Raw genomic sequence first — 57,671 nt, forward strand, 5'->3', positions numbered from 1 at the left:
TTCGGGGGCTTACCGAGAATTTAAATAATCTTATCAATAAAGCAGCAGATCAGATCCGGAGCAGCGATTACATCAGCCGCGACCTGAGCTGGCTTCGTTTTAATTACCGCGTACTCGATCAGGTAAAAGATCCGCAAAAGACGCTTTTCGACCGGCTGAAATTTATGGCGATTACGGCTTCCAACCTGGATGAATTCTTTATGATCCGGGTGGGTAGTTTGTACAATTACATCGATTACGGAAAAGAGCGGGTTGATTATTCGGGCTTGCGCGAACTGCCGTTCCGGAAAAAATTGCTGGAGTTTGCGCACCGTTTCGTAACCGACCAGTACCAGGTTTATAACGAAGAATTGCGGCCCCTTTTTGAGGCAAACGGGTTTAATATTCTGAAGCCCACCGAACTCACGGATCCGGAGAAAAAGAAGGTCGATATTTATTTCAAGAAGACGATCTACCCGCTGCTTACGCCCATGGTGTATGACACTTACCATGGCTTCCCGCTGCTCATGAACCAGCTCCTGACTTTTGGGGTGGTAACCAAAACGGCCGAAGAAACGAAGCAGAACCAACGTTTAACTTTTGTACAGATCCCCCAGAATCTGGCTCGTTTCTACGAAATCCAGCGCAAGGACGAAGTGATCTTTGTACCAATCGAGGAGATTGTGCGCTGGAAAATCAAGAAGCTTTTCCGGAACGTGGAGATTGTTTCTACGAACCTTTTCCGGATTACGCGTAACGGCGACTTCACCCTGGAAGAAAGCGACGACATTGAGGCGGACTTCATTCAGGAGATCAAGATAAAACTGAAAACCCGGAAAAAAGGGCGGGTAGTGCGCCTGGAAGTGGAAAAGCAACATTCTGCTTTCATGATGAAACTGCTCCGCGAACGCTGGACCATCGATAGCGCCAATATTTTCACGCTGAACGGTCCGATGGACATGAAGGGTTTCTGGCAGATCCTGAAGCACGAGCAATTCCGGAACCGGATGTTCAAACAGCCGCCTTCAGTGCCGCCGCTGAACCTGCCGGACGGCAACACCGACAATCTCTTCGATTACCTGAAGAAAAAGGACGTATTGCTTCACCATCCGTACAACAACATGGAGCCCGTTATCCGTTTGCTCGAAAAGGCGGCGGAAGACCCATACGTGCTGGGAATTAAGCAAACCATTTACCGTCTGGCCGATCAGTCGCGGGTTTCGGCGGCTTTGCTGAAAGCGGCGGAAAACGGGAAGCACGTTTCGGTGTTGTTCGAGGTGAAAGCCCGATTCGATGAAGAACGCAACATTAAGGAAGGGGAGAAACTGGAGAAAGCCGGCTGCTTTGTGATCTATGGCATCAGCAAGTACAAGACCCACACCAAAATGCTGATGATCATCCGGAAGGAAGGGGAGAAGGTTACCCAGTACGTGCACATTGGCTCCGGAAACTACAACGAGCAAACTGCCCGGCAATACACCGACGTAAGTTTGCTTACTTCCGATGAAGTGTACGCGCACGACGTTTCGGAATTCTTTAACGTAATTACCGGCCATTCCCTGCCCGACGAATATCAGCACCTGATCACCGCGCCGAAAGACATGCGGCAGCAGCTCATCGAGCTCATCCGGGCCGAAGCGCGCAACGCCGAGCAAGGCTTACCAAGCGGGATCGTAATCAAGATCAATTCCCTGGAAGACAAAGCCGTGATCGATGAGTTTTACAAAGCTTCGCAAGCAGGGGTTCCAATCCGATTAATTGTGCGGGGCATTTGCTGCTTGCGGCCGGGAAGGGAAAAACTGAGCGAGAATATTGCGGTGATTTCCATAGTAGGAGAGTACCTGGAACATGCCCGCCTGATGTATTTTCACAATAACGGAAACCCGAAAGTGTTGGGCGGCAGCGCCGATATTATGGTACGGAGTTTTGAACGCCGCATCGAAGCCATGTTCTACATTGCCAACGAGGACTTGCGCAAAGAAGCCATTAATATTCTGTATTACAACCTGAAAGACAACCAGAACAGTTACGTAATGCACGAAGATGGCTCTTACCAGAAAAAGCACCCGGTTGGCGATGAACCGGTGTTTAACGTGCACAAAGAATTCTACAAAGTAACCCGCGAAGACGTTGAACACGCCATGCTTTTCGAGGAACTTTACCCGGAAATTAAAACGGTACTGGAACCAACCGAAAAACCTTCGGAGGATTTGTTGTAAGAAGGCTGGTTGGCAGGAATACAAAAAAAGACTGTCATCCTGAGCGTCAGCGAAGGACCTCGTCGGCGAACAGCAGAAGAGCCAGAACAAAGAATTCTGCAATTAGCCAACGAGGTCCTTCGCTGGCGCTCAGGATGACAAAAAAATATGCTTTAGCCTAATTCAAAGCAACGAAAAAGCCCGGTTCAGGAACCGGGCTTTTTCGTTTTCGTTCGGGACTTTTTCAGACCAGATTGCTATCGTTTTGAATAGTTGGTTTATTAGTATTATGGTTTCGTTGCTTTTCGTAAAGCGATTGCATCATGCCGTCTTTTAAACCTACGGCCGGCACCAGCATGCTTTCGATTTTGCTCCAGCGCATGGCGGCAAGGTAAATTTCGGAGGCCGGTACGATCACGTCGGCGCGGTCGGGGTTCAGCATCATGATGTTGATCCGGTCTTCCACTTTCATGGCGGCTACCTGCTGCACCACTTCCTCGATCTGTTTCCGGAAGATGGGGCGGCCCTGGGTTTTGCCTACCATGTCGTAAATTTTATTGATGTTTCCGCCGGTGCCAATGGCGCGGGTAACGTGGTACTTTTTAGAATTTTCTTCCACCCACTTCTGCATACTGGCCCAAATCGTTTCGGAATCGTTGCCCTGCATGTGGCGGATGGAACCGGCCTCGAAAGACTGGGCCGCCACTTTTTCGCGGTTTACATAAATGTTGAACTCGGTGCTGCCGCCGCCTACGTCTATGTGCAGGTAGTTCTTGTCGTCGAGCATGTTCACGATTACTTTGTTGATGAGCTCGGCTTCGGCCGGACCGTCGATCACGTCGATGCGCATGGCCAGCTGGTCTTTTACCTTCCGGATAATCTCCGGGGCATTTTTAGCCGAACGCATGGCTGAAGTGGCACAGATCTGGTAATCTTTCACCTCGTGCACCTCTATGAGCAGCTTGAGGGCGTGCAGGAATTTGATGAATTTCTCTTCTTTTTCTTTGCTGATATTGCCGGTATCGAATACATCTTCGCCGAGGCGCATCGGGTAACGGATGTATTCAACCTTCTTGAACGTTACGTGCTCATTGTATTCAAGAACGCTGGAAATCTGGCAACGAACGGCATTGGAGCCTATATCGATAGCGGCTAATTTAAACAAACCGTAATGATTAATATGTGAAACGGGAGGCAAAGATACTAATAAAAATTTCTTTAGCCGGGTGCCCGGTTTACGAAAACCGCGTAAAAGGAGTTGACTAATCGGCCAATAAATGAAAATTACCGAACGCCTGAAAACGCTTACCAAGCCGGCTTTTTCATTCGAAGTTTTGCCCGGTGCCGGTGTATCGGCCGCCGAAAGCCTGACGCCTTACCAAAACCTACTGGATCAGCAGCCTTTATTTGTCGATATTCCCTTTCACCCGCACAAGACAGCAACTGGTTTTAACTCTCAAAAGCATACCCTTTCCAAAGCAGCCCCAAGCAAGGAAGCCCTTAGCCGCGAATTGCTGATTACGCATGGATTGGAGCCTTTACCGCACCTTCTTTGCAAGGGATTTTCACCGGAAGAAACCGCAAAAACGCTGAAAGATTTACAGCAACTTCACGTGCAAAACCTACTGCTTTTACGAGGCGACCATCAGCAAGATAATGGAAGACCGGATCAGCATCAGTACGCTTTTCAGTTGGTTAAACAGGTGCGTGAGTTCAATGAACAAGTAAAAGCAGCAGATCCAACCCAAACCGGTTTTTGCATCGGCGTAGCCGGATACCCGGAACCAACGCGGGAGAACCCTGATATGGATTTGAATATTCAATACCTGAAGCAGAAAGTAGACGCTGGGGCGGACTTTATTTTAACCCAGCTTTTTTTCGACAATGCCTGTTTTTTTACCTTCGAGAAACGCTGCCGGGAAGCCGGGATCATGGTGCCGATCATTCCGGGAATTTGCCCGCTTACCAGTTTCAGAGTGCTCAAATTACTGCCTGGTTTTTTCCAGGTGAAATTGCCGGAACGTTTACAGGAGCTGGTTGATGAAGCCACGGATGAAAGCCAGTTAGCGGAGATCGGGATTGAATGGGCTATCCGGCAGGCTCAGGAACTTTACCACGGCGATACGGAGTGCGTCCATTTTTTCGGCCTGAGCAACCCGGAAGCGGTGGAAGAGGTAGTAAGGGTGGTGCTGTGATTGTAGTTTTTAACTTAAGAAATTAGCGTATTAGCTTCCATTAGCACCCATTAGCTCTTCAGGACATCTGTGTCCTGAAGCACTCTGCCGGGGACATCCTTGTCCCCGTAAAAACGCGGACGCGGACGTCCGCAGCAGGAATAATTTCGGACAGAGATGTCCGAAACAGCAGTCTGGGAACAGGAAAAGGCCTAAATTGTGCCGAAAGTATTTAGTAGCATTTCCGCATAAAAAAGTCCCGGTTTTGGGCCGGGACTTTTTCAGGTAGTTAAGGAGAAATATGGTAATTAAGCAGTACAAAAGAACTTTAATTGCGGACTTTTACTTTTTTCCAGTACGTGGTATTGGCCGATCTTACTTCTATCAGGTAGATGCCGTTGCTGAGTTTGCCGAGGTCTACAGGTTTGGCCATGGGCATTTCTTCGGGTAATAAGGCTTGGGTATAAATTACTTTTCCGCTCGCATTTTTCAGCTCTACATTTGCCGTGTCTTTTAAAGGCTGGGTGAAGCGGAAGTTAAAGCTCTGGGTTTTCCGGTTCGGGAAAAGGTTAATGCCGGATAAGCTTTCTACGCGGTCTTCTTTTTCGGGCGTATTTGCTACCGTTTCGGATTTAACTTTGGTGGAATCGGTTTTTACCTTGGTTTTGGTGGTGGTTTGCTGGGCATAAACTTTCGATACGAAAAGCAGCGCCATTAAAAGAAAAGCAAGCAGGGTCAGGTTTTTCGGTTTCATAATTTCCTTCTTTTTAGTTAACCAATCTTGCAGCAGTAATTGCGAATTATGTACCAGCTTTTTCAGGTTTTCAGATGAGCACGGTAAAACGCTATTATTTTCCTTCTAAAAGGTAATTATTAGGGCCAATCTGATTTTTCCTTAACTTACCGCCCTTATTTTAAAACCCAAATCTTCCGTATGGAAAAGAACAATCCGAAAGTTGCGCGCGCCTGGTGCATGTACGACTGGGCCAATTCGGTTTACTCGCTGGTTATTACTACCGCTATTTTTCCGATCTATTACGTTGCCCTTACCACCCAGAAAGACGGTACCGATCTGGTGAATTTTTTCGGATGGGAAGTCTCGGCTTCGGTGCTTTATAAATATGCTTTAACCGGTGCTTTCCTGGCCATTGCCCTGTTCAGCCCCATTTTAACGGCCATTGCCGACTACGGCGGGAATAAAAAAGCTTTTATGCGCTTCTTCTGCTACCTGGGTTCCTTTGCCTGCATGGGTTTGTATTTCTTCGATCTGCAGACTTTCTCGGTTTCGGTGTTGCTGTTTATGGTGGCGGCCATCGGCTACAGCGGCAGTATTGTTTTCTACAATGCTTACCTGCCCGAAATTGCCACCGAAGACCAGTTCGACCGTTTGAGTGCGCGCGGGTTTTCGCTGGGCTACATCGGCAGCATGATCCTGCTGGTTTTTTCCCTGGCCTTGGTACTGTTTCCGGATGCCTTCGGGATCTCTGAAAAAAGCATGGCCCCGCGGCTTTCGTTTCTGTTTACCGGTTTGTGGTGGTTCGGCTTTGCGCATTACACGTTTGCTTACCTGCCTAAGAACCCTTACCATAAAAAAGGCACCGGAAATTACCTGCTGAACGGCTTTAAAGAACTGGGGCAGGTCTGGAAACAACTTGGAACCTTGCCAGCTTTAAAGAGATTTCTGGCAGCTTTTTTCTTTTACAACATGGGCGTGCAAACCGTAATGTACGTGGCCTCTTTATTCGGCTCGAAGGAACTGCATTTACCCGACGATGCCCTGATCATTGTGCTGCTCATCATTCAGGCGGTAGCTATTGCGGGAGCTTATGGTTTTGCCTGGGTTTCTGCGCGGTTAGGTAACGTAAAAGCCCTGATGATTGCCGTGGTAGTTTGGGTTGGTATCAGCATTGCGGCTTATTTTATTACCACCGGCAACCAATATTACATCCTTGCTTTTGTAGTAGGCGCGGTAATGGGTGGCATTCAGTCGCTTTCCCGTTCCACCTACAGCAAGCTATTACCCCCAACTACCGACCACGCATCCTTCTTCAGCTTTTATGACATTTGCGATAAAGTAGGTTTGGCGCTTGGGTCACTGGCTTTTGGCCTTACCGAGCAATGGTTTGGTTCCATGCGCAACAGCGTACTGGTGCTTTCGGTATTCTTCGTTTTCGGTTTAATTCTACTGGCTTCCATTAAAAGCCGGAAAGTGGAACCGGAGCCACAGTATGCCTAGTGAATTTTTTTCTGGCTGAATTCATTGCCGTCTGCTTTAGCTGACGGTTTTAAAAGCTGCAAAGGCGGCTTTAGCCAAATTTTTAATTCAGTAGGGAATAGCCTGCAGTCCGTCAGCTAAAGCAGACGGCAATGAAATACTAACGTTACGTAAGTTTTTTGAGGTCCCCCTCCAAAGCAGGGTTGATTCATTCTACCGGATTCTCCCCTTCAGGACAAGCCAAAACGGGAGTTTTGAGCTTGCGAGCGTAGCTCACAGAGGGGTGTTTACTCCTGCTGATATTTATCAAATAACGTGTTAACACCCCTATGATCCCCTCAAGGGGATAGTCGTTAGCCAGAATGAAACGCCCCCCCTCCAAAGGGGGACTTTTCTCCTGCTTGAATACCTTAAGTAAATAATAAAAGGAAATAGTAAAACATAAAACAAAAAAAGGTCCGGCATTAACCGGACCTTTTTACTTGAAAAGCATACTGTTTTTACTCGAAACGAAGGTGTTTTACCGATTCGCCGGAGTTCATGATTTCCAGCAAGGCGTCGATACCGATCTGCAGGTGTTTGTTTACGAAGTTGGCGGTTACTTTCAGGTCGCTTTCGGCGGTTTTCACCCCGTCCGGGGTCATCGGGTTATCGGAAACCATCAGTAAGGCGCCGTGCGGAATGTCGTTCATAAAGCCAACCACAAAAATTGTGGCGGTTTCCATGTCTACGGCCATGGCGCGGATGCTCCGGAGGTATTCCTTAAATTCTTCGTCGTGTTCCCAAACGCGGCGGTTGGTGGTGTAAACGGTGCCGGTCCAGTAATCGAGTTCATGTTTTTTGATCATGGAAGAAACGGCGCGCTGCAAACGGAACGATGGCAGGGCCGGAATTTCCGGCGGTAAATAATCGTCGGAAGTACCTTCGCCGCGGATAGCCGCAATGGGAAGAATGAGGTCACCCAGCTTGGTTTTCTTTTTCAGGCCGCCGCATTTGCCCAAGAACAGGGCTGCTTTGGGTTTGATGGCTGAGAGGCAATCCATTACGGTGGCGGCCATAGGGCTGCCCATACCAAAATTAATGATGGTAATGTTGTTGGCCGTTGCAGTTTGCATGGGTTTGTCCATACCCTTAATCTCTACGCCGTGTTGTTCGGAGAACATGACCACGTAATTAATAAAGTTCGTCAGCAGGATATACTCCCCGAACTCATTTAGCGGCGTGCCGGTATACCGCGGCAGCCAGTTGTTTACAATCTCTTGTTTCGTCTTCATAAATAAGCTTGAATAACTCGGGCTGAAAAAGCCGGAGCCCGGTAATATACGGGAAATTTTGTATATTTGATGAATGCAAGCCTTAAATTTACCGGCCTACGATTGCAAACTTAAACATTCCGACGGGAATTCCTTCATTTTCGACCCGGTCCGGAAGAAATACGTGCTGCTTACGCCCGAAGAATGGGTGCGCCAGCATTTCCTGCATTACCTTACCGAACATCTGGCTTACCCCAAAACCCTTTTCTCCATCGAAAAAGGCATGACCTATAACCGGCTGCAAAAACGGACCGATTTGCGTGTGTATTCTTCAGCCGGTTTGCCTTTGGTATTAGTGGAATGTAAGGCTGCCGGGGTGGCCATATCGGCGGAAACCGTAAAGCAGGCCTCCGTTTATAACCAAACCCTGAAAGCGCCCTACGTAATGCTTACCAACGGCCTGGACCATTATTGCTGGAAAGTAGATTTTGCCGCTTCGCGGTACGTGCCGCTGGCAGAGATCCCGGTTTTTAGCCAGTTGGGTTAACGGCTAAAGTATTGCCGCAAAAGGGAAATCCGGAAAACGACAATTTAACTATAGCGCAAGCGTCCGCTTGTGCTTGCATAGATTGCTGATCTGCTATTCCGAAATCACAAGCGGACGCTTGCGCTATAGGGCGCAAATTTTGTTCTTGGAATACTGAATTGGAACTCAGTATTATTTCCTAAGTTGCTTCCTACTTGTTGCGCTTACCTGCTTCTATGGCAATGAATTCCGGAAGATAGCTCGGGGTACAGCCTTTATGCACGAATTCATCTTTGTAAAGTCCGGTGTCTTCTCCGATCCTGATGCACTGGTTCCGGTAAGTCTGGTCGAAAACCCCGATCCAGCCGGCCGTGAAATTCATGGCCCATTGTACTTCCGGAGCCTCCGTTAAAATTCTTTCTTCGATTGCAGCGAGCAGGTAGGGGGTATTATCAGGCGGGGTTTGGCCTACCCACCGCAACCGGCCCTGGTAATACCAGAAAAGGCGTCTGTGCAGGGCGGAAGGACTATTTTCCCATGACTGGATCAGGGCAATGGTTTTTTTGTCTTTGGTAAGCTGGTTGGCCATTAACCAGTCCGCCAGTTGGGTTCGTTCGTCGAAATCGTGCGTCTGAATATCTTTGTCCAGCTGGTCGATGAAATCCGGATGGAGTTCTTTTTTATCCATGATCAGAATGGCCAGCAATCTTGGCAGGAACTTACCGGTACCCCAAAGCTCTTTGGCTAATTCATGGTCTTTTTTAATTTCTTTGGCAATGGTCCGCAAGTCCCCAAGCTTTGTTCCTTCTTTGGTGATCTGAGCATAGATTTCGTGGGCCTTGGTAGCAAGAGTCATATTGATTGAGGTGTTGTTCTTTGGGTAATTTTATATATTAATCGGCAACGTTTTAGATATTGGCGAATGAAGGGAGTTTTATTATGAAGTTCAATCGAAGCAGTTCAGCCCACTGTATGAAAGTCCTTACTATAGCCAGTTTTTTATGTTTTCTTGAAGATGTGTTATTAACTTTCTAACTGATTTACTTAATAATCTATAATCATTAGTAATTTGTTCTTGGCTTTTGTTTGCTAGGAAGAATAATTTAGATGAAATTAAATATAACGTTTTCATTAATTCAGATTCCTCAGAAATTGAATTATCTATTTTCCAACGCTCTAAAGATTTTGCTGATAAACCAGCTAATGGAAAAATATTTTCATTTTGTTTATTAATTATTTTTATCACTTCTCTTTGTGCTGTAATTCTATTTAAAAATTCATTCATTTTATTTCGAAAGGTTTAAAAGTTTCCAAAACCACTGTTCAATTTTTGGTAACTCATTGATAATTATTTTGAGTTCGTCTTTCGGTATTTGTTTTCCTATTCCCCTTGTAGCCAACAACCTTGAATGTTTTAGTTGATTGTACACTTGGTCCTTGATTTCTATTGAGTATGATCCAATATTCAATGCTGAATCACGAGAAAACACAAATTTATTTAAATGACCTAAAGCGAAACAAGAGGCAAAGTTTCTAATAGATAGAAAAATCATTGACAAGTCAAAGTCAATAGAATAATTCTCTTCCAGCATTGAGGTTCTAGATGTTTTAAAAAGGTTGTAGAATTTATCCAAATCATGTTTAACATTATTATATTTATTTGGCTTCCCAATAGATTGAAGAAATGGGGTTTCATTAGTTGAAAATATACATTTGGATTCAACAAATAAGTGCCAAGAAAATGGATTTCCCTCGTTCCATAATTCGGTAATTCTATTGTATGAATATATGGAAAATTGTTCCTTATCAATGTTTTTTACTATCTCCCCTTTTTCTTTTAGAATTAATAAATCTACATCAGAGAATTCGTCAATTTCACCTCTAACAACTGAACCGAATGCATAAATTTCCATTATCTTCTATTAAAGCGCTTAATTATAATAGATGTAAATAAAGCAAAGCCAATAAACCTTATGATTGTAATCAATGTTAAATGTAAATTTGGATAATCAGCAGGTTTATTTATACCCATAAATATCGAAGGAACTTCACAAAAAGAGGAAACGTAATTTGGTAGGATTTTAGGATCTTTATAAAAAAGAGTATCTAAGATTGAAATTAAAATCCACAAGAATAACCCTGTTGAAAATAATTTTATAGGACTTTCTCCATTACCCCATATAATATCTTGGATTTTAAAGTTTAACCATTTGAAAAACATCTTTAAACGATCAAAACCTTTGTATTTATTCCTGTAGTATGCGGATTTTGATTTCCAAGATTCATATAAATGTTCTTTGGTAGCTTGGAGTTCAATTTTAATAGCTTTGTTTACAGACTCTGCCTCTCCAATTCCTTGATAATTAGTTCGTAAAGTTCTAGCGAATTTTAATGTTAGGTTATTCCAACTCGGACAATTATTATCTAAAATTTCAGAATCAATAAAAGTTTTTTCAAACGTTGCATACTCAAATCTAGATCCAGGAAACGTACTTCCCTGAAAGTTACAATTAATAAATTTACAACCATTAAAATTACAACTATCAAATACGATGTTTCTGAAATAGCAATTCTCAAAATAAGTATGGCTAAAATTTATTTTTTTAAAATTTTGGTCTTTACTACCTATTCTAACAAAGTGTTTATTGTGAAAATCCGTTGAATCTAAATTTGAGTTAATAATTTTGTCTTCTATTTTAATTCGTCCACTGTCATTCATTTTGGGAAGTTTTGATTAAAATTGGCTATACCTACTTGATAAAAAACACTACGGTTATCCCCACTATATCCGGAGGTTTTCAGCTGAATTTTCTGCCTTTTTTATAAAAGGCAAACACATCTTAAACATAACAAATTGCCGTCACAAAACAAATGATACGCTGTTAAATTCCTCCAAATTCAGGTAATCACTTTCAGCCTACTTTCCCTAACGTTTCAGCCAGAAGTAAAGGTTGTTGTGGAGCAGGCCATTCCGGTAGTATTGGGCCAGGGCTTTCAGTTCCTGCAAATTGGCTTGCTTGTTTTCCGGGGCGGAAGGGGGAGAAGCGGTTGCCGAAAAAGGATTGGCGCCAAATGTTGCCTGTTCCGATTCTCCGAATTTGGTAACCAGATTTGGGCGCACCAGTACGTAATTTTCTTCGGTAAAAAATAAGGCGCGGCCGCTTTGGGTTGTGTCTAAAACGGACTGGCTGAAAGGTAGAAGCTGGTTTGTCGGAAGGTTGAGGTAGTCGGCAATGGTGGCCGGAATATCGGTGTGCTGGGTAATTTTGCCGGGGTGTGGCTCTGGTAATTTTCTGGTGGGGTGGAAGAGCAACAAAGGTACTTTAAACTTGCCTAAGTCGTTCTGGTAGGCCGGGTTTAGGCTTTCCTGCGTGTGGTCGGCGGTTAAGATAAAGAGCGTGTTTGGGTACCAGGGTTGTTTGGCGGCAGCTTTGAAAAATTGCTTCAGGGCGTAATCGGTGTAGCCGATAGATTCGTGGATCGGCAGGTTGCCTTTCGGGAAGCGGCCTTTGTATTTTGGCGGAATGGGGTAAGGCTGGTGTGAGCTTAAGGTGAAAACCGTCGTTAAAAAGGGTTGCTGCTGTTTGTTCAGTTCTTTGGCAAAATACTGCAGGTAAGGCTCGTCGGAAATTCCCCAGTGGCCGTCGAAATCCGTTTTCAGCAATTCTTTCGGGTATTCGCGTAAACCGAAATACCGGTCGAAGCCGGCAATCCGGGAAAAGGTATTGAAGCCCATGGTACCGTTTTCGGCGCCGTGGAAAAAGGACGTCTGGTAGCCCGCACTTTTGGCAATGGTTCCGATACCGATCAGCTTATTGCTCTGGAACTGCGACGTAATATAAGGCTCGTTTAAAAGCGAAGGCAGTCCGCCTAAAATGGAAGGCAGCGCTTCGATGGATTTCCGGCCGTTGGCAAAATTATTCCGGTACAAGGTTCCCTGGGCAGCCAACGAATCGAAGAACGGAGTATAACCTTTTCCGCCGTTTTCGATACCGGTATATTCCGAGGCAAAGCTTTCCAGAATAATTATTACCACGTTGTCGCGCACCGGTTGGCCGGTTTGCTGCTGGTATTTCTCCGGATCAAAATTCAAGGCCTGCAGCAATTCCGGTTCTGAATGGAAGTAGTGCTTTTCTTCCAGTACTGGCCGGTTAATGCTTTTTATAAAAGTAAAAGTGCTGTTCAGACTAACATGTCCCAAAACCGGCGGTTGCTGCACGAACGCGTTAGCCATGCGCAGCGGTTTCAGGCCAATACTTCCCCGGATCATTAAAATGCTGAAAGCCGCAAACACCAGCAAGCCCAGAATTTCCCCGACCAGATTCCGGCGAACATTTGGGTTTTTACTGCCTTCCGGATACCATTTTAAAAGAAAATACAGCAAAGCCGTGCCGATCAAAGGAAAATACCAGTAGTTCAGGATCAGCTGTGCGGTTTGGGCCTGAATGTCCTGGGTAATGGTAAAAAGCTCGTTGGAAGTTCTCCGGCCGATGAATTTGAAGTATTCCAGGTCTATCAGGTTCAGGCACAGGAAAGGGAAGTTGGTAAGCACGAACCAAACCTTCAGAAACAAACCGTAGCTTTTTTGCCGGGTAACCTGCAAAGGCAGCAGCGAGAACAGGATGAAAGGAGCGTTAATGATAAAGATCGCCGAAAGATCGAACTTCAGCCCGATGAGAAAAGCGCCGGAAAGCTGGGCAAAGGTGGCTTCGCGGAAGGCGTTGTAGTTCAGCAGTACAAAAGCGATCCGGAGCAAATAATAAATAGCCAGCAGCCAGCCAAGGCGTTTAAGCAAGTCCCGGAAGTTGTTCCAAAACATCGGTGCGAAAGGGTAGGGGTTTGGGTAAAAAAACGAAAGCCTCTCCGAAAAATTTCAGAAAGGCTTCCGGCATTAAATAAGTTTAGAATTAAGCGTAAGCTTCCAGCACGTTGTTCACGCTGGTGTAAGGCAGGTTGAACGCTTCGGCCACGCCTTTGTACACTACTTCGCCGTTCACCACGTTCAAGCCCAGACGGAGCTCGTCGTTTTGCGAACAAGCTGCTTGCCAGCCTTTATTTGCCAGCAATACCGCGTAAGGTAAAGTAGCGTTGGTTAAAGCTAAAGTAGAAGTAAACGGAACCGCACCCGGCATGTTGGCTACGCAATAGTGTACCACATCGTCGATGATGAAGGTAGGGTTTTCGTGCGTAGTTGGCTTGCAGGTCTCGATGCAACCGCCCTGGTCAACGGCAACGTCAACTAAAACGGTGCCCGGACGCATGTCTTTCAGCATGTCGCGGGTAATCAGGTGAGGCGCTTTGGCACCCGGGATCAATACCGCCCCAATGATCAGGTCAGCCGTTTTGATAGCTTCTTTGATGTTGTAGTGGTTGCTCATCTGGGTTTTTACGTTGGCCGGCATAATGTTGTCCAACTCACGCAAACGGCTCAGGTTGATATCCATGATGGTAACGCTGGCACCGAAACCAGCCGCAATTTTAGCAGCCTGGGTACCTACAATACCGCCGCCTAATACCAGTACTTCGGCTGGTTTTACGCCTGGTACGCCGCCTAATAAAATGCCGCGGCCTTTCATTGGTTTTTCCAGGTATTTCGCGCCTTCCTGAGGAGCCATCCGGCCGGCAACTTCGCTCATCGGAATCAGCAACGGCAGGGAACGGTCTTTTTTCTCCACAGTCTCATAAGCAAGGCAGATCGCTTTGCGCTCGATCATGGCGTGGGTCAGTTCTTCGGAAGAAGCAAAGTGGAAGTAGGTAAAGATAAGCTGGCCTTCTTTAACGAGGTTATATTCAGATGCAATTGGCTCTTTTACCTTGATGATCATTTCGGCAATGCCGTAAACGTCTTCAATAGTAGGCAGGATCTGAGCACCGGCAGCAACGTAATCCTCATCGGAGAAACCGCTTCCTAAACCGGCAGTCGCCTGCACATAAACCGTATGGTTATGCTTTTTAAATTCAGCCACGCCGCCCGGGGTTAAGGCTACGCGGTTTTCGTTGTTCTTAATTTCCTTTGGAACACCAATTATCATTTCAGTAGAATTTTAAGGTAGAAATTTGCGCAAAGATAGGGAGTTTCGGTAAATAAAACAGGAAAAACGAGGAAGGGTGTTCTTTAATTTAAGCAGGGGTTAAAAGTTTGTTTTTCAGGGAAATGAAGGTAGTTAAGAATAACGATTTGGCTTAGCGTTTTGTGTGGCGAAAAAGGAGGCCTTTGATTTTTTCGGAATAAAGCCTACCATTTTTGATAGGTTGATAATGGCATGCTGGTTAGTATCCTTTTTTGTCATCCTGTCTGTACCGGAGCATTTCGGGGAGCGCTAGTGAAGGACCTCGTCGGCTAACAGCAGTTTTTTAGCCTGTAGAGACGTAATATATTACGTCTCCATTCGGGGTACAAACAATTGTGATTGATACCAGAGCCGGCTACGAGGCGGGTACCAGGCGTTGGATATTTGTCGCAATGCTGTGAAAGACGTAATATATTACGTCTCTACAGGTGACTCCGGCAATTGGCCTGACACCTATGGTGAAAATACGCAACAACGGCGAACGGAAGAACCCGCTATGGTTTCCGTTGACTAAAGTCAACGGCAATAGATACAACAAAAACAGAAATTTGAATTCTCCCTTTAAGAATCTTGCTATCCATTGCCGTTGACTTTAGTCAACGGGATTCCGGCATTGCCCCAAACCCCTTCTTGAAAAAAGGAGGGGAGCTTAAAAAATCAAGGTGAAAATTCTAAAGTCCTGAAAATCCTAAAATCCGGTAAATCCTGATTCAGGAAGGGGGATAAATAAAAAAAGGCAGTGAAAATATCACTGCCATTAGTCAAAATAAAACTATGAAAAAACTATTTGAAAGGGACGCTATTGCCTCCTTCTTTTACAATACTTGGTGCTAACAGGCTTTTCACCACGCGGGCTTTTAAAGTAACCTGGGCTTTTTCGGTAACGATGTCGTTCGAATGAATCTCAACAACCTCGTTTCGATCATCTAACAGCGTCGGATTATAAGAAAGTTCCAGAATTGCTTCCTGATTTGGTTTAATTGGTTCCGGAACGGTGGCTAAAGAAACACAGTTGCAGGCAGCGTGCACATCAGAGATCTGCAGCGGGCTTTTGCCGGTGTTTTTCACTTTAACTTTAGCCGAAGTCATCCGGTATAATTCGATCTTCCCGAAATCGTGAACCGGTTGAATAACCGTTAATTTCGGAGAAGCGGCTTTTTGTTCCGGGGTATACGTTTTAGCGGCTTCGGCCTTGCTGATCACATCGCCTTTAATGGTCAGAACCTTTGTTGGCTCGGCGGCATTGGAAGTTACGGTAATGCTTTTGTTAAAAGCGCCCGGACGACCGTTGCTGTTGTAAGCGGCTTTCACGAAACCGGATTTGCCCGGTAGGATCGGCTCTTTCGTCCAGTCCGGCGTGGTGCAGCCGCACGAGGCTTGTACCTGGGAAATAACCACCGGTTGGTTACCCGTGTTCTTGAACCTGAATTCGTGCGTAGCCAGCGTGCCTTCCGTTACTTTCTGGAAGTCGTGGCTCTCGCCTTCAAATTTCAGAACGCCTTGCGCAAAGGCATTGGATGCCAGCAGGAGCATAAGGGCCGGCAAAAAGGTAAAGATTTTTTTCATGGTTAACCGTATTAAAAATTACGTAATTAAATGGTTATTGAAAGCAAATATACAAAATATTGCGGTTTGAAACAGTACAAAAATACCTTCGGGTTGGTTTCCGGCAGGGGCAAATCTTTGAAATCGCTTTAATTTTCGTAATTTTGACTGCTGAATTTAATTAAACAAAAGCCAAATTATGCAGCCAGCAGAACTGACGAAAATTCAAACGCTTACCAAAGAAGAAGTTTTAAATGATTACCGCATTGCCTTCGAAAGCCGGCAGGCCAGTTTAACCGGCCGCAAAGAGGTTTTCATGGGCAAGGCCAAGTTCGGGATTTTCGGCGACGGCAAAGAGGTTGCTCAGCTGGCAATGGCCAAATATTTCCAGCCCGGCGATTTCCGCTCCGGTTATTACCGCGACCAGACCTTTATGTTTGCCACCGGCGAACTTACCGTACAGCAATACTTTGCTCAGTTATACGCACACACCGATGTAGAGGCTGAGCCTGCCACGGCTGGTCGCGCCATGAACGGCCACTTCGGCACCCGCTCCCTGGATGCTGATGGCAACTGGAAAGACCTTACCAAGCTTAAAAACTCGAGTTCCGATATTTCCCCGACCGGCGGACAAATGCCGCGTCTGGTTGGTTTAGCGTATGCTTCAAAATTATACCGCCAGAATCCGGACCTGAAAGGCTTCGATAAATTCTCGGTGAACGGCAACGAAGTGGCATTCGGAACCATCGGCAACGCTTCCACTTCCGAAGGCATGTTCTTCGAAGCCATTAATGCCGGCGGCGTATTGCAGATCCCGATGCTGGTTTCCGTTTGGGACGATGGCTACGGCATTTCCGTACCGGCGCATTACCAGACCACCAAAGGCAGCATTTCTGAGATACTGGCCGGTTTCCAGCGCGAAGCCAAAGGCGAGCAGGGTTACGAAATATTTAAAGTGAAAGGCTGGGATTACCAGGCCCTTTGCGAAACCTACGAAAAAGCAGTAGCCGTTTGCCGCGAAGAACACGTGCCGGTTCTGGTGCACGTAGAAGAAATGACCCAGCCACAAGGGCACTCTACTTCCGGTTCGCACGAGCGTTATAAATCGAAAGAGCGCCTGGCCTGGGAAGAAGAGTTCGACTGCCTGAAAAAAATGCGCGAATGGATCCTGGAAAGCGGCTATGCGAACGCCGAAGCATTGGACACCATCGAAAGTGAAGCCAAAGAAGCGGTAAAACAGGCCCGTGCAGCTGCCTGGAATGCTTTTACTGCCGGTATTAAAGCTGACCACGATAAATGCCAGGAATTGCTGAACAAACTGGTTAGTGAAAGCCAGAGCGAACATGCTTCCAAACTGGCCGAAATTGCCGAAGAACTGCATAAAGCCGTTAACCCGATCCGCGCCGATGCCGTGAAAGCCGCCCGCAAGGCGCTCCGGTATGTGCGTAACGAGAAAACTGCCGCCAAACGCGACCTGAAAGCCTGGCTCGAAGAAGCCATTGGTGAAAATGCCGAACGCTTTAACTCTTATTTATACAGCCAGTCCGAAGAATCGGCTTTGCTGGTGCCGGAAGTGAAACCTGAATTTACGGAGGAAAGCCCGCAGGTGGACGGCCGCGAAGTATTGCAGGCTTGTTTCGATGCCGCTTTGGCGCGTAACCCGGCCGTGTTTGCCTTCGGCGAAGACGTTGGCAAGATTGGCGACGTAAACCAAGCCTTTGCCGGCCTGCAGGAAAAATACGGCGAACTCCGGGTTACCGATACCGGTATCCGGGAATGTACCATTGTGGGCCAGGGAATCGGCGCTGCCTTGCGCGGCCTTCGTCCGATTGCCGAAATTCAGTATTTAGATTACCTTCTGTATGCCATTCAAATTCTTTCCGACGACCTGGCAAGCTTACAGTACCGCACTAAGGGCGGCCAGAAAGCCCCGTTGATCGTGCGTACCCGTGGTCACCGCCTGGAAGGTATCTGGCATTCCGGTTCGCCGATCGGTATGATCCTGAACAGCATCCGGGGCATGCACGTACTGGTGCCGCGCAACATGACCCAGGCAGCCGGTTTCTACAACACCATGCTTCAATCCGACGATCCGGCTTTGATTATTGAGCCGCTGAACGGCTACCGCCTGAAAGAAACCATTCCGGCCAATATCGGAGAGTTTACCGTGCCGTTGGGCGTGCCGCAGGTACTGAAAGCCGGAACGGATATTACCATCGTAACCTACGGTTCTATGTGCCGGATCGTGATGGATGCTGCCACGCAGCTTGAAGAATTCGGCATTTCCTGTGAAGTGATCGATGTGCAGAGCTTATTGCCGTTCGACATTCACCACAGCATTGTAGAATCGGTTAAGAAAACGAACCGCGTCATTTTTGCCGACGAAGACGTTCCGGGAGGCGCTTCCGCGTTTATGATGCAGAAAGTGGTGGAAGAGCAGGAAGCTTACCGTTGGTTAGATTCCCAGCCGCGCACCATTGCCGCGCACGAGCACCGTCCGCCATACGGCTCCGACGGCGATTATTTCTCGAAACCAAACGCCGAAGATATTTTCGATACGGTTTATGAAATGATGCACGAAGCCGAGCCGGCCCGTTTCCCGAAAGTCTATTAAGCGGAAAGCATAAGACAAAAGAAAAGCCTTCTCTTATTTAAAGGGAAGGCTTTTCTTTTTGTCTTAATGGCTTTTTAATTTCTTAGAAGGTGATCTTGATTGGTTCTGTTTCAACGGTATTGCTCAGATTCAGGGCTCTATCGGCAATCTGAACCCGGAACTTCATACGGTCACCGTTTTTAAATTCAGAAGGCAGCAAAGCCGGGATGACCTCAAAACTGTACCGGAGCTCCCCTTCTAGGGCCTTGGTTTTTCCATCCGTATTCAAATGCGTAAAACGGCCGTTATAAGTAATGACGGAAGGCCTGTACGGTTCAAAGTTTCCATTAATCTCGATGAAAGAATCAGCAAAGTAATTATAATAGAATTTATTTCGACCTTCCTGGAAGTCATAGGGTGGTTGGGCGTCTTCCTTTTTTGCGACAGCCTGCAATCCCAAATCGCCGTCTCCGTCTTTAAAATTTACGGCAATTGTAACGAGCGCTTTTCTGCCGCCATCCTCAATATATTTGGTATCTATGGAATTAAATTCTATTTGAGGCTCTTTGGGAAAGTTAGGTTCCTTCCAGCAGGCAGCGAGTACCACTAAAATAGGAAGTAAGCCATATTTACGTAATAAGTGTTTCATTGGAAACGAATAAGAAGCTACTTTTATACCTGAATTAACGCAGCAACGCTGCATTTGTTATCTTACCAATTGAGCAATAATATACAAACTTTTAAAGAACTGCTAACCGGCGCTCAAAGTTTCGATTTTGAAGCACTTGCGCTGGACCTTTTCCGCTACCAGTCGGCCGAAAACAGCGTTTATAAAACCTACCTGCAATGCCTGAAGGTAGATCCGGCTTCGGTTTTTTCGCTGGAAAAGATACCGTTCCTGCCCATCGAGTTCTTTAAAACCCAACAGGTAAAAACCGGAGCATACGAAGCTGAAACCATTTTTAAAAGCAGCGGCACCACCCAAACCGAAAGAAGCTGCCACTACATTGCCGATCTGGATTTCTATCTGAAAAACACCGAAGCTATTTTCGAACAGTTTTATGGAAAGCTTACCGATTACGTATTCCTGGCCTTGCTGCCTTCTTACCTGGAGCAGGGAAATTCCTCGCTGGTAGCCATGTTAGAGCATTTTATAAAAAGGTCGGGACAGCAGGAAAAAGGTTTTTACCTTAACCAACTCGGTGAGTTGAAAAATGCTATTGAAATGGCGCGAAAAACCGGCAAAAAGGCAATGCTTTTCGGAGTAACCTATGCCTTGCTCGATCTGGCTGAAGTTGCCGGCGATACTGATTTTTCGGATGTGATTATTATGGAAACCGGGGGAATGAAGGGCCGGAGGCGTGAAATGATCAGGGAAGAGTTGCATGCCATATTAAAAGCAGCTTTTAAGGTACCCGCCATTCATTCCGAATATGGCATGACCGAGTTGCTTTCGCAAGCGTACTCGGTCGGAAACGGTATCTTTCATGCCCCGAAAACCATGAAAGTCATGCTACGCGACTTGAACGACCCCTTCGATATAAATCCAAACCTTCGCTCCGGCGGCATAAACGTAATCGACCTGGCCAACATTGATTCCTGTGCTTTCATCGAAACCAAAGACATCGGAAAACTTCACCCGGACGGTACTTTTGAAGTGTTAGGCCGCTTTGATAACTCCGATATCAGGGGCTGTAATTTGCTGGTTTCCTGAATTGTTTGATAATTAATTGTTAATTGCAATTTAAGAAAGGTGTTAAAGACGGAAAGATTGCAGCTAGTGCCCTTAGACCAAGCACAGCTACAGGATTATCTGCAAAATAACGGGGCGTTGGAAAAATCCCTGCAGGTTGGTTTTAGGGAAAGATCGGTATCGGAAAGAGTGAAAGCTGCTCTTCTCCGGAAAATCATTCCTGCAGTTGCAGATTCAACCAAAAATTATCTTTTTTCAACTTTCTGGGCAATCATAAACCCGGAAGAAAATTCCATAGTAGGTGAAATTTGCTTTAAAGGAAAACCTAATGAAAGAGGAGAGGTCGAAATGGGGTATGGCACTTACAGCGAATTTCAGAATATGGGTTATATGACGGAAGCAGTAGGTGAAATAGTAAAATGGGCACTTGCGCAAAATGACGTAAAGACTGTGCTTGCGGAAACAGACCCAACCAACCTTGCTTCCCATCGCATTCTGAAAAAAAATAATTTTATCAGGTACAGCCAAACCGGAAACAACATTTCCTGGCGGAAGGATAAAATTTAAAATAAAAAACGGTAGATTTTCCTCAGAAAACCTACCGTTTTTTTATAGCAATCAACAATTAACAATTAACAATTAAACAATTTAAACCGAAGCTTTCCCGGCGTACAATCTGGCGTCTTCTTCCGAAATTTCGGCATCGCTCATAATTACCAGGCGTTCTACCACGTTGCGGAGTTCCCGGATATTGCCGCGCCAGTCCAGGTTCTGCAAATAGGTGAGGGCGGCCGGCGAAATGGTTTTGGTTTTAACGCCTTGGTCGCGGGCAATGTCTTCCAGGAACTTTTGCACCAGGGCCGGAATATCTTCGCGACGGTCATTTAAAGGCGGCACGTGGATCAGGATCACACCCAGGCGGTGGTAAAGGTCTTCGCGGAAGTTCCTGGCTTCAATTTCTTTCAGCAGGTCTTTGTTTGTGGCAGCAACCACGCGTACATCTACCGGAATTTCCTTTTCACCGCCCACGCGGGTTATTTTATTTTCCTGCAGGGCGCGCAACACTTTTGCCTGGGCCGATAAGCTCATGTCGCCGATCTCATCCAGGAAAAGGGTGCCGCCGTTGGCCTGTTCAAATTTGCCGATGCGCTGTTTAACCGCCGAGGTAAAAGAGCCTTTCTCGTGGCCAAATAATTCACTCTCGATCAGTTCGCTCGGAATGGCAGCACAGTTTACTTCCACCATCGGGCCGGAAGCACGGTTGCTTTTTTCGTGCAGTTGCCGGGCTACCATTTCCTTGCCGGCCCCGTTCGGACCGGTGATCAGCACGCGGGCATCGGTCGGAGCTACCTTGTCAATGGCCCTTCTTACTTTCTCCAAAGCTTCTGAAGTACCTACCATTTCAAAGTTCTTCGAGATCTTCTTCCGGAGTTTTTTGGTTTCCGTTACCAGGTTGGCTTTGTCCAGGGCATTGCGGACGGTAACCAACAGGCGGTTCAGATCAGGGGGTTTCACCAGGAAATCATAAGCGCCTTTCTTGGTTGCTTCTACGGCTGTATCGATGGTGCCGTGCGCGGAGATCATGATAAAAGGAACATCCGGGGAAATTTCCCTCGATTTTTCCAGGACTTCCATGCCATCTATCTTCGGCATTTTAATATCGCAAAGCACTACGTCGTATTTATTTTTGCTGAGCGCTTCCAGTCCTTTTTCTCCGTCTTCGGCCTGGTCTACGGTATAGTTTTCGTATTCCAGAATTTCTTTCAGGGTGCTGCGGATGCCGCGTTCATCGTCAATTATCAGGATTTTAGGCATAAGGTCAGGTAAATTTGAAAGGCCTTAAATTACGTATTTTTCCCAAGCTGTACGTATCCGGCAGGAATAGTTTATCATCTTCAGTAGATTTAATCCGGAAGCTGTATAAACCATTCCTTCTGGCAGTGCTCCGGTCTGTGCGACACAGACCGGGGTGTAATGTTCTGCTACTTTTTAATTATTATGTCATGGGTAACGCAGTAAAGGAACTCGTTGGAAGTTGGTGGAAAGCTTGCTACAGGGTGCCACCAAGGTCTTTTCCTGTGTTCAGGATGACAAATAAACGCCAGATGGCTTCACTATCATTTTAACTTTTTGAAAGCTCAACCAAATTTTTCCCCGCTACGCATGACATATTTCAGGAGATCGTTCCAAACCTGTTAGGTCTCGGAGACCTAACAGGTTTTTTCCTCAGACCACGGTGAATTTCAGTTGTCATCCCACCTTTTTGAAATTTTAACCACAAAATTTTCCCTATTCAGGTTGACAGATGGGTTTTGAGATTTTTTCTAAACAATTGCTATCAAATTCAGTGAAAAAACTAAAGCGCCTGCTGCAACTGGTTCCGGATTTCGACTTCGAGGTGCTGAAATAATTCCTCGCGGATTCTGCCAAAATCGGGCTGTTCATAACTTTTAACAAAACTACCGTTTTGCAGCAAATGGATCTGGTTACAGGTATGCAGCAGCGGCTCCAGCACATGCGACGATAAAAGTATGGTTTTGCCCTTTTCCTGCAGCGTTTGAATAATCAGTTCCAATGTCCGGTTCGATTCCAGGTCCAGCCCGTTAAAGGGTTCGTCGAAAATGTAAATGGGTTTGTCCTGCTTCAGCACGGCCAGCAAAGCCAGTTTTTTCTTCATGCCGGTAGAGTAATTCTCGACCAGGTCATCCAGCGGGAGTAACAGCAATTTCTCGAAAGCCGGCAGATCAAAAGCCGTATTGGTTTGCTCGAAAATATGCAGGTACTCGCGGCCGGTCAGGTGAAAAAAAAAGAAATTGTTCGTCTCCAGGTAGCCGATCCTCCCACGTTTTAGTGCATTGCCGTTAAACCGGATGCTTCCTGAATCGGGGGGTATTACCTGAGTAAGCGCATTAAAAAAAGACGATTTACCCGCGCCGTTCAACCCGATAATACCATGTACTTTTCCCTTTTCAAAACTGATATTCAGGTTCTGCAAAACAGGTTTCCGGCCAAAAGCCAGGTTCAGGTTATGGATCTCGATCATGCGGGCAGGAAATGGATTAAGTTCAGTTTGGCGCGTTTGTAATACCGGAAGCACATTACCAAGGGCAAAGGCAGCAGAAAGGGAAAAATAACGCCCATCTGGGACAGGCTAATCAGCAGGGTATTGCTTTTAACTACCATATTGGGCCGGTAAGTAGCGTATTTCAGAAAAATGGTGAAAGCCAGGGTAATGAGTTGCAGCAAAAGAAAAATAATACCGGCTAGGCCGATCACGGGATGAAAAACTGCCTGCAGCGCTAAGACCGGAACATTCAGCCAAAGCAATATTTTTCCGTGTAGCAGCAGCTTTTTCCGCAGTAATTCCTCCGGCGTATCGGCAAAAGCGCGGAGCAGGTTTAAGGGTTCGCATTCCTGATAAAAGGAAACAAAAAGCAGGTTCAGCAGCCACAAGAGAAAAAGGGGCAAGGCCTTTACCCAGCAAAAAGCAATGGCGGTCAGGTACCCGATTACAAAAACCGGCGAAGCCTGCCGGAAACCGCTGATCCATTCGAAAGCTGTTGGCGGGAATAACCGGCCTAAAAAAACAAAACGGGCTTGCGAGGGGAAACTTTTCCGGAGGAAAGATATAGGCCACAACCCGATAAAATAAACCGGAAAACAGTACCAGTTCGGCGAAAAAAGTATGGGCAGAATAAAGGGCAGAGAAAAGGCGGCATATTCCAGGAAAATTTCTTGGGCCGGTTTGCGGATATGTAAAAAAACGAAATCCTTATCGGGCCGGAAAAGCTGCGCCATTACTGCAGAAACCCAGAGCGCTCCGGGCACCGCCCAGCAAGCAGGGGCTTTTTGGGAAACGTTATGGCTTACGGCCATAAAGACCAGCAACAGCACCAGAAACAGGAGTTTATGGATCCACCCCAGGGTTTGCGCCTCCCGCCGAAGTTGGATCAAACGCACTTGGAGCAGAGTGGTGGGAATGCCTTTCAATTTTCGGGCAGCGTAATAATCAGTTTCAGGCTATAAACGATAAGCTTTTTATGAATATTGCCGAATGCAAATATATAAGTTGCAAATGCTGCTCTGGTATTACGAAACGTGCACTGCCTGAGGCGATAAAACTTCCAAAGCCTGGTTGTAATGCCTTTTTTCGTGCGTTACCATTATTTCAAAAGCTTTTTCCAGTTTGTACACCACCATTTTATTTGCCGGCGAACTGATGATGGTTTCCCGGTTCAGCAGGTCTTCGCAACTTTTCATAAACGCGATCAGCTCTTTCTGGTGCTTTTCGAACTCCTCCAGAATATTACCCTTTATCTTGCTGGCATCCGGCTCCCAAAGCGGAAAGGTTTTGATCTTTTTTTTCCGGTCCGGCGCTACCGATTTTAAAATGGAATTGCCGATCAGGTTCGTGAAAAAAGAAAAGTTGGAAATAAAAGGCAACTTCAGCCGGTTATTCCGGAAATCCCGCACCACCGGGTAATAGCTTTCGTTTATTTTAATAATATGCTGAATGTTTTCGGCAATGCTCCAGGTTTGCGGGTTTGGTTTGCGGTTCAGTTCCTCCAGGCTTAAATGCCCGAAGCTGGTTTTAAACAAGCGCATAATTTCATTCAGTTCTTTTTCCCAGGCAGCAATTTCTTTGTTCATGGTGGCGGATTTTCGGATCGGATTTCGGGTAATTTAAAGCCTGCTGCCTGAATTGCCAAGCAAAAAACTCTGATTTTAGGGAAAGCGTTAAAATAAAAAGGGAAGCTCGGATTAACCTGAAAAGACGAAGAGAAACCGAAAAAATAAAAAGCAGCAAGCCTGTAAGCCGGGTTCTGTCAGTCCGGAAAAATCCGGAAAGGCTTATCATTTATCTAGGCCCAACCTCACGGCGGGGCTCCATCAACCTACCCATCCCGACAAACCTCCGAAGAGATCAGGGAGCGAGCAACTCCACGTTCGGGACCTATTTGGTCTTTCAACTCCTGAGGTTTACCCAGCTGCCCTGGTCACCCAAAGCACTGGTGCGCTCTTACCGCACCTTTTCACCCTTACCCTTTTTTTCTAGTGATTAGTGATTAGGGTTTAGTGATTAGTTATTCATGCAAGAACTTACTAATCACTATTCATTAATCACTAATCACTAGAAAAAAGGGCGGTTATTTTCTGTGGCACTGGCTGTTGCTTTCCCGTCGCCCGGAAAGCCCCTTCCCGTTAGGAAGCAGGATGCTCTGTGTTGCCCGGACTTTCCTCTCCGCCCGAAGGCGCAGCGATAAGCCGGCTTGCTGTTTTTTAATAATGTAAAGTACGGGAATTCCGGTTTTAATTCCCAACATATGCTCCGGCTTCCTTGTTCCTTTTTATAACTCCGAATAAATTTTTAGAATTCAGTTTTTGTTTTCGTAATATTGTTAAAATTTTTGCTTTTATAATACTACGCTCTTAAGAACTCTTGTTCTTTACCCCCAACTACATATGCAAATCTTACTTGTAGAAGACGACCCGCTCTTCCGGACGATCATTGCCCGGATGGCAGAAAATCTCGGCTTCGAAATCGTGTCGGCCGAGAACGGAAAAACTGCCCTCGGCCTGCTTCGCACCCGGTGCTTCGACCTGATCTTAATGGATGTGGAGATGCCGGAAATGGACGGCTATGCCACAATGGAAAACATCCGGAAAAACTATCCGGAGGCGGCAGCTATTCCGATCATCATCATTACCGGCAACGAAAAACCGCAACAGGCTCCGCAAAGCCTGCTGAAAGGCGCCAACGCTTTCCTGCCTAAGCCCTTCACCGAAAAGCAATTGCTCAGCGAGATTGAAGCTCTTTTTATGCGATTCTAACTTGAAACGATAGGTTTTATGCCCTAAAAACTACTTCAGTCTTACCCGCGTGGCACCGTAGCCGAATTTTTCTTTTTTGGCGTCTTCGTAAAATTTGATCAGTTTATTGCGGCTCAGAATTTTCTGGATCTCCTTCTTCAGAACCCCGTTTCCGGTACCGTGAATAAACGTGATCTCGGGCAGGTTGGCCGCAATGGCGCGTTCCAGATTGTCTTCGAAAACGGCCAGCTGGCGGCGCAGAATCTCGGAATTGCTCAGGCTCGAAAAATCGTCGTCGGCAATTTTCTCGATGTGCAGGTCTACTTCAGGGGCCGGGGTTTTCAGTTTATAATTTTCGGCTACGGGTTCCGGATTTTCCGCAATTTGCTCCAGAATTTTATCGGCGTTTATAGTTACCGGTTTGGTATCGAGCTGAAACAGGTAACCTTCTTTTTTCAGAACCGGCACCATGTTTTTGCTCTTGTAAAACGAGGAAGCTTTAAACTTCAGGCGTTTCAGTTCCGGTTGGAAAAGGGAAGTGGAATTACTCCGGTGCAACAGGAATTGCAGCAGAATATCCGGCCACTTATCGAAGTCTTTCAGGTGCAGGTGCGACACCACTTTGCCCGAACGCTGGTGTATTTTATCGTTCAGAATGCCTTTGTATTTGCCGCCATGTTCTTCGCCGTAGGTAAAAAGCAGGTCGAAATCGGTATTGTTCACCACGTGCACCGCCAGTAACTCCGGCGACTGGTGCACCAGCCCAAGGTAAATGCCGCTGCCGGAAAGTACCGGCGATACCGGATTGGAGAATGCCTGGGCACTTTTTTGCGCCTGGGTGGGCGGGGCCGGCGCATTGCTTAAAAAGGTTGCTTCTTCGGCGGCTATTACTACCACTTCGCGGCGCATTACCGGAATGGTAAAATCACCGTCGATGGCTATTTCTACCTGGTCGGCGCCGATAAAACGGGTTATAATACCTTCTTCCCGGCCACGCATCAGCCGTACACGATCTCCTATATTCATAATTTCATTTCAGTTTAAACCGGAATCTGCTGTTGAAAGAACAGCTTACGCCGGCAGAATTTCCTTCAAAGATACTTGTATTCCTTTATACTTATTCCTTCTAATTAATACCGGTTGATGAAGTGGTTTGTTTAAATCGGTTTATGCATTGCAGAAAGTATTCTGGAAAATTTCCCTTTTTGGCAAATTATTGCGTCATCCCGAACACAAGTGAGTGTGAGGAAGCACGAAACTTGCGAGCGGAACTCTGAGGAAACTTATAAAGGCAGCGTCAGAAAACAAGGCAGCATCAGAAAATGGCACCATAAGTTTCCTCGACGTTGCTCGGAATGACGCATAAGGGTGGTTTAAGCTACAATGGGAACAAAACCCGCCGATTTAACCGTTGTGCAGCAGAATCTTCCCGATTTAAATTAAGTTCAGGTTAGCGGTAAAGCCATAGCCTTTATGTTCCGGAGGAAAAATAAATAGTATCTTTGCGCGCTTATTTACAAAACCAACATGATCTCAGTAGACGGTGTAACGGTTGAATTTAACGGTTCGGCCCTTTTCAGCAACATTGCTTTTAACATTAACGAAAACGACCGCATCGCCCTCATGGGCAAGAACGGCGCCGGAAAATCGACCCTGCTCAAAATTATTGCCGGCGTAAGCAAACCTACCCGTGGTAAAATTTCAGCTCCGAAAGATGCCGTAATTGCCTACCTGCCTCAGCATTTGCTTACCGACGATAACTGCACCGTTTTCGACGAAGCCAGTAAAGCGTTTGCCAAAGTGCTGGACATGAAAAAAGAGATGGATGAATTAAATCATCAGCTCGAAACCCGCACCGACTATGATTCCGACGATTACTATAAACTGATCGAAAAAGTAACCGAGCTGGGCGAAAAATACTATTCTATTGAAGAAATAAACTACGATGCCGAAGTAGAAAAAACGCTGAAGGGCCTGGGCTTTTTGCGCGAAGATTTTACCCGCCCGACTACGGAGTTTTCCGGCGGCTGGCGCATGCGCATTGAGCTGGCTAAAATTCTGCTCCAGAAACCGGACCTGATCCTGCTCGATGAGCCCACCAACCACCTCGACATCGAATCCATTCAATGGCTCGAAGATTTCCTGGTGAACAACGCCAAAGCGGTAATTGTAATTTCCCACGATAAGGCCTTTGTAGACAACATTACCAACCGTACCATTGAAGTAACCATGGGCCGGATCTACGATTACAAAGTTCCTTACTCGCAATACCTGCAACTCCGCAAAGAACGCCGCGAACAGCAGCAAAAACAGTACGACGACCAGCAAAAGGAAATTGCCGATATTCAGCAATTCATCGACCGCTTTAAAGGCACGTATTCCAAAACCCTGCAGGTGCAAAGCCGCGTGAAAATGCTCGAGAAAATGGAGCTGATCGAAGTGGATGAAGTAGATACTTCTGCCTTGAGCCTGAAATTCCCGCCGGCGCCGCGTTCCGGAAATTACCCGGTTATTGCCGAAGAACTGGGCAAGACCTACGGCAACCACGTGGTGTTCAAAGATGCCTCGCTTACCATTGAACGCGGCGAAAAGATTGCCCTGGTAGGGAAGAACGGTGAAGGTAAATCTACGTTCGTGAAAGCCATTATGGGCGAGATCGATTTCGACGGAAAACTGACCCTGGGCCATAATGCCATGATCGGGTATTTCGCCCAGGACCAGGCCGCCAAGCTCGACGGCGAACTGACCGTTTTCCAGACCATCGATCAGATCGCGGTAGGGGAGGTGCGTACGAAGATCAAAGATATTCTGGGTGCGTTCATGTTCAGCGGCGAAACGGTAGAGAAGAAAGTAAAAATGCTTTCCGGCGGGGAAAGAACCCGTCTGGCCATGATCAAATTGCTGTTGCAACCGGTTAACCTCTTAATTCTCGATGAGCCAACAAACCACCTCGACATTAAAACGAAAGACATTCTGAAAGACGCCCTGAAGGCTTTCGACGGAACCTTAATTCTGGTTTCCCACGACCGCGATTTCCTGGACGGCTTGGCAGAAAAAGTATTCGAATTCGGCAACAAACGCATCCGCGAGCACTTCGAAGATATCAACGGCTTCCTCCGCAACAAAAAAATGGATAACCTCCGCGAAATTGAAAGAACGGTAGCCAAATAAGCTCAAAAAGTATAAAAGCGGGAAAGCCTGGTAGCGAAAGTTATCAGGCTTTTTCATTGCCTTTCAAAGAGCTTTTTATTGCGTTTCAAAATCGGCCAGGATTTTTAAGGCCGCAGCCTGAAGCAAGAAACAGGTACGAACTTAATTTCTGCCGGTTTTCAGTTTGCTTGACGGGATTTGTAATCCCGTCTTAACCGAGCTGTGGGATTTGTAATCCCACTTTCTTAAAAATTAACATAGTTATGCCAAGTCCTGCAAGCCAAAGCGCTGCATTAAAATTACAGGCTATAAAAAAAACGAAGGCCATTTCTGAGGCTTCGCCTCACTGATTTACAAACTTCAGATTATTTATAAGGCAAAGTTAAAAACTTAGACCAGCGATTTGGAGAATGCAACGACCATAGGAAACAGGTACGATCTTAATTACTACCGGCAACCGGCTCAGCCCTTTGCATACCGGAACGCCTCAACATCCGGACGGCCAGTACCATGAAAAAAACATGGTATACTAAAATAAAGAGCCGTTGCCATAAACCCCGGTAGGTTATCAGATCTAATTTCGAAGCCAGAAAAAGCAAGATAAAAGCTACCCCGGCCACACATGTAAATTTCGCATAAAAGTTCAGGCGCGGAAATGCCTTTTTCGGAAACAGTTTCAACGCAACTACCGGCGCAAGTACCATAGAAAGTACGCCTACCGCACCGAAAACGCTATGCACTAGCCCGGAAAAAGTGAGTTTGCCATTTGCGTGTTCGAAAGGAAATAATCCTGAACCGGCGCCTTCTCCCAGGCCATACAAAAGATCAGCCAAGCCGTTATTTTCGCCCACTTTCCGGGAAAAGCCCGGTAAAAACCGGCGGCAAAAATTGCAAGCAGAATAAAAAAGTTAACGCTCCAGGCATTCATGTAACCGGCAACGGGGCTATCTGACGTTCCCAAATAACTTATTGTCTGGTAAAGGGAATTATAACCGGGGTACAAACTTTTTAAGAAGAATGTAACCGCAAAGTCCCCGATGCAGGCCAGCCAGCCACATATTGCAGCCGCAATAAGAAAAGGGGAATTCTCCTGCTTCATACCAGTAAAATAGGCCTGCAATTGCAAAAGCAGGCTTTAAAGTAACCACGAAACGAAGACAAGGTTTTTTCCGTCATTTGCTATCGTTTTTTATGCCAGATTCCAAACAAGGCTGGTTCGAGTTTTAGCGGAGTTGTAACCTGGACCTATTTATGATCTGAAGTTTCTAAACCAGTAAAGCGGCAGCCTCAAAAATGGCTACTGAAAGGCATTTGAAAGCTAAAATATTCTAAGCTGCAGTGGTAAAAATATTGCTCAACTTCTAAAATCTAACAAGTTTAAATCTTGCCTGTTTACTAATAAAATCAGAAAGCACGCGCCGAAGTAACAAGTTAAAAAACGGCCTTTTCTGTGCCTGCCATGCCATGAAAAAAGCCTCCGTTTCAAGTTCTTTCTGGAATACCTGGAAGGAGAAAAACCTGCCTTTTTTGCGGGAGAACGGAAAGGTCATCCTGCAATTTATTGTCACCCTTTTTTTTATCAGTGTTGGCATCTGGTTTCTAAAGCACGAAGGAACCGAACTGACTGACGTAAAGAACAGCCTTGTAAAGGCAAAATGGTCCTGGCTGGCTGTCATGTTCGGAATTACCGTTGCCTACCTGTTGCTGCAGGGCCTGATGTACGTAGTCGCTTTTCGGGCGGTAGGAGCGCGGGTGGCCTATCCCGATGCCCTGAAGCTGTTTCTGAAACGGAACTTTGTGAGCGTATTTTTGCCGGCCGGCGGCGTTTCTTCGCTGGCTTTTTTTGGAAGCAGTATTGTTTCCAAAGGCGTAAAACACACTCAAGTCTATTTTGCTTCTTCCATATATGCTTTTGTGGGCCTGCTTTCGGTAATTTGTGTGGCGGTTCCGGCTTTTTTCTTTGCCCTGGCCGAAGGAACGGTGGGTTCCGGGGAATGGTACGCGCTCGGGACAATTGTACTGCTTCTCATTGGTCTTGTGGCGGCGTATAAACTGCTTACTTCCGAAAAGCTGCTTTACGGCTGGCTTCAGAAAAAACTGCCTGCCTTAGCGGTGGTACTCTCCGATCTGCATGCCCATAAAATTGCAATGCCGTATTTTATGACAGCCATTATTATTTCCCTGGTAATCGATCTGGCCGGCATCGTTAACCTATACGTGGCTATGCTTGCCCTGGGGTTCCGGGCTACCATCTTTGTGGCCCTGATGGGCTACGTGGTGTCGGTTATCCTGCTGGTGGTTTCGCCTTTTCTGCGCGGATTGGGGGCAGTGGAATTTTCGCTCACATATGTCCTGGTCCGACTGGGCTTTGGGAAAGTAGAAGCTTTGTCCATCACGTTCCTGTACCGTTTTTTCGAATTCTGGATACCACTTCTAGCCGGTGCCGGCACGTTCCTGCTTAAAATAAACAGCCTGCTGTTGCGGGTGGTTCCGGCTTTGCTGCTGCTTGCCCTGGGTGTGGTAAACATTATTTCGGTGCTTACCCCTGCCATTTCCTGGCGGCTGAACTGGCTCGAAAATTTTCTGCCGGTACAGGCCATTCATGCCTCCAATTACCTGGTGCTTATTGCCGGCTTTTTCCTGCTGGTAACGGCTGCCTTTATGCTCAAAGGCTTGCGTACCGCCTGGTGGTTTGCCCTGATCCTGAGCTTGCTTTCTTTTATCGGTCATTTAACCAAGGCCGTAGATTACGAAGAAGCTGCGCTGGCGCTTGCCGTGGTACTGATCCTGGTCTTCACCCGGAAAGAATACTTTGTCCGGAATAATCCGGCGCTCCGGACGGTAGGGTTGCAAACGGCTTTGCTCGGCATAGCTGCCCTCCTGGTTTATGGAGTAACCGGATTTTATTTTTTAGATCCCGGCCATTTTCACATCGACTTTAATTTCACCCAGGCTCTTAAATATACCTTTTTCAACTGCTTTTTGCTGAATACAGCCGGCCTGGTGCCTGCCGATGCCTTTGCCCGCGATTTTTTAGTATCGCTCAACCTCAGCGGCTTTTTATTGACTGCCTTCCTGCTTTACACACTGGTGAGTCCCTACATTATTAAAAGAAATTCCCCGGCCGAAGATTTTATTACGGCCCGGGAACTGGTGCGCCGCTACGGCAACTCCGGCATGGATTATTTTAAAACCTACCCCGATAAAACCATCTTTCTTACCGATGACCGGCAGGCCTTTCTGGCGTACCGGATAGCCGGAAATTACGCCGTAGTGCTCGAGAACCCGGTTGCCGAAACTTCCGAAGGCCGCAAGACCTGTTTGCGGGCATTCGATGAATTCTGCCGGAAAAACAGCCTGAAATGCCTCTGCTACCGGGTACCGGAAGAAGAACTGGAAATGTATAGCCAACTCGGTAAAAAGCATTTGTTCCTGGGCCAGGAAGGCGTAGTGTCGGTAAAGTCATTTACCCTGCAGGGAGGTAAAACCCGTTCGCTCCGCAATGCGCTAAAGAAAATTACCGACCTGGGTTTGAAAGAACGCATCTATGAACCGCCCATCCCGGAAGGGCTGCTCCAGAAACTCCAGGCCGTTAGCGATGAATGGCTGCAGGCTACCGGCCGGCAGGAAATAAGTTTTTCCCAGGGCATCTTCCTGCCTCAGGAGCTCCGGCAGCAAGCTGTTATAACCGTAGAGAATGCCGAAGAAAAGATCCTGGCTTTTCTCAACATCATCCCCGATTTTGCCCCCGGCGAAGGCACCTTCGATCTGGTGCGCAAAACCCGCGATGCGCCCAACGGCATCATGGATTTTCTGCACATCAGCCTGTTGCAGTATTTCAAAGATCGGAATTTTGAAACCCTGAACCTTGGTTTTGCGCCCCTGAGCGGCATAGAAAGCCCGCAATCATTTCCGGAAAGGTCTATGAAGTTTGCCTACGAAAAAATAAAAGCCTTTTCCCATTACAAAGGCTTGCGCGAATTCAAAGAAAAGTTTTCGCCGGAGTGGCACAACAAATACCTGATCTACAGCCACGATTATGATCTGCTGCAGGCGCCGGCCGTACTCGCAAAAGTTATAAAACCCTGATTCAGAATACCTGCAGAACGGTTAAATTTTGATTAGAGGCTGTCTCATACTATAGCTGTCATCCTGCTTGTCCCGATGAATATCGGGGAGCGCCAGCGAAGGACCTTGTCAGCTTTTAGCAGAATCGCCGGTTTACAGTATTACTTTGAGCAAATGCGTAGTTTCACTAGTACACTGTCAAGTTAGTTTACAGTAAGTGGGATTACAAATCCCACGGCTCGGTTAAGACGGGATTACAAATCCCGTCAAGCAAATTCTATAAATTAACTTGACTGTGTAATAGTGCTCTATAAACCATTCGTTGGCGGGTTCTTCTGTTCGCCGTTGTTGTGTGTTTTCACCAACAACCAAACATCAGCCTGCTTTTACCCGACAAATAAAACTTTTTGAAGCACTTGCGTTCAACCTAATGGCTTTATTTAAAGTAGTTTTTAAGGAAAAGATAAATGTACAAGCATGAAAAAGCTCCTGATGTTGCTTTTGTTCCTGGCGTTTGGCATAGGCCGGAGCCTGGCGCTGTCCGACGATTCCCTGAACTACCGGTCGTTCGGGAAAGTCAGGATTTATGAGCCCAAAGGAACATCCGGTCCTCCACAAGCCATTGTGATCTTTATTTCCGGCGATGGTGGCTGGGGGAATAAGCTGGAAGCCATGACCCGGAAAATTGCTTTTCTGGGAGCTTTGGTAGTGGGGGTAGACAACAAGACTTATTACCGAAATATAAAAAAGCAGCAGGTGAAATGCTATTACCCGGCGGCCGATTTCGAAACGCTGAGTATGGCCATCCAGAAAAAATATAAAACCCCGCAATACCTGAAACCTGTTCTGGTGGGGTTCTCTTCCGGCGCCACGCTGTCTTACGGCATGGTGGCCCAGGCGCCGGCCAATACGTTTAAAGGAGCCATCCTGCTTGGTTTTTGTCCGGATATTGAATTAGATAAGACCTTGTGCAACGGTACCGGGTTAACCAGTTATGTGGTAACGCCCGGGCGGGTCTATTACCTGGAACCCACCCGGAAACTGAAGGCGCCCGTAATTGTATTGCAGGGAGGAGAGGACCTGGTTTGCCCGCCGCCGGTAATTGAAAAATTTATGAAAGGCCTGCCCGATGGCGAATATGTATTTCTGCCCAAAGTAGGGCATGGTTTTTCCAAGATCCGGACCTGGTGGCCCCAGTTTGTGCAGGCTTACGAAAAAATTGAAAAAGCGCCGGTTTTCGGAGCTGCCCCGCCGGAACGGAGAACGCCCCTGGTACCCTTTAATACGGGGCTGCCGCTCACCTTAGTTCCCGCTCTGGCAAAAGACCTTCCCCTGATCTTTGCTATATCCGGCGACGGCGGCTGGACCAGTTTTGATGAGAGCATTAGCCGGAAATTAGCCGAAAAAGGCATGCCGGTAATTGGTTTGGATGCCCAGCAGTATTTCTGGCAGCGGAAAGACCCTGCCCAAACCGCCGCCATAATTGCCCGGACCATTGAGCATTATCTGGCAGCCTGGAACCGGCAAAACGTGGTGCTGATAGGATATTCTTTTGGCGCGAATGTGATTCCCTTTATTGCCCTTCGGTTCCCGCCGGAATTAAAAAGCAGGCTGCAGTCCGTAGTTTGTTTGTCGCCGGACCAGACCACTGCCTTCGAGATCCGCCTGACTGATATGCTGGAGCTGGAAACCACCGAAACCTATAATGTATTACAGGCCGTGAAAAGCATTAAACCCTATAATCCGATTTGTGTTTTCGGCAGCCAGGAAAATACCGGATTACCGAAGAAATTTGCTAACACCGGCGCAAAGATCGTAATGCTGCCCGGCAACCACCATTACAACGAAAATTATGATGCCATTGCAGATGCCGTCCTTGAAAATTATGGGAAAAAGTAAGTTTTCTAAAATCGGTTTCCCGCGACTACCTTAAAGAAATGAACGCTTCCTTCACACAAAGGAAATAGGTGTCCTCCGCGAAATTGAAAGAACGGTAGCAAATTAAGCTAAAAAAGTATAAAATGAGAAAGCCTGATAACGGATTAATTATCAGGCTTTTTGGTGGTGGAGGGCCGGAGCAGTCAACTTAAGGCAACAGCGCTCTTCCAGACATCAATGTCTGGAAGCAACCTGCCGGGGACATCTTTGTCCCCGGATACATAAACGCGGACATGGATGTCCGCACCAGAATAAGTTTCAGACACAGATGTCTGAAACAGCGATTATTATCAATTCATAATCCTTAAATTGACAGCTTGAGGCCAGACCCAGTGCAGCGCCGGCACATATTTTCCATAATCGGTTGACGTGGTCGCAATGAAGCAGGCTTTCTGCAAGTATTAAGCCGCTTTTGTGGGCGCTGACTTCTTAAAAACCAAACGCCCGGCAAATACCAGGATGGCCAGCAGCAAGGCTATAAAAAATACCGATGACAAACTGCTTTTGAGCAAGGAAAAAATGCTGGTTAAAGTTACCCAGAAAGGGGGCAGGTCCGGGTAACTTTTCAGCATTACGGCTATGCCAGCATTCTCCAGGTAATCGAAAAGGCCGGCAGCCAGGGGCAGGAATGCCAGGTAAAAGTACCGGCTGTTTAGCTTTCCTAGTTTCTTTAAAAAATAGCCGAACAGGAGCGAATAGCTGATGCCGAAGAGGCCCGGGTAAAAGAGATCCAGAGGAAGCTGCCTGGTCAGGTAAAAGTGCCTTCCGGGTTCACCCAAGGCATTGAACAGCGAACGGACGTAGGCAAGATCGTAGGTGCCCGGCAGCATGTCCAGGATCTTCATTCCGCCGGAAAAAGTTTCCAATTTCGGAATGGTGTAAAGGAGCATGGTGGCATAAACTACGTTGGTTAGCAGGAACAGCAGCAAAACTTTCCGGCCACTCAGGTTACTTTTAATCAAAGCTATCATTTCAGGTAAAGGTTGTCGTGTAAGGGGATTGGCAGGAAAATAAAGATCTGCCTGGTTAATCAGAACTTAATAATAAAAACCGTGAAACCGCCACTTTTTCCGGTTATTGTACTCCAGGGCCGGGGCCGGTAAATGGAAAATATCCAGAATGTAAAAAGCTGTTTTCAGGACTTTGCTCCGGGTTTTAAAGGCGCGTAAATTCCAGTCCACTGAAAGGTAATATTGCCGGTAAGGCTGCAACGGATATCCGTAGTTTAAAATGCCCGCCTGCCGGTTCGCATCCGGATCGTTGTACACCATTTCTTCCGCGCCGTAACCGGCCGCCAGATTCAGCCATTTCGGGTATTTGTTTTCCTTCGGCAGGAACTTCGCCACATCCACCACGAGCCAGTAGGTTTGCCCGTTATAATCTTTCAGCGCCCGTTCCGCCAGACTGTTGCCCAACACTTCCGGCCGCAAACCGGCGTACCGGGTTTTATGAAAAGAGAATTTCGGTTGGATCCGGATCTCGCGCCAGGCCAATTGTTGCGCCAGTACCGCCGCCGAACCCGCCGTATTTGCCACCAGATCGCCTACCGAAGCGCCGTAGCTTGCCTGGTAACCGTCCAGAATTTCGATGGGTGTTTGCAGCAGAATTCCGGTTAAACTTCCCAGCCAGATAGCCTGTTTTTCCGAAAGTCCGGTTAGTTTCAACGCATCTACGCCGCCCTTGCTTTCCTGAAATGCACCCCAGAAATGCCCGGCTTTATCCATTTGTTTCCATTCCTTATTATCGTTAAAGAAATGGAATTTAGTCTGGTTGCTTTCCTTGTACCAGGTCTGGCTCAGTACCGCAATGCCGCCCAGGTAAGCCGCACCAACGCCGGCTCCGATCAGGGCAACTTTTTTATTGGAAACTGGTTTTGAAATGGTATCCGGAGGTGCTAAAAAACTGCCCGCCGAAACCTGATAAGCCAATAGCCAGTTGCATAAGATTAAAATAAGCCTTTGGATAGATTTCAAATTAAAATGCTTGAAAGCTTAAAGATAAAAGAACCCGGTGCCGTAATGAAATTAGTTGGCAGATTTTCTTTAGCCTCCGGTTTAGAGGCCGTTGCCGGCAGGTTCCTGATCCAGCAAGGCGGATTCCTTTGTAAAGAAGTGTTTAACCATAAAGGGAGTTCCTTGGAAAGTTTTCCTTCCTGAAATTCCGATTTCGAAATTTCAGGTTTCTTTCTATTTAATAGATGCAAGAATGTGAGATTATTAGATGCAAGAATGTGGGAAAATTTACCTTAAACTACCCTAATTTACATGCTGGAAGAAAGGTGTGATTTTGGTGCTCTGAACTCACAAGATTCTTCCAGAATGACAGAGAGGGAACGAAATATATTTCAAACTAAATTTGTCCACCTACTTAACGTAAGCATGCAGCAACTTATTCGATCCGCTTCAGGACAATATGGTCTATCGGTTTTATGATTAAAGGCACTTTCTCTACCTGTACGGAACTGGTATCGAGCCCGAACCACTCCACTTCGGTAGCGGTAAATTTCTTAATAAAAAAGTACGTCTTCATGATGATGTTTTCCTTCCGGGATAGATCGTTTTCTACCGACAAATATTTTTCCATCACCACAAAACTGAAATCGCCGATCACCTCCTTGGCCTGCAACGAATCGTAACGGCTGGTTATATCCACTTCTTTTCTTTCAACCATATCCTCGATCACTTTCCGGAAAAATAAGCTGATGCGCGGTACCACCCTGAAGCCTAAATGAAAGTCAATCCTGATCACATCCTGCTCCACGATGCGGTTAACTTTGTATTCCATGGAATAGGGGTGGTCGGTGGTGTTTACATGAATAAACCAGTAAATATCCGCTCTTTTGGGGCGCTTCTGAAAAATGGAATAAACGATCTTCGATTCAATTTCGTCGGGTCTGGTTCCTCCGGTCATATAGATCAGGTGGGTGGCGTATTTCGGGACTGAGGAATCGTTGCTCAGGGCTTTCAGCATTTCCAGGTAGGGCTCTAAGGGAACCTCGTCCGTGAGCCGGAGCTTAATATAGTAGGCTTTCAACCAGGTATACATCACGCCGGTAAGCACCACCCCGATCAAAACGGAAACCCAGCCGCCATGCGGGAACTTGCTCAGGTTCGCGATCAGGAAGGCCCCCTCGATGAACAGGTAGGTTCCCAGAAACAAGGCAATTACCGGTTTCGGATAATTATTTGCCTGTAAGTAAATAGTCATTAAAACAGTAGTGGCCAGCATGGTTACCGTTATTGCCAATCCGTAAGCCGCTTCCATATTGCTGGATTCTCTAAAATAAAGGACTACCCCAATGCAGCCGGCCCAGAGCAGCCAGTTTACGCTGGGCACAAACAATTGCCCTTTCAAATTGGTCGGATAGATCACCAGCACTTTGGGCCACAAATTCAGCCGCATGGCCTCACCAATAAGGGTGAACGAACCGGTAATTAAAGCCTGGCTCGCAATAATGGCAGCCATGGTGGCAATTGCAATCCCGATCAGCAGAAACCAATCGGGCATAATAGTATAAAATGGATTTTCATGTATCTGAAGGGCTTTCCCGAAATGCTGGGCTAACCAGGCACCCTGTCCGAAGTAATTCAGTACCAGGCAGGTTTTTACAAACACCCAGCTCACCCGGATATTTTCGCGCCCGCAATGGCCAAGATCGGAATATAAAGCCTCGGCGCCGGTAGTACAAAGAAAGACAGCCCCCAATAGCCAGAAACCACCCGGGTAAAGCGCCAGCAAGCGGTAAGCAAAGTAGGGGTTAATCGCCTTTAAAGCTTCCGGATGGGCTTCAATATTAACCAAACCTAAAACGGCCAGCATGCTGAACCAGACAAACATAAGTGGTCCGAACGTTTTGCCTACGATCTGGGTCCCGAAGCCCTGGGCAATAAACAGGGCCGTTAAGATGGTGAGTACCAGCGGAACGGTAGGAATATGGGGGTCAAGGAGCCGCAACCCTTCCACCGCGGAGGAAACAGAGATCGGCGGGGTAATGATGCCATCGGCCAGCAGGGCGCTGCCACCAATTATGGTAGGAATGAGCAACCACTTATGTCTTTTCCGGACCAGGGTATACAGGGAGAAGATCCCGCCTTCGCCTTTGTTGTCTGCCCGTAGGGTGAGCACTACATATTTTAAAGTGGTTTGCAGGGTGAGGGTCCAGAAAATGCAGGAAATCCCGCCATAAACCAGTTCCGGATGAACAATGCCGCCCCCGCCTGCAATGATAGATTTCATTACGTACAAGGGAGACGTACCAATATCCCCGTAAATAATGCCGAGGGCAATCAATAACCCGGCAGCAGAAAGCCGCTGATGACGCTGGCCGTTATCTTTCTCCATTTGGTTCCGGTTTTCGCTGAAGACAAAGCGCATCTCTTTGAATGCTGCTGCCGCTTACTTTAACTGAAAACAAAATTTCCGGGCGTATGCTTAATTATCACGACTAAATAATCGCATTACCTGCAAGGAAATACTATGGTGATAAATTCCGGATCAGATTCACGGGACGCCTGAACCTGAAACCGGTTCGGAATTATGCTAAAAAGACCATCTATTATCCGGTTTTAATTTCAGGTTAAAACCGGATAATAGATGGTCTTCATTAGTATTAAAAAAATAATAAAAACCTGTAATCTATTCCTGCAAGTTACTTTGCCGCATAATGCTTTTTCAGGAAATCGAGCGCCATTCTATCGGCGGCAGCGGCGTTCTTGTTGTTGTAGTTCGGGCTGCTGGGGTTGGCAAAAGCGTGATCGGCGTCGAATTGTTTTACCGTCAGTACTTTTCCGGCTTCCTTCATGTTCTTCTGGAAATCGGCTACAATTTTCGGCGTGATCCACTGATCTTTCTTGGCAAAAATACCCAGCACGTCGCACTTCAGGCTTTTCAGCTTTTTCATATCCGTTTCCGGCATGCCGTAGTACATCACGCAGCCTTTGGCGTTTTTGCCGGCCAGAATAGCGGTTTGCAACGACCAGCCGCCACCAAAGCACCAGCCAATCGTCTGGATCTCGGCTTTTTTACCTGCGTAAGTTAAACCGCCTTTCAGAATGCCGGTGGCGCGTTCGGTGGTAAGTTCGCCCATGTATTTGCCGGCATCTTCCTGATTTTCGGCAATTTTACCGTCATACAAATCCACGGCCATTACGTTCACGTCCGGCATCGCTTTGGCCAGGTCGTCGGCTTTCTTTTTAATGTAGTCGTTCAGGCCCCACCATTCATGCACCACGATCAGGTATTTGTTCGAAGCTTTTTTGGCTTTCACCAGGTAAGCATTGGCGCTGTCTCCGCCGGCTACGGCATAAGAAATCATTTGGCCCTGGGCATCCTGCAGCGTAAAAGGCAGCGGGTTGTCGTGGCCGGAACGGAACTCCTGCACGGAAGCAAAAGCCGCGAAGTTTTCGGTGGACAGTTTCGAGCAGCAGCTCATTTTAGACTGGGCCTGGCTGAAAGGCAGAAAGGCCAGGCAGCACAAAGCCGTAAGTAGTAGTTTTTTCATACGTTTTAAATGGTTTAAGAATTTGTAGTTTTTTATGCTCAAAAGATACGGTTTTTTCTATATTACTTGCATAAATTGCCTGCCATTTCTGAAATAGGAAAATCCCTGAAAACTTAATAAGGCTAAAGCTTTTGCCATCGGGTTCGTATTCAAAGAAAAAGCTGTTTCTGAAATAAAATAAATCGAAAACCTGAAACGGAAATTCGGGTAAAATACCTGACCTCAAACCAATTAAAGCCCATGATAAACCCCGAAACCCTGGAACTGATAAATAACGCCCGTAAGTTTACGTACGCCGAATACCGCATCATGCTGGAGCAACTCCAGGCTCAGGGACTGACCACCGGCCCCAACCAAAGCCCGGAAATATTTGAGTACGCCCGCCTGAATAACCAACGCATGAGCCGTTTGGATAAAACCGTGGTGCTGCTGCCTGAACTGCTGGATGCAATCCGCGACCTGAACCGGCCTTTGCGGTGGGTCGTGATAACGGAAGGCTGGTGCGGCGATGCGGCGCAAAACGTACCGGCTTTGGCTAAAATAGCCGAAGCTTCTCAAGGAAAAATAGAACTGATCCTGGTATTGCGGGATGAAAATCTGGAACTCATGGATCGTTACCTGACCAATGGCGGCCGTTCCATTCCCAAAATGATCTGCTTCGATGCTCAAACCGGCGAAGAATTAGGCAAATGGGGACCACGTCCGGCCGAAGCCCAGCACTTGTTCCTTTCTCTAAAAAGCGATCCGGCCGTTACAAAAGAAGAATTTCTACAGGCCGTGCACCAATGGTATTCGCAGGATAAGACCCAAAAAGTACAGCAGGAGATGACGGCTTTGCTCCTTAGCTGGCAGGTGTAAGTTTATGGTTGGCATACTTAACTGACCTTAAATAGGATTTTTTTATTACACAGGATTTTTTTCCCCCTTTGGAGGGTAGGGGGAGGACAGGAGAATTATTCGGTTCCATTTTTTGATCCAATAATGTAAAAATCCTCCCCCAACCCCTCCAAAGCAGGGTTGATTCATTCTAGCGGATTCTCCCCTTGAGGGGAGCCAGAGGGGTGTTTACACCTGCTGATAATTATCAAATAACATTTTAACACCCCTATGATCCCCTCAAGGGGATAGTCATTTGCCAGAATGAAACAGCCTTGCTCCAAAGAGGGGACCTTTCCTCTGGTTGCGTACCTTCAGTTTCTTAACCTTCTACCTGAACCTCAGCGGTTTTTGAAGATAAAAATATACCGTTTATAACCCGAATGGCAGGCCAATGGTCTGCCATTATTTTTTTAATAATCTCAGAAGTGCTTCTTGTAAAGCCCTGCTTTCGCCTTTCTGTATTTACCCGGTTTTTCCGGCTACCCGCTCAAAAAGCAGGATTCCCCTGTAACAAATTCCCGCCTTTTAAGTAGATGCGCAAAACCATTCCTTTCCGGATTGTAGCTGCTGACGGTAAAAAAGTCCATAGGAAAATAATAAAGCATTCATCATTCTCCACCCCGCACACATTCTTTTATGAAGATTAAAAAAGTATTGGTAGCGAACCGCGGCGAGATCGCCATCCGGGTTTTGCGCGCCTGCACGGAACTTGGCCTCGAAACCGTAGCCATTTACACCTACGAAGACCGTTATTCCCTGCACCGCTACAAAGCCGACGAGGCCTACCAGATCGGTAAAGACACCCAGCCGCTGCAGCCTTACCTCGACATGGATGCCATTATTGCCATCGCCAAGGAAAACGAGGTAGATGCCATTCACCCGGGTTACGGATTTTTATCGGAAAACAAGGATTTCTCGCAGAAGTGTAAAGACAACGGCATAGTGTTCGTGGGGCCGCGGCCGGAAGTTATGGAAGCGCTCGGCGATAAAATTGCAGCCAAAAAAGTAGCCAAAGAATGCAACGTTCCCATTATTGAAAGCAACCTGCAGGACCTGACTTCTTTTGAAATTGCCAAAACGGAAGCGAACCGCATTGGGTATCCGGTCATGCTGAAAGCGGCATCGGGCGGCGGCGGCCGGGGCATGCGTGTGATCCGGAACGACGAGGAACTGGAAAAAGGTTTCTTCGAAGCCCGCAACGAAGCCCTGAAAGCCTTTGGCGACGATACCGTTTTCCTGGAGAAATTTGTGGAGCGGCCCAAGCACATCGAAGTCCAGATCGTGGCCGATAATTACGGCAACATTACGCATTTATTCGAGCGCGATTGTTCGGTGCAGCGGCGTTTCCAGAAAGTAGTGGAAGTGGCACCGGCATTGAATCTGAAAGAGGAACTCCGTCAGAAATTATATGAATATGCGCTGAAGATCTGCTCGGCGGTAAATTACAATAACGTTGGTACCGTAGAATTTCTGGTGCAGCCGGAAAACGATGCCATTTTCTTTATCGAAGTAAACCCGCGCATCCAAGTAGAGCACACCGTTACGGAAATGATCACGGGCATCGACCTGATCAAAACCCAGCTGTACATTGCCGACGGTTACAAACTGGCCGACGAAGAAATTTCTTTGGGCCCGAAGCACCACCGCTTCAATACCGGTTTTGCCATTCAGTGCCGCATTACCACCGAAGACCCGGAAAACGATTTCAAACCTGATTACGGAACCATCATTGCCTACCGCAGTGCCGGTGGTTTCGGTATCCGTCTCGATCAGGGAAGCGTGTACCAGGGTGCCAAGATCAGTCCGTTCTTCGATTCGCTGCTGGTAAAAGTTTCCGCCCACGCGCCAACCTTAAAAGGGGCCGCCATGAAAATGCAGCGCACGCTCGATGAATTCCGGATCCGCGGCGTGAAACAAAACATTCAGTTCCTGCAGAACATTATCGGCCACGAAGAATTTATTACTGGTAATGCTACGGTGGATTTTGTAAAAGAACACCCGGAATTATTCAAGTTCGAAAAACGGCAGGACCGGGGCACCAAGTTCCTGAGCTACGTGGCCGATACCATTGTAAACGGCAACCCGGATATAAAAGTAACCGACCCGAACAAAGTACTGGAAAAACCGCACCTGCCCAAATACGACCCGAAACAACCCTACGAAAAAGGCACCAAAAACCTGCTTACGGAAATGGGCCCGGAGAAATTCTCCCAGTGGCTCCGAAACGATTCCCAGATCCACTATACCGACACCACCTTCCGCGATGCGCACCAGTCCCTGCTGGCTACCCGCATGCGCACCTTCGACATGCTGAAAGTGGCCGAAAGCTACGCCAAAAACCACCCGCAAACCTTCAGTATGGAAGTGTGGGGCGGCGCCACGTTCGACGTAAGCTTACGCTTCCTGCACGAAGACCCGTGGGATCGGTTAGCGAAAATCCGCAAAGCCGTACCGAACATCCTGTTGCAAATGCTCATCCGCGGAGCCAACGGCGTGGGTTACAAGGCATATCCGGATAATTTAATCGAAGCCTTCGTGGAGAAAAGCTGGGAAACCGGCGTGGATATTTTCCGCATCTTCGATTCCCTGAACTGGATGAAAGGTATGGAAAGCTGCATCAACTTCGTGCGCAACCGTACGCAAGGCCTGGCCGAAGCTTCCATCTGCTACACCGGCGACATTCTGGACCCAAGCCGCACTAAATATAATTTAAAATACTATCTGGATCTGGCGAAGCAACTGGAAGATGCCGGCGCGCACATTCTCTGCATCAAAGACATGGCCGGTTTGCTGAAACCTTACGCGGCAACGGAACTGATAACCGCGCTACGCGAAACGGTAAAGCTTCCCATCCATCTGCACACGCACGATACTGCTTCCATTCAGTCAGCCACTTATTTAAAAGCCATTGAAGCGGGCGTCGATGTGATAGATGTAGCCCTTGGTTCCATGTCCGGTTTAACCTCGCAGCCGAACTTTAACTCCATGGTGGAAGCCATGCGTTTCCAGCCGCGCCACCGCGAGTTCAACCAGAAAAGCCTGAACGAATATTCCAGCTATTGGGAAACTGTGCGGGAGTATTATTATCCGTTTGAATCGGGTCTGAAAGCCGGTACTTCAGAAGTGTTCCAGCACGAAATTCCGGGCGGTCAGTATTCCAATTTGCGGCCACAGGCACAGGCGCTGGGTTTGGGCGATAAATGGGAACAGATCAAAACGACCTTTACCGAAGTGAATGCCCTTTTCGGCGACGTGGTAAAAGTTACGCCAAGCTCGAAAGTGGTAGGGGATATGGCCTTGTACTTGGTGTCGAACAACCTGACCACGGTAGATGTACTGGAAAAAGGCGACCAGATCTCGTTCCCGGAATCGGTGCAGCAGTTCTTTAAAGGCGACATCGGGCAGCCGGTTGGCGGTTTCCCGAAAAAGCTCCAGAAGATCGTCCTGAAGGATGTAGAACCCTATACCGAACGCCCGAATGAACATTTAAATCCGATCGATTTCGCGAAAGAATGGGATGCGTTTAAGGCAAAATTCGGCCAGGATGTGAAGTTTACCGATCTGCTTTCCTACCTGCTTTATCCGAAAGTTTTCGAACAGTACCACAAGCACCAGGAAGTGTACGGCGACGTTTCCATTATCCCGACGCGCATTTTCTTCTACGGCATGAAGCAGGACGAAGAAGCGATCATCGACATTGCCAAAGGAAAATCCATCATCGTGAAATACGAATCCATGGGGCCGGCAAACGACGAAGGCATCCGGACGGTTTTCTTCAAGCTGAACGGGCAAACCCGGAACATCGAGGTGCAGGATAAGTCGGTTAAAGTTACCAAAAAAGAAAACCGCAAAATCGATAAAACTGATCCAAAACAAATCGGTGCGCCGCTGCAGGGAATGCTATCCAAAGTGCTGGTAAAAGGAGGGCAGCAGGTAAAGAAAAACACCCCGCTCTTCATCATCGAAGCCATGAAAATGGAAACCACCATCACCGCTTCCGAAGACCTGGTTATTACCGGAATTCACCTGCCGGAAACCTCGCTGGTAAGCGCCGATGATCTGGTTTTAACGACTGAAAAATTGCCGGAAGGTTCAACCATTAAAACAGAAGAACTGGCTTCCTCTACCGCTTAGTTTAAACGCTATCTAAATTATAAAAAAAGTCTTTCCGGTTTTCGGGAAGACTTTTTAGTGCCCTTTCAGTAGCAACTAGTCTATTCTAATATCTGAAATGGTTGGCAGTAAACGAAAAAAGGCAGCCGATTCAGGCTGCCTTTTTGTTGAAAAATGGTGCGTTATTTACCGCGCAATCACAAATCGGATCTGTGGCATTTCGCCGGCATTGCGCAAACGGCAGATGTACATGCCATTCGGCAGGTTTGCCATTTTACCTTTTTGCATAGGTACGGCAAAGGTATGCGCGCCTTTCGGTTGGCTGCCAATTTCTTGCGTGTAAACCAGCTTGCCAACCAGATTATAGATCTCAAGTTGGACGTGCTGCTTTTCTTCGGTTAAGGTATAATTCAGGCTCATTTCAGCATTCACCGGATTCGGGAATACAGCCAAAGAAGCAGGAGACGTTTCACCTAAAGTAATTTCCCTGGCGCGGCCGCCGCTGCCGAAGGTCAGTTTCATGTTCGGCCGGTTATAGGAAAGCGTTCCGGTGGTAGTGGTGCAAATGCCGCCGGAGCTTACATCCTGCTGCTTATACAAGGCCCGGTAGCTGCTTAATGCAGTGCCTAAAACAGTAGAGTTCTGAGTGTAGGTACTATTGTTAAAGCAGATATCGATCAGGATATTATCGGTGCCATTATACACAAAAGGCGTGCTGAAGGTATGCGTATTCCAGGAATTGGCGGTGGTGGTGTAGGCTGCATTGTAAACAGTAGCCGTATTGGTTCCTGCTAAATAGCTGCTGCTGCCAAAGGCGCTGGAAGTAGTGTGGGCCAGCTTTATGGTATAGCCATTCATCACCAGGCTTTGCGCCGTACTTACATAAAATGCCAGGGAAGATAAACTCGAACCCGAGTTATAACCTGCTGCCGTTAATTCTGCTTTGGTAATGATGTATTGTACCCGCTGATCCATGTAATACGTACCGTATGGTGCTTGTGTAATGACCGTAGATCCGGTTCCTATGGTCAGGGTGGTACCGGGGCTTGTTCCGCTTGCCGGGGCCGTAAACGTATAGGAAGGGGAGAACGCACTGGGAGTTCCGGAGCAAACGCCGGCCACTTGGTATTCATAAGTAGTTGAAGCTGTAAGTCCGGTTAAAGACAGGCTATTGGTTGTGGCGGTAAAGTTGGTCCAGGTAGCAGAAGAAGTAGCTTTGATCCGCACATTATAGCTGGTTGCGCCCGAAGCTGCCCAGTTCAGCGTTACGCTTGTAGAAGTTAAGGCCGAAGTGGAAAGCCCCGTTGGCACGTTGCAGGTTGTCGTGCCCCCTGGTTCTACACATCCCTGGGAAGTTGCCAGACTGGCGCGGAAGCCGCCGGCATCGAGTACGGCATCCATGCGGGCTTTCTGGCCGGTGGTAAACATGTACATGCAGCGATCATCGGTATAATCCATGTAGTTCATGAACATGTCGCCGTTCGGGGTATTGCTGCAGGTAACCTTCGGAAAAGTAGGACAGCCACCATTGGAGTCGGCCTGGTTCGGGGTGTCGGAAACCTGATCGGAACCCGTGCAGGCCCCGTTGTCATCGCCCCAGATGTGGTAAAGGTTCAGCCAGTGGCCTACTTCGTGGGTAGCGGTGCGGCCTAAGTTGAAAGGTGCCGCTGCCGTCCCCGTATTGCCAAAGCCGGAATACGTACAAACCACGCCGTCGGTAGCCGCCGGACCACCCGGGAACTGGGCATAACCTAATAAACCGCCGCTTAAATTACCAACCCACAGGTTCAGGTACTGGTTCCGGTCCCAGGCATCTTTACCGCCCTGGCTGGTGTACTTGATCGGGTCGCCGTAATCGCTGAAAGAAGTTTTAGTGGTTTGCGTGCGCGTGATACCGGTGGTCGGATTCCCGTTCGGGTCGCGTTTGGCCAGGCAGAACTCTACCTGGGCATCGGCCGCCAGGCCCGCAAAGGCAGCAGGGGTTTTACTTGCATCGGCGTTCAGCTTCCGAAAATCCTGATTCAGAATGTTTATCTGGGACTGAATCTGAGCATCCGAAATATTCTGGGCAGTAGTATTGTAAACCACATGCACCACCACCGGAATCGTGATCACGCCGGTACGATGATTCCGGCTGCTGCTACTGATTTTTTTCTGAGTGTAAGCTTCAATTTCATTGCGCCGAACGAGGAATCCCGGATCGGCCTGCACCTGTCTTTCATACACTTCCATGGTGCTGCAATTCCTGGTTTGCGGCGTTTGCGCGTAACTGTTTCCGGCTCCTGTAAGCACAGCAAAGCCCAGCAGAAAATGGTAAAATTTTCTTTTCATACAAAGGGTTTTTAAAGTGAGAATTTGTTTTAGAAAGGTATGAGAAAAAATGTTATCACCAAATTTTTATTGTAATATTTTTAAAATAAAGTGATTTAACGAAGAATTAAAAACAGAAATCAGCCCTCAGAATCCTTCTTTAGCAGTTAAACAACCTTAAAGAGTATTTTATGTTTTAATAAAATTTACATTGGTTCAGGCTATTATATAGGATAAAATATATGTGTATCCCCTTGTCCGATTGTTGTTGTATCGGATGCGTATCGCCTTAAATTCGGTATTGATTAGGGTGAAAAAAGGAAAACCTGCTATGCAGCAATTAGTAGTCAGTTCACCGCATCCATCGCGCAAGTTTAGCGAAGCGCAACTTGTGCGATCCCCTTTGGTAAGTTTGCAACTTACCTTGCCTGAAGGGCAAATGACTAACTATGAAATACCTCCGCTTACTCTCCTGATAGGGTTTCCTCGATGATGCAATATTTCCGGCTTTACAAGCCCACCGAAATGTCAATAAAGACTTGCATTATAGTTTTATTGCCCTGAAAAATAATACTAAGTCGTGGATACTGGATTGCATTAGATAAAAAAAAATATCGCGCAAGCGTCCGCTTGTGCTTGCTTAATTACCAGGTCTGCTACAATTAGAAAGCAAAGGTAGAGCGCACAAGCGGACGCTTGCGCGATTTCAAATAATGAAAGTTGCGAAATAGGATCTGGTATAATTGCTGAAAGGTGCGCGGTTTTGGTTGAATCGCTATAAAAATGAGCTGAAAAAGTGAAGCCTGCCTTTCAGCTTCTCTAAATCTTTCTGCAATTCCAGAAGGAAAAACAGCATCCTTTTCAAACAAAAAAGTCTTCCCTGAACTCCGGGAAGACTTTTGAAAATCTATAGCGCCTCCACCAGATCCTGGTAGTAATCCAGACCCAGATGCGTGATCAGGTCTTCGCCCATCATGTGTCTTAAGGTATTCTGCAGTTTAATGAGCTGCTTGAAAATATCGTGTTCCGGACGAAGGCCGGGTGCCGTTTGCGGTGATTTAAAATAAAACGACAGCCATTCCTGCGTACCCGACATCCCGGCGCGCTTGGCCAGGTCGCTGAACAAAGCCAGATCCAAAACAATGGGGGCCGCCAGAATAGAATCGCGGCACAGGAAATTGATCTTGATCTGCATGGAATACCCCAGCCAACCGAAAATATCGATGTTGTCCCAGCTTTCTTTGTTGTCGCCGTGCGGCGGGTAATAATTGATCCGTACTTTATGGTAAAGGTCGCCGTATAACTCCGGGTTAATTTCAGGTTGCAGAATGTCTTCCAGCACGCTCAGTTTCGATACTTCCTTCGTCTTGAAATTATCCGGATTATCGAGTACGTAGCCATCGCGGTTCCCTAAAATATTGGAAGAAAACCAGCCTTTTATGCCCAGTGCCCGCGCCTGCAAACCGGGGGCAACAATGGTTTTCATCAGGGTTTGGCCGGTTTTAAAATCCTTGCCGCCAATAGGCGTGGAAGTAAGTTTGGCCAGTTCGATCAGAGCGGGGATGTCGCAGGTTAAGTTTGGTGCCCCGTTCATGAACGGAATTCCTAAACTAATGGCGGCATAGGCATAGATCATGGAAGGGGAAATAGCAGGATCGTTATTCTCCAGGCCTTCTTCAAACTTAACCAGGCTTTCATGTACTTCCGATGGCTCCAGGTACTTTTCCGTAGAACCGCACCACACCATTACCAGACGGGAACAATCGTGGGCCTCCCGGAAACTTTCAATATCCCACATTAATGCTTTCGCCAGCGCGGCTTTGGTAGCCGCCTGCTTTACGTGGGTGCCGTTCAGGTTGGGTACGTAAGCCTGGTCGAAAACCGCTTTCATGGGCTTTACCGCTTCCAGTTCCGCCCGCACGGAATGCAGCATCATGGGCTCCAGTACTTTCGCTTTTACGGCCGCCTCAAAAACGTTATCGCTGTACAAATCCCACCCCCCGAAAACGATGTCGTTCAGGTCGGCCAGCGGCACAAAATCCTTTACTTTCGGAAAACGGCTTTCCGTTCTTTTCCCGAGCCGGATGTTGCCCATTTGCGTTAAGGAACCAACCGGTTGGGCCAGGTCTTTTTTTACTGCTTCTACCCCCGCAATCAGCGTGGTAGCAACAGCGCCCAGACCGGGAATTAATATGCCGAGCTTCCCGGCCGCTTTGTCTATGGAAGTATGCATGCGAATTGTTTTTAGCGTGATGAAAGAGGAAGACTACCGAATTTTCCTTTAAACAACAAAGCACTAGCGGTAGATGGCAGGCAATACTCCGTAAGCGGGGTTAAAGTCTTAGTTCGCCGGTATGATTAACCAGCAGAATCCGGGCCGTATCGGAGTAAATTTCCAGCACGCTAACCGAAGCAGGGCTTATTTCCAGGCGGTGGAACAGATCCAGGTGAATGCCCGCGTAATAAGCAAGGGCCGATTTTATCAGGTCGGCATGGCTGACTACGGCAAGCGTTTCCCCGGAGTGGCGCCGGCATAATTTTTCGAGCCCCTGCACGATCCGCAATTGCGCTTCGGTCATCAGTTCGCCGCCCGGAATGCGGGTGCAGCTTCTGAACGCATTGAACCGCTGAAATTCCTGCTGGCCCTGCAGTTCTTCAAAAGTTAAATTGGTCCAGTTTCCAAAATCGATTTCCAGAAAATCCCGGTTAATGCATGTTTGCAAATTTAGGGCTTGGGCAACAGGTTCGGCCGTTTCCAAAGCCCGCTCCAACGGACTGCTGTAAATGGCGGATACAGGTAAATGATTCAGGCGTTGCGCCAGCTGCTGGGCTTGTTCCAAACCTGCTTCATTTAAATGCACGCCTTCCTTTCGGCCGGAAAGCCGTTTGCCAACCGAATCGGTAGTGGCGTGGCGGATAAGTAAAAACCTGGTCATGCGGGCTTAGGTTCTAAGTAACAGATGTAGCCTTACGCACTTTTCCGCACGGTGTTTTTCCCCTTTGTTTTATTCCTTACGCTATACTTCCGGAAACGGAACCTCTACTGCTTATTTCCCGCAAAAAATAACCAACTAACAGCAATGCGGTATATCCAAACAGGGAGGTTTAATAACCAGAAATTTCATCCCGGACATTGTGAAAAGCAACAGGCCTTGGATGCAGATGGAAAACCTCTACAAGATTTAATAAAATGGCGTTCCGTAAGCTGGAGAAAGTCCCCCTTTGGAGGGGCAGGGGGAGGATTTTTAAATTATTAGATAAAATTAAACAATCGGATAATTCTCTTGTCCTAAAGTTCCTTCGAAGGACACATCTAAAAGCCTGCGTAACGTCATTGAATACACCGGAATGATAAATGAATGGTTTAAAGATCGGCGTGCTCACGTTTCATAACTGCATTAATTACGGCAGCTTCTGGCAGGCAAAGTGTTTGGTAGAAGGTCTGCTGGCGCGCGGGTACGATGTCGAGATCCTGAACCATCATTCCCCCCGGATAAACCATGCCGAATGGAAAACCGCCCTACAGCCGGTACTGCCGGGAGAAACACCCGAAGTGGACCAGGCGCTTTACCGGGAAAAACTTCTGAAACAGACATGTGCGATCAATGCCCTTCCGCTTTCTCCAGAATTTAAGCTCGAAGCACCGGCAGGGATGCCACAGTATGATTTGGTAATTGTCGGCAGCGACGAAGTGTGGAATTTAATGCATCCCTGGTTTGGCAAGTGCCCCATATTTTACGGCGAAGGGATCTTGACAAAACGCCTGGTCTCTTATGCGGCCAGCTTCGGAAACTATCCGGCCAACTGGGGACTGGAACCTGCCTGGGCCGAAAAGCTGCAAAACTTTGAACTGATTTCTGTCCGAGATGAAAATTCAAAACAGCTTATTCAAAACGCCATCGGCACCGATCCGGAAATCGTACTGGATCCTTGTCTGCAGTTCGAAGTAAAACCGGAGGTACGGGTAAACGGCCGTTTCCCGTCCAGGTACCTGGCGCTTTACGGGCATAGTTTTTCGGCCTCCTTTTTAAACCAGATCAGAAATTATGCTGAAAAGCTAAAACTACCCATCATCAGCATTGGGTACCGCAACGATTGGGCCGACGAGCAATGGATCGCTGCTGACCCGCACGATTTTGTTCATTTCATTTCCGGGGCCGAAGGCATTGCTACTAATTTTTTTCACGGCTGTGTTTTCGCCCTTCTTTTCGGGAAGCCCTTCGCGGCCGAGAAGTCTCCCTACCGGAGTCTGAAATTAGAAGGGCTGCTTCCCATGCTGAATGCCGGAAACCACCTGATCTCCGAAACCACTTCTGCAAGGGAAATCAGTAAAATCCTGAGCGAGTCCTTAAACCCGGAAATCGGGCAAAAAATAGCGCAGCTCCGGGAAACTTCAGCCAACTTTTTAGATCGGGCGCTCCAGCCAAAACAGTATCAGAACGCATGAAAAAACTGCTGAGCCCCCGCGATATTGTCCGTTCCGGTTTGTGTATTGGTTGCGGCAGCTGTGTGGCTCAGACCAGCCCGGATACTGCCCAAATGGCTTTCGATAAATATGGTGAATTAAAGCCCCAAGGATTCCATGTCTGGTACCGAAATGTCTCCGAAAGTTTTACCCGTACCTGCCCGTTTTCGCCGCAAGCCCGAAACGAAGACCAACTGGCTGCACCGCTTTTCCCGGAGGCAGCCCACTCCGATTCAAAAATTGGCCGGTTTCAAAAGGCGTATGTGGGGCATGTGGAAGAGACGGATTTCCGGCTGCAGGGAAGTTCGGGTGGCATGGTCTCCTGGGTGGCAGCCGAATTGCTGCGGAAAGGATTCGTGGACGGCGTCGTGCACGTGAAAGCCCTGGAAGATCCCCAACAAAATGGAAAGTTTTTTCAGTACGAACTATCCCGCTCGGAAACCGAAATCAGGGCAGGAGCCAAATCCCGGTATTATCCCACCGAACTTTCCGGAATGCTTCGTTTGATCCGTGAAATTCCCGGCAACTACGCCGTTGTCGGAGTACCGTGTTTTATAAAAGCCGTGCATCTGCTCCGGCTGGAAGATCCGGTTTTGCGGGAACGTATAAAATTTACCCTGGGGCTTTTTTGCGGACACATGAAAAGCGCCCGGTTCGTAGAAAGTTTTGTCTGGCAGATGCAGGTTCCGGTACACGAAATAAAACAGGTGGAATTCCGGCACAAAGACCCCGGCCGGCCGGCTAACTGGTACAACGCCAGGCTTACCCTGCAAAACGGAACGAAAGTAAACAAAGACTGGTGGCACCTGGCCGACGGCGATTGGGGAGCAGGCTTTTTCATGAATTCGGCCTGTAACTATTGCGATGATGTAGTGGCCGAAACGGCTGATGTGGCCTTCGGCGATGCCTGGGTAGAACCCTATTCCTCCGATGGCAGCGGAACGAATGTAGTAATAGCCCGTTCAAGCTTAATTGAAAGTTTAATTGACAATGCGATACAGGAAGGCCGGCTGCAATTAAAGGAAGTCGATTGCCGTTTTGTAGAGCAAACGCAAGCCGCCGGTTTCCGGCAACGCCGCGAAGGGTTGGCGTACCGACTTACCTGGCGTCAGGAAGGAATTAAACCCTGCAAACGCGTAGCGCCGGATTCAAAATCGCAAACCAAACTCCGCAAGCTGATTTACCGGATGCGGTTCTATATTTCTGCTGCCAGCCATAAGGTTTTCAACCTTGCCCGGAAAACAAATCAGCCTTGGATTTACATTCAATGGGCCCGTTTAACTACCAGCGTTTACCACGCCATCACCTATAATCAAGGCAAATTGGGGCAGCTTTTTAAATGGTTAAAATGAAGTAAACGATAGGGTTTTCAGGTTTAAAAGTCGGGACCAATTATTAGGGAGTTTGCTGGTTTACTTTTATCGAAATACTGTGTTTAAAATTAGCTTTAGCTTCAATCCGGATTTTTCGGCATAGAACAAAATTCATTGCCGTCTGCTTTAGCTGACGGATAGCAGAGTAGCAATTTCGGCTTTAGCCAAACAATACATTTATAGAAAAACAGGTTAGGCTAAAAAGCCATTATCTTAATTGCCCGAAACCGTCAGCTAAAGCAGACGGCAATGAAACCTTGCCAATTCAATTTTAGGCAGCATGTTTAGTCTTGCTTTCTTCTATGGGGATGAAGGGTTTAAATTCCCACTCTCTTTTGCTTACAAAGCAGTTCCAGTTCGGTTTTTACCGCCGAAATTACCGGTTTCCATTCACCTGCTTCTTGCTGCCGGAACAGCCGCATGGTTGGGTACCACGGACAATCCGTGCAGTTTTCGAGCCAACGCCAGTCGGCGTTTGCATGCAGCAGGTTCCAGACGTGTACGCCCAAAGCGCCGGCTAAATGAGCGGGCATCGAATCCACGGAAATCATCAGGTCCAGCCCCATTATTCTTCGGGCGTATTCCTCTAAACTTAAGTCGCCGTGGTAAAAGCCAAACCCTTCCTGCCAGCCGGCCTGGGGCGCATCGCCTTGCAGAATGTGCAGGGAAATGCCAGATATATCCGCCAAAGGTTTTATCTGGGAAAATGGAATGGAACGGCGCACATCCCAATCGCCGGCTTTCCAGACTAACCCAACGTGCAGCTTTTTATCATCTTCGGAAAGTTGATGAGGCTCCACGTGCAGGTATGGCGTTTGGGCTGGAATTGTAGCCAGTGTAGTCCGGAAAATGTGCGGCAATTCCATAATTTCCACATCCACATCATAGCTTGCTTCCGGCGTACCGTCGTGTAAAGGCAGTAACTGGTCAATTTCCGGAATTGTTTTTAATAGCGGCAGGAGGGGAGGTTGCGCCCAGACAATTACCTCCGTAGCAATATTTTTCAGAAGCGGAGCATACCGGATAAACTGGATCGTGTCGCCAAGGCCATGATAGCAGCGGACCAGTACGCGTTTCCCTTCGAGTGGCGTACCGTTCCAAATGTATTGCTCATGCCGGGGTAAATGGAAGCAAGGCGTACCGGCTCTGGACTTCAAAACCGCATCGCTGGTTTTCCAGGCAGCTTCAAAATCCCCGCAACGCATGGAGGCCATCCAGAAGTCCGGTTTTTCATCCTGAAGCAGGGTCTTGCTCATACGCTTTTGTTTTAAAAGAAAGTGTGTTTAAAGGAATACGGCTGTGAAGATGGTCCTTCTTTTCGCTGCTTCTTTGAGTAGAGAACTTCTTCTTAAGCTGGCGCAGGTGTTAAGCGAAAGCGTCACTTGGGCCTGAAAGACAAAAGCCAGTCTCCAGACTGGCGTATCCGGGGAAGGATTCTTTCTCAATTTTTCAATACGGAAGTCTGGAGACTTCCTCCTGTTCTTAGGCCCAAGTGACGCTTTCGCTTAACACTTGCGCCAGAAAACAGCCAGAAAACTATTAAGCCTCCGTTAATTACCTCTGCCAAAGAATATCCCGGAAAACAAGAGCCATCAGGCGTAGCGCCGCATCATTTCCACGCAAAAATCGGAGAACTCTTCTATTTTTTGCGGCGGGCTGGTGTGGTGCGGCTGAATGCCTTTGGCTTCCGGGGTAAAGCAAAACGTAATCGTCAGGTCAAATCCGTCCAGTTTCTGCATCATGCGGTCGAACCATTTTTCGGCATCCGGACGGAGGTAGTCGGCCCAGCTTAAACCGGTACGCAACCGTTTTACGCCTAATTTTTTGAGCCAGTCTACGGCATTGTCTAACCGGTGATCTTCGAAATGGAACCACTGGCAAATCCCGAATTCCGGGGTATAATCGGAGAAGTGTTTCAGCGCAAGTTTGGGTGTGCCGTCTTCCCGGAGTAAACCCATGTAAAAATGCCGGTAATAAGAAGAACCTTCGGCTTCGCGGTGGCGGGTAGTGGCTTCCCAGGCCCGCGGCAGATCGTAGAGGCTATACCAGAAAACCCGGTCTACGCGCCCGCAAAGCAGTTCGGCGGTGCGGCGCAAACCGAATTCCTGCACTTCTTCCGCGCCGAAAGTAGACACGCCTACTTCTGTAACCCAAACGGGCAAATGCGTAACGGCTTCAATTTCGGCAATCTTTTCCGGCCAGTGCTCAAGTTGCCAGTGGTTCCAGTCGAGCGGGAACCCATGCACGGCCACGGCATTCAGATCGTTGAAAGTTCCGAAGTCCTTTAAGCGGGTAATAAAATAAGGATCGATCGGGGAGATGCCGCCGAGTACCCGGAGCACATCCGGTTTTTCGGCTTTAACCGCCGCGGCGGCCATTTTTACCATGTTGGCGTACAGTTGCCAGTCCGAATCTATTTCAAAGTCCCAGTGCGATTTATTGTTTGGTTCATTCCAGAATTTTACGGCCTCAATCATAATTTCTATTGCGTTTAAGCCTTGCGGGTAGTAAGAAAACCGGTTGTAGAAGGGCTTTTTATTCCCGATGCAGGCATCTATATTGATAAACAACCAACATACTTGAAGCAGGCCTTTGTTGTTGTGTTTAATTCGTGAACCGGCCTATTATCCAAGGAAACGCTTCGATTGAGGGTACATAAAGTTTCTGGCTGCAGGGTTTCAGGTTTTTCCGGCCCGGACCCTACCCTTATTTCGGTAAGCGGAAGCTGATGCCTGCCGATACAAAAAAGTCGGGCGCTTCTTCGCTTAAACCAACGCCGCTGTAAAGATCTACCTGCAAGTTAGGCTTTATATTATAGGCGAGGCCTGCATCAATGCTTTGCTGCATATCGTTTTCCCTGAATTCGGCAAAAGGCTCCACAAAAACTTTAAAATTGTCAGTAATTTTATAATTCAGAGCTAAGGAATATAAGCCAATATGGTTAAAAGTCTTCTTTTCGGCCGGGTTCTCGTTTTCTTCCCATTCTACCCCCAGGTTGTAGCTTAGAGAGAGCTTCTCGCTTAGTTTATTCCGGAAGTTCAGCCTTAATTTTGGTTCAACCTTTTCGCTTTTAAAGTACTTATTTCCTGCCGGTAAACGAAAATCAGCCTGCAGTGCCGCTGTAGGCAGTACGCCATTGCCCTGCCATAGCTGGATCTTCGTGCCGGCCATAATATCATCCAGGCCAGTCTGCGAAATTTCCCAGGGAAACTGGTCCTCGGCAGGCGCCAGGGAGACATGTTTCAGCCTGCCGCGCAAACGCAATTCAGCAAATTTCAAAACCCCGACCCGGATGAGGACATCCGGATAATGCAGTTCTTTTTCCTCTATAAAGTTCGTCTTATCGCTTTCATAATAAAAGCCTGCCTCAATCTGAACGGTGCCCGGTGGCACTACTTTAGAAGCATCGCCAACGCTGGGACGATCAGTGTCCATTTCTACCGGCTCCCCGCCTTCGTTTTGGGCAAAAGTCAGGGTAGAAATAAAAAAGCAGGCAATTAAAAGGAAGCGGGTTTTCATATTGGTATATATTTTTTCCGCTATACTTCCGGAAACTGAAAAGGTTTATTGAAGATGCTTGCATTGTAAACCGGCTCAGACTTTAGACCTATTCTTCCGATCCTGACAGGCTTTTCTTGTGTTTGGACCCGTTCGTTCCATGAAACCAGCCGCCCGGTTTTATGCCTGATGCCGGGCAAAAAAGCCATCTGAATGAAATTGGCTTTAAAGCTGATTTATTTAGCCTTGCTAAGGCTTTCGTTTTAAGCAGGTTAGGGAATAGTAACGTTTGTATGGTTGAAAAAAAACGCTATTGGTT

General features: G+C 47.4%; 43 protein-coding genes and 1 other RNA gene (1 of these 44 running past the window's edge). 15 read left to right on the plus strand and 29 right to left on the minus strand.

What is annotated here, in order from left to right; genetic code table 11:
- Positions 1–2,198, plus strand: partial view of a polyphosphate kinase 1 gene (gene ppk1, locus F0P94_RS12265; protein WP_150904179.1) — the 3' portion only. It extends 16 nt beyond the left edge of the window; the window shows 2,198 of its 2,214 coding nt (coding positions 17–2,214); the start codon falls outside the window, past its left edge; the stop codon is at positions 2,196–2,198.
- Positions 2,199–2,421: 223 nt separating this feature from the next.
- Here the strand turns inward: ppk1 and F0P94_RS12270 are convergent, their stop codons facing one another.
- Complete coding sequence (locus F0P94_RS12270) at positions 2,422–3,342, minus strand: Ppx/GppA phosphatase family protein (RefSeq protein ID WP_150904180.1); 921 nt, start codon at positions 3,340–3,342, stop codon at positions 2,422–2,424.
- A 112-nt stretch (positions 3,343–3,454) separates the two neighbouring features.
- Here F0P94_RS12270 and F0P94_RS12275 point away from each other — a divergent pair, with 112 nt between their 5' ends.
- Complete coding sequence (locus F0P94_RS12275) at positions 3,455–4,372, plus strand: methylenetetrahydrofolate reductase (RefSeq protein WP_150904181.1); 918 nt, start codon at positions 3,455–3,457, stop codon at positions 4,370–4,372.
- Between the two features lie 307 nt (positions 4,373–4,679).
- On the opposite strand, the gene F0P94_RS12280 is transcribed toward F0P94_RS12275, so the two are convergent.
- Positions 4,680–5,105, minus strand: coding sequence for a T9SS type A sorting domain-containing protein (locus F0P94_RS12280; RefSeq protein ID WP_150904182.1), 426 nt, complete (start codon positions 5,103–5,105; stop codon positions 4,680–4,682).
- A 180-nt stretch (positions 5,106–5,285) separates the two neighbouring features.
- Between F0P94_RS12280 and F0P94_RS12285 the strand changes: the two genes are divergently transcribed.
- Positions 5,286–6,587, plus strand: a complete 1,302-nt coding sequence (locus tag F0P94_RS12285; protein ID WP_150904183.1) for an MFS transporter — start codon at positions 5,286–5,288, stop codon at positions 6,585–6,587.
- 479 nt (positions 6,588–7,066) lie between these two features.
- On the opposite strand, the gene F0P94_RS12290 is transcribed toward F0P94_RS12285, so the two are convergent.
- Complete coding sequence (locus tag F0P94_RS12290) at positions 7,067–7,840, minus strand: AMP nucleosidase (RefSeq protein ID WP_150904184.1); 774 nt, start codon at positions 7,838–7,840, stop codon at positions 7,067–7,069.
- 73 nt (positions 7,841–7,913) lie between these two features.
- On the opposite strand from F0P94_RS12290, the gene F0P94_RS12295 reads away from it, so the two are divergent.
- Positions 7,914–8,366 (plus strand): type I restriction enzyme HsdR N-terminal domain-containing protein, encoded by a 453-nt coding sequence (locus F0P94_RS12295; RefSeq protein WP_150904185.1) that lies wholly within the window; start codon positions 7,914–7,916, stop codon positions 8,364–8,366.
- A gap of 190 nt (positions 8,367–8,556) precedes the next feature.
- Here F0P94_RS12295 and F0P94_RS12300 read toward each other — a convergent pair whose 3' ends face one another.
- The 7 genes from F0P94_RS12300 to F0P94_RS12330 form a co-directional block, all read right to left on the minus strand.
- Positions 8,557–9,201, minus strand: coding sequence for a DNA alkylation repair protein (locus F0P94_RS12300; protein WP_150904186.1), 645 nt, complete (start codon positions 9,199–9,201; stop codon positions 8,557–8,559).
- A 129-nt stretch (positions 9,202–9,330) separates the two neighbouring features.
- Positions 9,331–9,630: a hypothetical protein gene (locus F0P94_RS12305; protein WP_150904187.1), complete on the minus strand. Its 300-nt coding sequence runs from the start codon at positions 9,628–9,630 to the stop codon at positions 9,331–9,333.
- Position 9,631: 1 nt separating this feature from the next.
- Positions 9,632–10,258: a nucleotidyltransferase domain-containing protein gene (locus F0P94_RS12310; protein WP_150904188.1), complete on the minus strand. Its 627-nt coding sequence runs from the start codon at positions 10,256–10,258 to the stop codon at positions 9,632–9,634.
- Positions 10,258–11,064: a pentapeptide repeat-containing protein gene (locus tag F0P94_RS12315; protein WP_150904189.1), complete on the minus strand. Its 807-nt coding sequence runs from the start codon at positions 11,062–11,064 to the stop codon at positions 10,258–10,260. Before F0P94_RS12315 ends, F0P94_RS12310 begins: the two co-directional genes overlap by 1 nt.
- Before the next feature lie 207 nt (positions 11,065–11,271).
- Entirely contained in the window at positions 11,272–13,164 is a 1,893-nt protein-coding gene (locus tag F0P94_RS12320) for an LTA synthase family protein (protein ID WP_150904190.1), read from the minus strand.
- A gap of 88 nt (positions 13,165–13,252) precedes the next feature.
- Positions 13,253–14,377 (minus strand): alanine dehydrogenase, encoded by a 1,125-nt coding sequence (gene ald, locus F0P94_RS12325; RefSeq protein WP_150904191.1) that lies wholly within the window; start codon positions 14,375–14,377, stop codon positions 13,253–13,255.
- 822 nt (positions 14,378–15,199) lie between these two features.
- Positions 15,200–15,982 (minus strand): DUF1573 domain-containing protein, encoded by a 783-nt coding sequence (locus tag F0P94_RS12330; RefSeq protein ID WP_150904192.1) that lies wholly within the window; start codon positions 15,980–15,982, stop codon positions 15,200–15,202.
- Positions 15,983–16,160: 178 nt separating this feature from the next.
- On the opposite strand from F0P94_RS12330, the gene F0P94_RS12335 reads away from it, so the two are divergent.
- Positions 16,161–18,575 (plus strand): alpha-ketoacid dehydrogenase subunit alpha/beta, encoded by a 2,415-nt coding sequence (locus tag F0P94_RS12335; RefSeq protein ID WP_150904193.1) that lies wholly within the window; start codon positions 16,161–16,163, stop codon positions 18,573–18,575.
- Positions 18,576–18,657: 82 nt separating this feature from the next.
- Here F0P94_RS12335 and F0P94_RS12340 read toward each other — a convergent pair whose 3' ends face one another.
- Positions 18,658–19,203 carry a hypothetical protein gene (locus tag F0P94_RS12340; RefSeq protein WP_150904194.1) on the minus strand — a complete coding sequence of 182 codons (546 nt, stop codon included), beginning with the start codon at positions 19,201–19,203 and terminating at the stop codon, positions 18,658–18,660.
- 69 nt (positions 19,204–19,272) lie between these two features.
- Here F0P94_RS12340 and F0P94_RS12345 point away from each other — a divergent pair, with 69 nt between their 5' ends.
- Together F0P94_RS12345 and F0P94_RS12350 are read left to right on the plus strand one after the other, a co-directional pair.
- Complete coding sequence (locus F0P94_RS12345; RefSeq protein ID WP_225307201.1) at positions 19,273–20,268, plus strand: acyl transferase; 996 nt, start codon at positions 19,273–19,275, stop codon at positions 20,266–20,268.
- 39 nt (positions 20,269–20,307) lie between these two features.
- Positions 20,308–20,814, plus strand: coding sequence for a GNAT family N-acetyltransferase (locus F0P94_RS12350; protein WP_191907031.1), 507 nt, complete (start codon positions 20,308–20,310; stop codon positions 20,812–20,814).
- A gap of 81 nt (positions 20,815–20,895) precedes the next feature.
- Here F0P94_RS12350 and F0P94_RS12355 read toward each other — a convergent pair whose 3' ends face one another.
- The 5 genes from F0P94_RS12355 to rnpB form a co-directional block, all read right to left on the minus strand.
- Positions 20,896–22,062 (minus strand): sigma-54-dependent transcriptional regulator, encoded by a 1,167-nt coding sequence (locus F0P94_RS12355; RefSeq protein WP_150904196.1) that lies wholly within the window; start codon positions 22,060–22,062, stop codon positions 20,896–20,898.
- A 541-nt stretch (positions 22,063–22,603) separates the two neighbouring features.
- On the minus strand, positions 22,604–23,290 hold the full coding sequence (locus F0P94_RS12360; RefSeq protein ID WP_150904197.1) for an ATP-binding cassette domain-containing protein: 687 nt from the start codon (positions 23,288–23,290) through the stop codon (positions 22,604–22,606).
- Entirely contained in the window at positions 23,287–24,207 is a 921-nt protein-coding gene (locus F0P94_RS12365; protein WP_150904198.1) for a hypothetical protein, read from the minus strand. The genes F0P94_RS12360 and F0P94_RS12365 overlap by 4 nt, the downstream gene beginning before the upstream one ends.
- A gap of 129 nt (positions 24,208–24,336) precedes the next feature.
- Positions 24,337–24,897 (minus strand): DinB family protein, encoded by a 561-nt coding sequence (locus tag F0P94_RS12370; protein ID WP_150904199.1) that lies wholly within the window; start codon positions 24,895–24,897, stop codon positions 24,337–24,339.
- A 146-nt stretch (positions 24,898–25,043) separates the two neighbouring features.
- Positions 25,044–25,524, minus strand: an RNA gene (gene rnpB / locus F0P94_RS12375) — RNase P RNA component class A.
- 186 nt (positions 25,525–25,710) lie between these two features.
- On the opposite strand from rnpB, the gene F0P94_RS12380 reads away from it, so the two are divergent.
- Complete coding sequence (locus tag F0P94_RS12380) at positions 25,711–26,079, plus strand: response regulator (RefSeq protein ID WP_150904200.1); 369 nt, start codon at positions 25,711–25,713, stop codon at positions 26,077–26,079.
- Positions 26,080–26,109: 30 nt separating this feature from the next.
- Here the strand turns inward: F0P94_RS12380 and F0P94_RS12385 are convergent, their stop codons facing one another.
- Positions 26,110–27,084, minus strand: coding sequence for a Smr/MutS family protein (locus F0P94_RS12385; RefSeq protein ID WP_150904201.1), 975 nt, complete (start codon positions 27,082–27,084; stop codon positions 26,110–26,112).
- A gap of 501 nt (positions 27,085–27,585) precedes the next feature.
- Here F0P94_RS12385 and F0P94_RS12390 point away from each other — a divergent pair.
- Positions 27,586–29,229: an ABC-F family ATP-binding cassette domain-containing protein gene (locus F0P94_RS12390; protein ID WP_150904202.1), complete on the plus strand. Its 1,644-nt coding sequence runs from the start codon at positions 27,586–27,588 to the stop codon at positions 29,227–29,229.
- A gap of 419 nt (positions 29,230–29,648) precedes the next feature.
- On the opposite strand, the gene F0P94_RS12395 is transcribed toward F0P94_RS12390, so the two are convergent.
- Together F0P94_RS12395 and F0P94_RS19685 are read right to left on the minus strand one after the other, a co-directional pair.
- Positions 29,649–30,059: a DUF998 domain-containing protein gene (locus F0P94_RS12395; protein WP_150904203.1), complete on the minus strand. Its 411-nt coding sequence runs from the start codon at positions 30,057–30,059 to the stop codon at positions 29,649–29,651.
- The gene (locus tag F0P94_RS19685; protein ID WP_191907036.1) at positions 29,948–30,307 is read right to left on the minus strand and encodes a DUF998 domain-containing protein; all 360 of its coding nucleotides are present in this window, start codon (positions 30,305–30,307) and stop codon (positions 29,948–29,950) included. Before F0P94_RS19685 ends, F0P94_RS12395 begins: the two co-directional genes overlap by 112 nt.
- A gap of 365 nt (positions 30,308–30,672) precedes the next feature.
- Between F0P94_RS19685 and F0P94_RS12400 the strand changes: the two genes are divergently transcribed.
- Positions 30,673–33,297, plus strand: coding sequence for a phosphatidylglycerol lysyltransferase domain-containing protein (locus F0P94_RS12400; RefSeq protein ID WP_150904204.1), 2,625 nt, complete (start codon positions 30,673–30,675; stop codon positions 33,295–33,297).
- 456 nt (positions 33,298–33,753) lie between these two features.
- Positions 33,754–35,175, plus strand: a complete 1,422-nt coding sequence (locus F0P94_RS12405; RefSeq protein WP_150904205.1) for an AcvB/VirJ family lysyl-phosphatidylglycerol hydrolase — start codon at positions 33,754–33,756, stop codon at positions 35,173–35,175.
- A 440-nt stretch (positions 35,176–35,615) separates the two neighbouring features.
- On the opposite strand, the gene F0P94_RS12410 is transcribed toward F0P94_RS12405, so the two are convergent.
- From F0P94_RS12410 to F0P94_RS12425, 4 genes are all read right to left on the minus strand, one after another.
- Positions 35,616–36,185, minus strand: coding sequence for a hypothetical protein (locus tag F0P94_RS12410; protein WP_150904206.1), 570 nt, complete (start codon positions 36,183–36,185; stop codon positions 35,616–35,618).
- A gap of 66 nt (positions 36,186–36,251) precedes the next feature.
- Positions 36,252–37,187, minus strand: a complete 936-nt coding sequence (locus tag F0P94_RS12415; RefSeq protein ID WP_225307202.1) for a DUF2279 domain-containing protein — start codon at positions 37,185–37,187, stop codon at positions 36,252–36,254.
- 415 nt (positions 37,188–37,602) lie between these two features.
- Positions 37,603–39,555: a KUP/HAK/KT family potassium transporter gene (locus F0P94_RS12420; protein ID WP_150904207.1), complete on the minus strand. Its 1,953-nt coding sequence runs from the start codon at positions 39,553–39,555 to the stop codon at positions 37,603–37,605.
- A 307-nt stretch (positions 39,556–39,862) separates the two neighbouring features.
- The gene (locus tag F0P94_RS12425; RefSeq protein WP_150904208.1) at positions 39,863–40,714 is read right to left on the minus strand and encodes a dienelactone hydrolase family protein; all 852 of its coding nucleotides are present in this window, start codon (positions 40,712–40,714) and stop codon (positions 39,863–39,865) included.
- Between the two features lie 240 nt (positions 40,715–40,954).
- Here F0P94_RS12425 and F0P94_RS12430 point away from each other — a divergent pair, with 240 nt between their 5' ends.
- Both F0P94_RS12430 and F0P94_RS12435 read left to right on the plus strand, forming a co-directional pair.
- The gene (locus tag F0P94_RS12430; RefSeq protein WP_150904209.1) at positions 40,955–41,572 is read left to right on the plus strand and encodes a thioredoxin family protein; all 618 of its coding nucleotides are present in this window, start codon (positions 40,955–40,957) and stop codon (positions 41,570–41,572) included.
- A gap of 657 nt (positions 41,573–42,229) precedes the next feature.
- Positions 42,230–45,727: a pyruvate carboxylase gene (locus tag F0P94_RS12435; protein ID WP_150904210.1), complete on the plus strand. Its 3,498-nt coding sequence runs from the start codon at positions 42,230–42,232 to the stop codon at positions 45,725–45,727.
- Between the two features lie 165 nt (positions 45,728–45,892).
- On the opposite strand, the gene F0P94_RS12440 is transcribed toward F0P94_RS12435, so the two are convergent.
- The 3 genes from F0P94_RS12440 to F0P94_RS12450 all read right to left on the minus strand — a co-directional run bounded on the left by F0P94_RS12440 (position 45,893) and on the right by F0P94_RS12450 (position 50,952).
- Positions 45,893–48,037: a M43 family zinc metalloprotease gene (locus tag F0P94_RS12440; protein ID WP_150904211.1), complete on the minus strand. Its 2,145-nt coding sequence runs from the start codon at positions 48,035–48,037 to the stop codon at positions 45,893–45,895.
- Positions 48,038–48,923: 886 nt separating this feature from the next.
- Positions 48,924–50,249: an inositol-3-phosphate synthase gene (locus F0P94_RS12445; protein WP_150904212.1), complete on the minus strand. Its 1,326-nt coding sequence runs from the start codon at positions 50,247–50,249 to the stop codon at positions 48,924–48,926.
- A gap of 100 nt (positions 50,250–50,349) precedes the next feature.
- Positions 50,350–50,952: a histidine phosphatase family protein gene (locus F0P94_RS12450; protein ID WP_150904213.1), complete on the minus strand. Its 603-nt coding sequence runs from the start codon at positions 50,950–50,952 to the stop codon at positions 50,350–50,352.
- A 419-nt stretch (positions 50,953–51,371) separates the two neighbouring features.
- Between F0P94_RS12450 and F0P94_RS12455 the strand changes: the two genes are divergently transcribed.
- Both F0P94_RS12455 and F0P94_RS12460 read left to right on the plus strand, forming a co-directional pair.
- Entirely contained in the window at positions 51,372–52,463 is a 1,092-nt protein-coding gene (locus tag F0P94_RS12455; RefSeq protein ID WP_150904214.1) for a polysaccharide pyruvyl transferase family protein, read from the plus strand.
- On the plus strand, positions 52,460–53,833 hold the full coding sequence (locus tag F0P94_RS12460) for a Coenzyme F420 hydrogenase/dehydrogenase, beta subunit C-terminal domain (protein WP_150904215.1): 1,374 nt from the start codon (positions 52,460–52,462) through the stop codon (positions 53,831–53,833). Before F0P94_RS12455 ends, F0P94_RS12460 begins: the two co-directional genes overlap by 4 nt.
- Before the next feature lie 338 nt (positions 53,834–54,171).
- On the opposite strand, the gene F0P94_RS12465 is transcribed toward F0P94_RS12460, so the two are convergent.
- From F0P94_RS12465 to F0P94_RS12475, 3 genes are all read right to left on the minus strand, one after another.
- A complete protein-coding gene (locus tag F0P94_RS12465) occupies positions 54,172–55,110 on the minus strand; it encodes a glycosyltransferase family 9 protein (protein ID WP_150904216.1) in 939 nt (312 codons plus the stop codon).
- 336 nt (positions 55,111–55,446) lie between these two features.
- Entirely contained in the window at positions 55,447–56,424 is a 978-nt protein-coding gene (locus F0P94_RS12470; RefSeq protein WP_225307203.1) for a glycosyl hydrolase, read from the minus strand.
- A 136-nt stretch (positions 56,425–56,560) separates the two neighbouring features.
- Positions 56,561–57,373 (minus strand): transporter, encoded by an 813-nt coding sequence (locus F0P94_RS12475; protein ID WP_150904217.1) that lies wholly within the window; start codon positions 57,371–57,373, stop codon positions 56,561–56,563.
- Positions 57,374–57,671: the final 298 nt, after the last annotated feature.

The sequence above is a fragment of the Adhaeribacter soli genome (assembly GCF_008727925.1).
GTDB classification, from domain to species: Bacteria; Bacteroidota; Bacteroidia; order Cytophagales; family Hymenobacteraceae; genus Adhaeribacter_A; species Adhaeribacter_A soli.

Coding starts and splice junctions, on each gene's coding strand:
- F0P94_RS12275 (WP_150904181.1), top strand. CDS start 3,455: ATGAAAATTACCGAACGCCTGAAAACGCTTACCAAGCCGGCTTTTTCA.
- F0P94_RS12280 (WP_150904182.1), bottom strand. CDS start 5,105: ATGAAACCGAAAAACCTGACCCTGCTTGCTTTTCTTTTAATGGCGCTG.
- F0P94_RS12285 (WP_150904183.1), top strand. CDS start 5,286: ATGGAAAAGAACAATCCGAAAGTTGCGCGCGCCTGGTGCATGTACGAC.
- F0P94_RS12290 (WP_150904184.1), bottom strand. CDS start 7,840: ATGAAGACGAAACAAGAGATTGTAAACAACTGGCTGCCGCGGTATACC.
- F0P94_RS12295 (WP_150904185.1), top strand. CDS start 7,914: ATGCAAGCCTTAAATTTACCGGCCTACGATTGCAAACTTAAACATTCC.
- F0P94_RS12300 (WP_150904186.1), bottom strand. CDS start 9,201: ATGACTCTTGCTACCAAGGCCCACGAAATCTATGCTCAGATCACCAAA.
- F0P94_RS12305 (WP_150904187.1), bottom strand. CDS start 9,630: ATGAATGAATTTTTAAATAGAATTACAGCACAAAGAGAAGTGATAAAA.
- F0P94_RS12310 (WP_150904188.1), bottom strand. CDS start 10,258: ATGGAAATTTATGCATTCGGTTCAGTTGTTAGAGGTGAAATTGACGAA.
- F0P94_RS12315 (WP_150904189.1), bottom strand. CDS start 11,064: ATGAATGACAGTGGACGAATTAAAATAGAAGACAAAATTATTAACTCA.
- F0P94_RS12320 (WP_150904190.1), bottom strand. CDS start 13,164: ATGTTTTGGAACAACTTCCGGGACTTGCTTAAACGCCTTGGCTGGCTG.
- ald (WP_150904191.1), bottom strand. CDS start 14,377: ATGATAATTGGTGTTCCAAAGGAAATTAAGAACAACGAAAACCGCGTA.
- F0P94_RS12330 (WP_150904192.1), bottom strand. CDS start 15,982: ATGAAAAAAATCTTTACCTTTTTGCCGGCCCTTATGCTCCTGCTGGCA.
- F0P94_RS12335 (WP_150904193.1), top strand. CDS start 16,161: ATGCAGCCAGCAGAACTGACGAAAATTCAAACGCTTACCAAAGAAGAA.
- F0P94_RS12340 (WP_150904194.1), bottom strand. CDS start 19,203: ATGAAACACTTATTACGTAAATATGGCTTACTTCCTATTTTAGTGGTA.
- F0P94_RS12355 (WP_150904196.1), bottom strand. CDS start 22,062: ATGCCTAAAATCCTGATAATTGACGATGAACGCGGCATCCGCAGCACC.
- F0P94_RS12360 (WP_150904197.1), bottom strand. CDS start 23,290: ATGATCGAGATCCATAACCTGAACCTGGCTTTTGGCCGGAAACCTGTT.
- F0P94_RS12370 (WP_150904199.1), bottom strand. CDS start 24,897: ATGAACAAAGAAATTGCTGCCTGGGAAAAAGAACTGAATGAAATTATG.
- F0P94_RS12380 (WP_150904200.1), top strand. CDS start 25,711: ATGCAAATCTTACTTGTAGAAGACGACCCGCTCTTCCGGACGATCATT.
- F0P94_RS12385 (WP_150904201.1), bottom strand. CDS start 27,084: ATGAATATAGGAGATCGTGTACGGCTGATGCGTGGCCGGGAAGAAGGT.
- F0P94_RS12390 (WP_150904202.1), top strand. CDS start 27,586: ATGATCTCAGTAGACGGTGTAACGGTTGAATTTAACGGTTCGGCCCTT.
- F0P94_RS19685 (WP_191907036.1), bottom strand. CDS start 30,307: ATGAAGCAGGAGAATTCCCCTTTTCTTATTGCGGCTGCAATATGTGGC.
- F0P94_RS12400 (WP_150904204.1), top strand. CDS start 30,673: ATGAAAAAAGCCTCCGTTTCAAGTTCTTTCTGGAATACCTGGAAGGAG.
- F0P94_RS12405 (WP_150904205.1), top strand. CDS start 33,754: ATGAAAAAGCTCCTGATGTTGCTTTTGTTCCTGGCGTTTGGCATAGGC.
- F0P94_RS12410 (WP_150904206.1), bottom strand. CDS start 36,185: ATGATAGCTTTGATTAAAAGTAACCTGAGTGGCCGGAAAGTTTTGCTG.
- F0P94_RS12420 (WP_150904207.1), bottom strand. CDS start 39,555: ATGGAGAAAGATAACGGCCAGCGTCATCAGCGGCTTTCTGCTGCCGGG.
- F0P94_RS12425 (WP_150904208.1), bottom strand. CDS start 40,714: ATGAAAAAACTACTACTTACGGCTTTGTGCTGCCTGGCCTTTCTGCCT.
- F0P94_RS12430 (WP_150904209.1), top strand. CDS start 40,955: ATGATAAACCCCGAAACCCTGGAACTGATAAATAACGCCCGTAAGTTT.
- F0P94_RS12435 (WP_150904210.1), top strand. CDS start 42,230: ATGAAGATTAAAAAAGTATTGGTAGCGAACCGCGGCGAGATCGCCATC.
- F0P94_RS12440 (WP_150904211.1), bottom strand. CDS start 48,037: ATGAAAAGAAAATTTTACCATTTTCTGCTGGGCTTTGCTGTGCTTACA.
- F0P94_RS12445 (WP_150904212.1), bottom strand. CDS start 50,249: ATGCATACTTCCATAGACAAAGCGGCCGGGAAGCTCGGCATATTAATT.
- F0P94_RS12450 (WP_150904213.1), bottom strand. CDS start 50,952: ATGACCAGGTTTTTACTTATCCGCCACGCCACTACCGATTCGGTTGGC.
- F0P94_RS12455 (WP_150904214.1), top strand. CDS start 51,372: ATGAATGGTTTAAAGATCGGCGTGCTCACGTTTCATAACTGCATTAAT.
- F0P94_RS12460 (WP_150904215.1), top strand. CDS start 52,460: ATGAAAAAACTGCTGAGCCCCCGCGATATTGTCCGTTCCGGTTTGTGT.
- F0P94_RS12465 (WP_150904216.1), bottom strand. CDS start 55,110: ATGAGCAAGACCCTGCTTCAGGATGAAAAACCGGACTTCTGGATGGCC.
- F0P94_RS12475 (WP_150904217.1), bottom strand. CDS start 57,373: ATGAAAACCCGCTTCCTTTTAATTGCCTGCTTTTTTATTTCTACCCTG.